Annotated in this window: 35 protein-coding genes; 15 read left to right on the top strand and 20 right to left on the bottom strand. The window is 37.2% G+C overall.

Annotated features, from left to right (window positions below):
* On the bottom strand, positions 1-241 hold a 241-nt coding region (locus tag F6K40_RS13510; RefSeq protein ID WP_293136621.1), incomplete at its 3' end, for a hypothetical protein.
* Between the two features lie 578 nt (positions 242-819).
* On the opposite strand from F6K40_RS13510, the gene F6K40_RS13505 reads away from it, so the two are divergent.
* From F6K40_RS13505 to F6K40_RS13495, 3 genes are all read left to right on the top strand, one after another.
* The gene (locus tag F6K40_RS13505; RefSeq protein ID WP_293136619.1) at positions 820-6,477 is read left to right on the top strand and encodes a PAS domain S-box protein; all 5,658 of its coding nucleotides are present in this window, start codon (positions 820-822) and stop codon (positions 6,475-6,477) included.
* Positions 6,478-7,989 (top strand): diguanylate cyclase domain-containing protein, encoded by a 1,512-nt coding sequence (locus tag F6K40_RS13500; protein WP_293136617.1) that lies wholly within the window; start codon positions 6,478-6,480, stop codon positions 7,987-7,989.
* Between the two features lie 907 nt (positions 7,990-8,896).
* A complete protein-coding gene (locus F6K40_RS13495; protein WP_293136615.1) occupies positions 8,897-9,754 on the top strand; it encodes a cysteine peptidase family C39 domain-containing protein in 858 nt (285 codons plus the stop codon).
* Positions 9,755-10,263: 509 nt separating this feature from the next.
* Here F6K40_RS13495 and F6K40_RS13490 read toward each other — a convergent pair.
* Together F6K40_RS13490 and smc are read right to left on the bottom strand one after the other, a co-directional pair.
* Positions 10,264-11,367 (bottom strand): PRC-barrel domain-containing protein, encoded by a 1,104-nt coding sequence (locus F6K40_RS13490; RefSeq protein WP_293136613.1) that lies wholly within the window; start codon positions 11,365-11,367, stop codon positions 10,264-10,266.
* 1,825 nt (positions 11,368-13,192) lie between these two features.
* Complete coding sequence (gene smc, locus F6K40_RS13485) at positions 13,193-16,855, bottom strand: chromosome segregation protein SMC (protein ID WP_293136611.1); 3,663 nt, start codon at positions 16,853-16,855, stop codon at positions 13,193-13,195.
* Positions 16,856-18,808: 1,953 nt separating this feature from the next.
* On the opposite strand from smc, the gene F6K40_RS13480 reads away from it, so the two are divergent.
* Positions 18,809-19,033 (top strand): hypothetical protein, encoded by a 225-nt coding sequence (locus F6K40_RS13480; RefSeq protein WP_293136609.1) that lies wholly within the window; start codon positions 18,809-18,811, stop codon positions 19,031-19,033.
* Positions 19,034-19,248: 215 nt separating this feature from the next.
* Here F6K40_RS13480 and F6K40_RS13475 read toward each other — a convergent pair whose 3' ends face one another.
* The 5 genes from F6K40_RS13475 to F6K40_RS13455 all read right to left on the bottom strand — a co-directional run bounded on the left by F6K40_RS13475 (position 19,249) and on the right by F6K40_RS13455 (position 22,622).
* Positions 19,249-19,422, bottom strand: coding sequence for a hypothetical protein (locus F6K40_RS13475; RefSeq protein ID WP_293136607.1), 174 nt, complete (start codon positions 19,420-19,422; stop codon positions 19,249-19,251).
* 134 nt (positions 19,423-19,556) lie between these two features.
* The gene (locus tag F6K40_RS13470) at positions 19,557-19,748 is read right to left on the bottom strand and encodes a hypothetical protein (RefSeq protein WP_293136605.1); all 192 of its coding nucleotides are present in this window, start codon (positions 19,746-19,748) and stop codon (positions 19,557-19,559) included.
* Between the two features lie 199 nt (positions 19,749-19,947).
* Complete coding sequence (locus tag F6K40_RS13465) at positions 19,948-20,295, bottom strand: type II toxin-antitoxin system PemK/MazF family toxin (protein WP_293136603.1); 348 nt, start codon at positions 20,293-20,295, stop codon at positions 19,948-19,950.
* Between the two features lie 2 nt (positions 20,296-20,297).
* Entirely contained in the window at positions 20,298-20,531 is a 234-nt protein-coding gene (locus tag F6K40_RS13460; RefSeq protein ID WP_293136601.1) for a hypothetical protein, read from the bottom strand.
* A 717-nt stretch (positions 20,532-21,248) separates the two neighbouring features.
* Entirely contained in the window at positions 21,249-22,622 is a 1,374-nt protein-coding gene (locus F6K40_RS13455; RefSeq protein WP_293136599.1) for an RNA-guided endonuclease InsQ/TnpB family protein, read from the bottom strand.
* Positions 22,623-22,949: 327 nt separating this feature from the next.
* On the opposite strand from F6K40_RS13455, the gene F6K40_RS13450 reads away from it, so the two are divergent.
* From F6K40_RS13450 to F6K40_RS13425, 6 genes are all read left to right on the top strand, one after another.
* A complete protein-coding gene (locus F6K40_RS13450) occupies positions 22,950-26,825 on the top strand; it encodes a tetratricopeptide repeat protein (RefSeq protein WP_293136597.1) in 3,876 nt (1,291 codons plus the stop codon).
* A 28-nt stretch (positions 26,826-26,853) separates the two neighbouring features.
* Positions 26,854-27,915, top strand: a complete 1,062-nt coding sequence (locus F6K40_RS13445; protein ID WP_293136595.1) for an NAD-dependent epimerase/dehydratase family protein — start codon at positions 26,854-26,856, stop codon at positions 27,913-27,915.
* 153 nt (positions 27,916-28,068) lie between these two features.
* Positions 28,069-28,869, top strand: coding sequence for a sulfotransferase domain-containing protein (locus F6K40_RS13440; protein WP_293136593.1), 801 nt, complete (start codon positions 28,069-28,071; stop codon positions 28,867-28,869).
* Positions 28,870-28,912: 43 nt separating this feature from the next.
* Complete coding sequence (locus F6K40_RS13435) at positions 28,913-32,641, top strand: hypothetical protein (RefSeq protein WP_293136591.1); 3,729 nt, start codon at positions 28,913-28,915, stop codon at positions 32,639-32,641.
* Positions 32,642-32,688: 47 nt separating this feature from the next.
* On the top strand, positions 32,689-34,005 hold the full coding sequence (locus F6K40_RS13430) for a tetratricopeptide repeat protein (RefSeq protein ID WP_293136589.1): 1,317 nt from the start codon (positions 32,689-32,691) through the stop codon (positions 34,003-34,005).
* 213 nt (positions 34,006-34,218) lie between these two features.
* Positions 34,219-36,660: a tetratricopeptide repeat protein gene (locus F6K40_RS13425; protein WP_293136587.1), complete on the top strand. Its 2,442-nt coding sequence runs from the start codon at positions 34,219-34,221 to the stop codon at positions 36,658-36,660.
* Between the two features lie 36 nt (positions 36,661-36,696).
* Here F6K40_RS13425 and F6K40_RS13420 read toward each other — a convergent pair whose 3' ends face one another.
* The 6 genes from F6K40_RS13420 to F6K40_RS13395 all read right to left on the bottom strand — a co-directional run bounded on the left by F6K40_RS13420 (position 36,697) and on the right by F6K40_RS13395 (position 41,711).
* Positions 36,697-37,596, bottom strand: a complete 900-nt coding sequence (locus tag F6K40_RS13420) for an NAD-dependent epimerase/dehydratase family protein (protein WP_293136585.1) — start codon at positions 37,594-37,596, stop codon at positions 36,697-36,699.
* A gap of 26 nt (positions 37,597-37,622) precedes the next feature.
* Positions 37,623-38,171, bottom strand: coding sequence for a dTDP-4-dehydrorhamnose 3,5-epimerase (gene rfbC / locus F6K40_RS13415; RefSeq protein WP_293136583.1), 549 nt, complete (start codon positions 38,169-38,171; stop codon positions 37,623-37,625).
* A gap of 5 nt (positions 38,172-38,176) precedes the next feature.
* Positions 38,177-39,517, bottom strand: coding sequence for a lipopolysaccharide biosynthesis protein RfbH (gene rfbH / locus F6K40_RS13410; RefSeq protein WP_293136581.1), 1,341 nt, complete (start codon positions 39,515-39,517; stop codon positions 38,177-38,179).
* A 10-nt stretch (positions 39,518-39,527) separates the two neighbouring features.
* Positions 39,528-40,511, bottom strand: coding sequence for a GDP-mannose 4,6-dehydratase (locus tag F6K40_RS13405; RefSeq protein ID WP_293136579.1), 984 nt, complete (start codon positions 40,509-40,511; stop codon positions 39,528-39,530).
* Between the two features lie 3 nt (positions 40,512-40,514).
* Positions 40,515-41,291, bottom strand: coding sequence for a glucose-1-phosphate cytidylyltransferase (gene rfbF / locus F6K40_RS13400; protein ID WP_293136577.1), 777 nt, complete (start codon positions 41,289-41,291; stop codon positions 40,515-40,517).
* A 219-nt stretch (positions 41,292-41,510) separates the two neighbouring features.
* Positions 41,511-41,711, bottom strand: coding sequence for a hypothetical protein (locus F6K40_RS13395; protein WP_293136575.1), 201 nt, complete (start codon positions 41,709-41,711; stop codon positions 41,511-41,513).
* A gap of 197 nt (positions 41,712-41,908) precedes the next feature.
* On the opposite strand from F6K40_RS13395, the gene F6K40_RS13390 reads away from it, so the two are divergent.
* The 5 genes from F6K40_RS13390 (at position 41,909) to F6K40_RS13370 (ending at position 44,942) form a co-directional block, all read left to right on the top strand.
* Complete coding sequence (locus tag F6K40_RS13390) at positions 41,909-42,142, top strand: hypothetical protein (protein ID WP_293136573.1); 234 nt, start codon at positions 41,909-41,911, stop codon at positions 42,140-42,142.
* A 104-nt stretch (positions 42,143-42,246) separates the two neighbouring features.
* Positions 42,247-43,476: an RNA-guided endonuclease InsQ/TnpB family protein gene (locus tag F6K40_RS13385; protein WP_293136571.1), complete on the top strand. Its 1,230-nt coding sequence runs from the start codon at positions 42,247-42,249 to the stop codon at positions 43,474-43,476.
* Positions 43,477-43,523: 47 nt separating this feature from the next.
* Positions 43,524-43,718, top strand: a complete 195-nt coding sequence (locus tag F6K40_RS13380; protein ID WP_293136627.1) for a hypothetical protein — start codon at positions 43,524-43,526, stop codon at positions 43,716-43,718.
* On the top strand, positions 43,625-43,843 hold the full coding sequence (locus F6K40_RS13375) for a DUF4351 domain-containing protein (protein WP_293136569.1): 219 nt from the start codon (positions 43,625-43,627) through the stop codon (positions 43,841-43,843). Before F6K40_RS13380 ends, F6K40_RS13375 begins: the two co-directional genes overlap by 94 nt.
* Positions 43,844-44,033: 190 nt before the next feature.
* On the top strand, positions 44,034-44,942 hold the full coding sequence (locus F6K40_RS13370; protein ID WP_293136625.1) for an Rpn family recombination-promoting nuclease/putative transposase: 909 nt from the start codon (positions 44,034-44,036) through the stop codon (positions 44,940-44,942).
* Positions 44,943-45,089: 147 nt separating this feature from the next.
* Here F6K40_RS13370 and F6K40_RS13365 read toward each other — a convergent pair whose 3' ends face one another.
* The 6 genes from F6K40_RS13365 to cobM form a co-directional block, all read right to left on the bottom strand.
* Positions 45,090-45,347, bottom strand: coding sequence for a hypothetical protein (locus tag F6K40_RS13365; protein WP_293136567.1), 258 nt, complete (start codon positions 45,345-45,347; stop codon positions 45,090-45,092).
* A gap of 85 nt (positions 45,348-45,432) precedes the next feature.
* Positions 45,433-46,101: a Uma2 family endonuclease gene (locus tag F6K40_RS13360; RefSeq protein WP_293136565.1), complete on the bottom strand. Its 669-nt coding sequence runs from the start codon at positions 46,099-46,101 to the stop codon at positions 45,433-45,435.
* Positions 46,102-46,287: 186 nt separating this feature from the next.
* The gene (locus F6K40_RS13355; protein ID WP_293136563.1) at positions 46,288-47,043 is read right to left on the bottom strand and encodes an SDR family NAD(P)-dependent oxidoreductase; all 756 of its coding nucleotides are present in this window, start codon (positions 47,041-47,043) and stop codon (positions 46,288-46,290) included.
* Positions 47,044-47,048: 5 nt separating this feature from the next.
* Complete coding sequence (locus tag F6K40_RS13350; RefSeq protein WP_293136561.1) at positions 47,049-47,492, bottom strand: PIN domain-containing protein; 444 nt, start codon at positions 47,490-47,492, stop codon at positions 47,049-47,051.
* Positions 47,489-47,737, bottom strand: coding sequence for a hypothetical protein (locus tag F6K40_RS13345; RefSeq protein ID WP_293136559.1), 249 nt, complete (start codon positions 47,735-47,737; stop codon positions 47,489-47,491). Before F6K40_RS13345 ends, F6K40_RS13350 begins: the two co-directional genes overlap by 4 nt.
* Positions 47,738-48,663: 926 nt before the next feature.
* The gene (gene cobM, locus F6K40_RS13340; protein WP_293136623.1) at positions 48,664-49,467 is read right to left on the bottom strand and encodes a precorrin-4 C(11)-methyltransferase; all 804 of its coding nucleotides are present in this window, start codon (positions 49,465-49,467) and stop codon (positions 48,664-48,666) included.
* Between the last annotated feature and the right edge of the window lie 12 nt (positions 49,468-49,479).

Here is a 49,479-nt window from a genome sequence, read left to right as displayed (position 1 = left end):
TTTCAATTCCTTCAGCTAAGACATTGACATCATTCCATAGAATAAAACTACGAAGATCAAAATTGCCAACTAAGTCAAGGGTAATAGTAGCAGTTGCAGAACCTGAAGAAAATCCGTTAAAATTTGTTGTGCTTCCATCAGCAATTTCTTCTAGAAAAAAATCATTGAAGTTTTCTGTTAGATCGGAAGTTGGAACAATTTGATTGTCATTAATTAATGAAAAAGCTTGAACCTCGCTCATATTTAGTATGACGCTTAAACCGATACCTAGAGCTAAACAGTTTTTCAGTACCTTCTTCATGTGGATTTAAAACAAATTAATGTGATCTATGGTTGATTAGAATTGATGTAAAAGCTGATGTCAAACTCTGTGAAAATCCTACAGTATGGGTTAACTGGTAATAGTATATATTTTCTCTATACCACTCTGTATAAACTACAAGATTTTAGATTTTTATCTTTCTAATTTTCCTGGGTTCAAAACACCAGTATCTAAGGTAGGGACGTTGCAGACAAAGTCCCTACTGCAAAATAAATTTCCTAATTTAGGAAAGCACTGATGCCAGAAGTAAAAGCATAGAAAGGAGCTACAGGATGTGTAATTAATTTTGCAGCTATTAGTTAAGACGATATCGGAATAAGTTGCTGGGATTTAAACTACCTATTAATGGAGATGTTTGATAAAATAAGTATATTCATAAAATGATTTTAGAGATAATATATAATTGTATTGTTAAGATTATTTTCAATAAAAAGTGCCTCCAATCAAATCAAGTCATAACCTTACCATAAAATAATGAATATAAAAATAATAGAATTATGAATAACCAGCAAATTACAATTCTAATAGTAGACGATTGTGCCGATAATTTAGATATTCTCTCGGAGCTAATTAGTCAGAAAGGATACAAGGTCATACAAGCTATTTCTGGTGAAGTAGCATTAAAATCTTTAATTGGCAATAAACCAGATTTAGTATTAATAGATGTGATGATGCCAGAAATGGATGGATATCAAGTATGTAGATGTTTAAAAGCTAACCCTCTAACTGCTCATATACCAGTGATTTTTTTAACTGGTTTATCTAATACTGATGAAAAAGTCAAAGGATTTGCAGCCGGAGCAATAGATTATATTACTAAACCAATTCATCCTGAAGAATTATTCGCAAGAATAGAAACTCAAATTACAATCAAAGAACTGGAGATAAAATTAGCAAAACAAAATAAGCAACTACAAAAAGAAATAGAAATTAAGAAACAGCAAGAGAAGAATTTGTCAGCAATTATTACTAATATGTCAGAAGGTCTGATGATTATTAGCAGAGACGGTAAAATAGTTTTTGTGAATCCGGCCACAGAATTGTTATGGGAAAAATCAGCTCAAAAACTAATAGGTGAAAATATAGGTATTCCTCTGGTAGATGGTAATGAAACAGAAATATATATTCGACAAAAATCTGGAAAAATTATCTTTATAGAAACACGCATAGGAGAAATTATTTGGGAAAATCAAACAGCTTATCTCCTGACTATGAAAAATGTCACAGAACGCCGTAAGGAACAAGAACGTTTAAAACTATTAGAAAGAGCAATATTTACAGCACCTCAAGGAATTGTAATTAGCGATCTCCAAGCAGAAAATCAACCATTAATATATGTGAACTCAGGTTTTGAAGAAATTACAGGTTACTCAGCAGCAGAAGTTATAGGTAGAAATTCTCGTTTTTTACAAGGTAGTAATACAGATAGAACAGAAATAGAAAAAATTAGACACGCGATCGCTGTTGGGGAAAGATGCCAAGTAGTATTACAAAATACTCGTAAAGATGGTAGTAAGTTTTGGAATGAAATTACAATTTCTCCAGTATATGATGATTATGGGAATTTGACTCACTATGCAGGAGTACAGATAGATGTTACGGAGCGCATAGTTGCAGAACAAGAATTACGGGAAAGTGAAGCGCGTTTTCGTTTGATGGCAAATGATACCAATATAATGATTTGGGTATCAGAATCTGATGGTGATTGCACATTTTTTAATACAACATGGTTAGAATTTACTGGATACAATTTGTCGCAAGCAGTAGCATATGGATGGTTAGAAAGCGTTCATCCAGATGACCGAGAAACTTGTAGGCAAACTTATGCAAAGAGTCACAAAACTCCTGCTAAGTTTAAAATAGAATATCGTCTGCGTCGCTCTGATGGCAAATACCGATGGATACTAGATACAGTTAGGCCAAGATTTACTCCTAATGGTACTTTTGCAGGTTATATTAGTGCTGGTATTGATATTACAGATCGCAAACAGTCGGAAATCGAACTGTCTAAAGCAAAAGCTTCCCTAGAAAGACAAATAAAAAAGGCATTATTGCTCAGAGATATTACTCAAAAGATTCGCTCTTACTTACAACCAGAACAAATATACCAAACAGCAGCAACTCAAATAGCAACAATTCTCAAGGTAGATCGTTGCTTGATTCATACTTATACAGAGTTTCCGATACCAAGAATTCCATTGGTTGCTCACTATCAAAGTTCCGATCTAGATTTAATTTCTAATTTGGAAATACCTATATTAGGTAATGGTCATGCTGAGTTGATGTTGTCACAAGATTCAGCGATCGCGACAGATGATGTTTATGCTGAACCTTTGCTCAAAGCAGCTTTCCCTTTATCCGAGCAACTTAAGATCAAGTCAATGATGGCAATTAGAACTTCCTATCAAGGGAAAACCAATGGAGCGATCGGTTTGCATCAATGTAGTTATATGCGTCATTGGAAAGTAGAAGAAAAAGAGTTATTAGAAGCAGTAGCAGCTCAACTAGGTATTGCGATTGCTCAAGCACATCTTCTGGCACAAGAAAAACAACAACGCCAAGAAGTAGCTCAACAAAATCAACTATTGGAGCAAGAAATCCAAATTCGGAGACAGATCGAAGAATCACTCAAAAAAAGCGAAGAACGTTGGCAGTTGGTACTAAAAGGTAATAATGAGGGGATTTTTGACTGGAATATTCAAACCAATGAAGCCTTTATTTCACCAAGACTAAAAGCAATATGGGGGTATCAGGAATATGAAATTAAATCCCATTATGATGAATGGTGCAGTCGTATTCATCCAGATGATTCTCATAGAGTTAGAAATTTTTTAGAGGAGTACCTGGCGCGAAAGCATTCACAGTTCAGTATTGAATACCGAACAGTCTGTAAAAGCGGTATCTATAAATGGGTTTCAACTAAAGGACAAGCTCTTTGGAATGAGAATGGTATTCCAGAAAGAATGGTAATTTCTCATCAGGATATTAGCGATCGTAAACAGATAGAAGAAGCTTTAAGAGAGAGTGAAATTCGTTATCGGGAGTTGGTAGAGTCACAGGATAGCGTACTGGTTTGTAGATGGAAAGCAGATGGAAAGCTTACATTTGTTAACCACTACTACTCTGAATTTTTTGGTAAATCTGCAAGTGAACTCTTAGGCAGTAATTTTTGCCACTTGATACAGGATGAACTAAGTCAGCAGCAGATTGAATCAATGAGTCCACAAATTTTAGAAACTCAAATGAAATCTGCTTCAGGAGAATTACGATGGTTGAGTTGGACAAATCAACCAATTATTGATCGAGATCGAAATTTAATTGAATTTCAATCTTTTGGCATTGATATTACAGAGCAAAAACAACGGGAAGATGCTCTGCGTTTGATTGTTGAAGGAACTGCAACTTATATAGGTAAGGATTTTTTCCATGCTTGCGTTAAAAATATAGCTCAACTTTTACAAGTTCGTTATGTTTGCATTAGTGAATCAAAGGAATCAAAAAATCTCGTAGAACTGAGAGCATTTTGGACTGGTTTAGAAGTAAAAGATCGGATTTTTACTTCCCCAGTAGATACTCCCTGCGATCAAGTATTGGAGGGTCAAATTTGTCGTTATCCAGACTCCGTACAACAATTTTTCCCTCAAGCTTCTTTTTTAATTGAATTAGGTATAGAAAGTTATTGGGGTTTCCCTTTATATAACTCCCAAGGTAAAGTTCTTGGTGTGTTAATAGTGATGGATGTTTTACCCATAAATCTTAGTTCTTCTCAAGAGTTAATTTTGAAAATTTTTGCCGCACGAGTGGGAGCAGAATTAGAACGTTTGCAAGCAGAGGAAAAACTTAAAAGTTCCCAGCAAAGACTTTCATTCCTGTTACAAAATACTCCAGTTGGAGCGATCGAATGGAATACTGAGTGGGAAATTGTGGCATGGAACCATACTGCAGAATTAATCTTTGGCTATACTGCGAAGGAGATAATAGGTAAAAAAGGATTAGAATTGATAGTTCCTGAAAATAGTAACGTCTTGCTGGAAAGTATGACGGAAATACCTCTGAGTGGTAACTACACGATCGCTGAAAATTTAACTCAAACGGGTAAAACAATTGTTTGTGAGTGGTATAATACTCCTCTTTTAAATCCAGAGGGAACAATTATTGGATTTGCTTCTATTGCCATTGATATTACTGAGCGTCAGCAGCAAGAGTTATTACAAAATGCACAAAATACAGTCCTGAAAATGGTAGCTCAAGGTGAATCGTTATATAAGGTATTGTTAGAATTAACAACTCAAGTTGACAAAATATTACCATCAGTGAATTCTGTAATTATGTTGGTGGAACCGAATGGTGAATATTTACGCCCTTTTGTAGCACCTAATCTTCCTCAAGTTTGGCTAGAAGCTATTGATCCTATATCTGTTAATATTTGCTCTTTGAATAGAGCAGTTAATCTTCATCAACGGGTAATTATTGAAGATATTGTTAACAACTTGGAATGTGCAACTTTGAAACAACAAGCTTTATCTGCTGGTCTGCATTCTTGTTGCTCTGAACCAATTTTTTCTGGTGGAGAAAAGCAAGTTGTTGGTACTTTTATGATGTACTTTAGCAACAAGCGTTTTATGTCGCGCAGCGACGAATCATCAAAAATAAAAGACTTAGAAATACTTGCGTCTTTAGCAAGATTAACAGGTTTAATTATCGAGCATAAGCAAAGAGAAATTGAACTTAAAAATGCTAAAGAAGCTGCGGAAACTGCTAATTTTGCTAAGAGTAATTTTTTGGCTTCTATGAGTCACGAGTTGCGTACTCCTTTAAATGCTATTTTAGGTTTTAGTCAATTGTTGGCGCGTGATGATTCTTTGAATGAAGAGCAAATTCAACAAGTAAAAATTATTAATCATAGTGGTGAACATTTGCTAAATTTGATTAATGATATTTTATCTATGTCTAAAATTGAAGCAGGTAAAGTTACACTCAAAGAAAACTTATTTGACTTATACGATTTTCTGAAAAATTTGCAAAATATGCTGAGTTTAAAAGCAAATGAAAAAGGTTTAAAGCTACTATTTGAATTAGCAGATGACCTGCCTCAAATTATTACCGCCGATGAAGGAAAATTGCGTCAAGTTCTGATTAATATTATAGGTAATGCCATCAAATTTACATCCCAAGGAAAAGTTAGTTTATTAGTATCTAATAGTGACAATTCCGGGAAAATAAAATTTACTATTACAGATACTGGTTCAGGAATTGAAAGTTCAGAAATAGATGCTTTGTTTGAGCCTTTTGTGCAAACTACTACAGGTCGAAAATCAATAGAAGGAACAGGCTTAGGTTTACCCATTAGTCGTAAATTTGTGCAATTAATGGGGGGAGAAATATCCGTTAGTAGTAAAATAGGAAAAGGCACAAAATTTACTTTTGAAATTCTTGCCAAAGTTCCCGAAGAACTTAAAGAAATAGCAGCAATAGAAACATCATCTAAATCTAATCAAATAAAAATTATAGGCTTAGAACTTAATGAGCCAAGTCATCGAATTTTAGTAGTTGAAGATATCAAAGAAAACAGTCAATTATTAACACAATTATTGCAGCCATTAGGATTTCAAATTCAGGTTGCTGAAAATGGTAAAGAAGCTATATCTATTTGGCAAACTTGGCAACCACATTTAATCTTTATGGATATTGTTATGCCTGTTATGGATGGTTATGAAACTACTAAAACTATTAAACAAACACCCTTGGGTAAAGCCACCACTATTATTGCTCTAACCGCTAATGCTTTTACAGAAAATCGTGATGCTATTTTGGCTGCTGGTTGTGATGATTTTATTGCAAAACCTTTTTCAGAAACCCTACTGTTAGAAAAGTTAGCTAGTCATTTAGGAATAGATTATCTGTATCAAAATTATCCATCAAATTTAGTTCCTAAAAAACCTCAAACAAAACTGACAAAAAAATCTTTAAACATCATGCCTGCTGAATGGTTAGAAGAATTACATTTTGCTATACTATCTGTGAATGAAGAGCGGCTAAATGAGCTAATTCAGCAAATTCCTACAACAGAAGTTCAACTAATAAATTGCTTGAAAAATTTAGTAGCAAATTTTCGTTTAGATGTTATCCTTGAGTTGATAGAAAGTGAGGCATAAATGAACCCAAAAAAAAATCATAATTTACCAGAAAATATCTTAATAGTTGATGATGCACCAGAAAATTTACGACTCTTATCAACTATGCTGGAACATCATGGATATCATGTTAGAAAAGCGATCAATGGCAAGATAGCAATTAACGGCGCACAAATTGCTAAACCAGATTTAATATTACTTGATATTAATTTACCAGATATAGATGGCTATGAAGTATGCCAAAAATTAAAATCTTTGGAATCAACAAAAGAAATACCAATAATTTTTATTAGTGCTTATAGTGAAGAAGTAGATAAAGTTAGAGCATTTGAAGTAGGAGGTAGAGATTATATTACTAAGCCTTTTCAACTTCGGGAAGTCTTGGCACGAGTTGAAAATCAACTATCTATTTATCAGTTACAAATGCAGTTAAAAGAGAAAAATTTGGATCTAGAAAAAGAATTTATTGAACGTCAAAATGCTGAGGAACAACTACATTTTTTATTATTAATTACTCCCCCTATTAGTGCTGCCTTAGATATTAATTCGGCATTAGAAATTACCCTGCATCATATTTGTTCAAATATTGGATGGGATTATGGTGAAGCTTGGCTGCCTAATTCTAATGAATCTAAACTTGTACATAGTCAATCTTACTATATTTATTCACAAAATTTATCTGAGTTTCAAAATCATCGAAAAACATTAACATTTGCTCCTAATATAGATTTACTAGGTAGAGTTTGGGCATCTCAAAATTCAGAATGGATAGAAGATATTTCTGAGACATCATCTCAAGAATTTGAACATTACGCTCTTGCCTTAAAAATCGGATTAAAATCAGTTTTTGCAATGCCGATTTTATGGGGCGATCGGGTATTAGCAATTTTGGTATTTTTTAAGAAAGAAACTTTACCAAAAAATCAGCAGTTAATTGATTTAGTGAAAATAGTAGGAACTTATTTAGCAGTAATGATTCAAAGTAAAAAAGCTGAATATACTCTCAAATTAGCTAATCAAAGATTATCTCTACTTGCTACTTTGGATGGTTTAACTCAAATAGCTAATCGTCATCGTTTCGATCAGTATCTAGAGCAAGAATGGCAAAGAATGAAATCGGATAATTTATCTCTATCTTTAATTATTTGCGATCTAGATTATTTCAAATTATACAATGATAATTATGGTCATCAAGCTGGAGATAATTGTTTAAAACAAATAGCCAAAACTATTCAAAGAACTGTAACTCGTCCGGAATATTTAGTGGCTCGTTATGGAGGAGAAGAATTTGGTATAATTCTACCCAATACTAATACTGAAGGTGCTTTGATTATTGCTGAAGCTATTAGAGCAGAAGTAGAAAATCTCAAAATTATTCATAGTCAATCTCAAATTAATCAATATGTGACAATTAGTCTTGGTATATCAACAATAATTCCTGAAGAAAATAACTCACCAAGCGAATTAATTGCTCTAGCAGAAAAAGCACTTGATCAAGCCAAAAAACAACGAAATTGTTCATGCCAACTATGAGTAATGAGTAATGAGTAATGAGTAATGAGTAAGGAGTAATGAGTAATGAGTAAGGAGTAATGAGTAATGAGTAATGAGTAATGAGTAATGAGTAATGAGTAATGAGTAATGAGTAATGAGTAAGGAGTAAGGAGTAATGAGTAATGAGTAAGGAGTAAGGAGTCAAAGGTTAGTTAATTATGAATACAAATCTTCCCGGACTGCCCCCCGATGATTACAACTGTGGTCTCATACGCATGAAAACTGCTATAATAAAAAGCCAATCATTCCTGCGAGCAAAGTGTAAGTATTTAAGCAGACATGATATCATATCTTAATTATTGCTCTGCTGATTAAATCTGAAAGTGTTTACAGATAAAGTTTTTGACCCTTTTAAGTATTGAAAAAGTGGGAGATTTTGAGTTGAAAAGCCTCAAAATGTTAGTATTTTAGACGCATAGTTGGACAGAGAAATTGAGGAATAATTCTAACTCCTACTTCCTCTAAATTCCTATTCCTATTTCTACTGACTACTGACTACTACAAAGAGCAAAAATACTTTTTCAGCAAACCCTAATTAGGGTTTGCTGATTAAATTTTAAAGCATTGACAGAGCAAGGTTTGAGCCTGTAATGATATTAAAAAAGTACAAGGTTTTAGCTATGCAAGAGCTGCATAAAGTAAGGATTTTGATTGACCCGAGGCAGAAAAATCACGAATTAAATTCTTCCTCCTGCCTCCTCGCTAATTCCTTACTCCTCCTGTCTCCTGTCTCCTGTCTCCTGACTCCTACCCTCACCCATAAGACTTTTTCAGCAAACCCTAATTAATAGACTTCTTCAAAATTAATCTCAAACTTTTGCAATTCAATTGCTAAAACTTAGTTTCTGGAGATGCCTAATGTATTTTCCCATCAAATATCAGAAAAATGATTGTAATTGCTTTAATTTGCTTGGTTTCAATAATACTAGGATTATACCTAGGTAAGAAGTTAGGAGATAGAGGAATAACAGCAGAAAATGCTTTAGTAAATCATCAAAGATTAACTTATATAATATTAATATTCCTAGCTACAGTTATCAGCACATTTTTACTAAGTGCCAAAGCTAATTCAAAATTATTCCCCCAAATTATTTTGTTATACTCTGGAGAATATACTAATGATTTTGTCTTGGGTTTAGGATGGTTTAGCGTAGGTTTTTTACTAGGTCTGGAATTACCTATTCAGGGCGATCGCCAACGTTTACAAAAGCTAATTTTAGCAGTGATAATAATGACAATTCCATTAGCAGGACTCATCCATTACTCTCTTCCCGTCACGAATTTATTAGGGAAACCAGTAGTGGTTGAAGAAGTCGTATTACAGACAACAAACTACACTTGCGCTCCTGCCAGTATTGCTACAATTGCTCGCATAACTAATACTTTTCCCAATTTCTCGGAACAGGATGCAGTTATCCTTACAGGTACAAATAAATTCGGGACTAGCACCCTAGCTGAAATGCGGGCTTTGCGTCGTCTAGGTTTAGCGCCCCATTTTCGAGACTCACTAAAAACTATAGACCTAATAAACCTGAACCTACCCGCCCTGCTACACGTTAAAGAACCAGTAAATGGCAGATATATTGGACACGCAGTCGTACTCTTGCAAGTTGATGAGGTAGCACAAACAGTAACTATTGGCAACCCACTCTACGGGCAACAGCTTAAAACTTTTGATCAGATGCAGGAATATTGGACAGGGGAGGCTGTGGTTTTAGGGCAATACAGCGCTTTTCAGGAGTAAGGAGTAATGATTCAATAATTAATAATTAATAATGAATAATTAATAACTACCTCTCCTTGAAACTGATAGGATTGACTCCTGAATGAAAATTTTTATTTATTATCCCCTATCCAAGGTCCGGCTTTAAACCAAAATTTTTCGGTAATAGGAGCTTACTTGCCAAGCTCTTAAAGATAGGCAGTTACGAAGTCAGATAGGGGAACCATCGGATTGGCAATGTACAGAAGTTGTTTTTGTAACAGAGATTTTCAGCAAATCTCCAAAAACGTTTCGCCTTCAAAGGCGGGGTTGCACAACCCAATTATTTTGATGAATTTTTTCTGAAATAAACTATAAGATATGAAAATTGTTAATTTCATATCCCTATTCACTATTCTCTATTCCCTGACTTCTGCAAAAAGTCGGCATTGCATAATTGTGGGATGATTTTGTTAGAAAGGATCGAGCATAATCTGCGTGTCCCCGTGTCAGCCTTAATCATTCCAGTATTTAGCAACGCCGAAAGTCTATTAATAACCACCTGGTTCTTCTTCATATTCTGGCACCTTAGTTTTCTGAGGAATATTTACGCGAGGTGCCTGATAAGGTTTTGGAGACTCATCATCAGCCCAAGCATCTTTCTCTATCTCCTCATCATATTCATACTCTCTAGTAACTTGATACTCTTTCTGCTGACTTTTATCCTCTTCATAATCATATTCAGCACCTGAGTCGCCCCAATTATCTTCTTCATAATAGTCATTATTAGCAGGTTCTACTCTTACTTGACGTGCTGATGGAGGAGCAACAGGTTCTGGCTCATAATAGTCATCATAAACTGCTTCTCGTTCTAGTTGCCGTGGAGGAGGAGCCATTTCCGCTTCATAATACTCATTATAAACTGGTTCTGGTTCAACCACTCTACGTCTTATTGGCTCTGGTTCAGCCCAGTCTTCATCCCATGTTTCCTGAGTAGAGGGTGCTACTGTACGAATAGGTTCGCGAGTAACTGGTTGTCCTGGAGGTAATTGATTTTCAGGTTTTACAGTGGAAGGATAATATAATCCCTCTTCTTCTCTTTGCCAAGGAGCTTCCCCTAAACCTAGACGTTCTAATACTCCCATTGTTAACTGTTTGAGTTTTTCTTCAGAACCTTCAAATACAATTAGACGGTTTGGCCCACTGCTGACAATTTCATCAATAGAAAGTTCGTAAGTGCTAATAATTTGGTCTGGAATTTGGGGTATACCAATAGAAGCGATAATCAATGACAAAACTTTGCCATCTCTGGTATCAATTTTGAAGCCTCGAACTCTACCTAACAAGTCGCCATTTTCTGTCAAGACTTCACTATTTATCAAGCTACTATAAGCTTCAGTATCAATATCTTCTTCTAATACTTCTTCATCATCTACTAAGATAACATCACCTAATTCACGGATGTTCTTGAGAAACATAAACTTGGGTATTCCAGCTACTGCCAATATATTGTCCCGTAGTCCAATAGCCACCACTTCTCGTCTATCAACGTCTACCCATAACTGACTTACTACTCCTAGGCGTTTACCTTTATCACGAGTAATTATTTGAGTTCCTAACAGTTCGGAGCGTTGGCGGATTTTTTCAGATGTCATTATTGTCTAATCCCGATTTTAAATAAAAAGTCAAAGGTCAAAGGTCAAAAGTCAAGAGTCAAAAATTAGATAAAATTATAATTTATCAGGAATGTAGCAGTAAGCATTTCAGCTATAAAAAGTCAAAAGTCAAAAGTCAAAAGTCAAAAGTTAGATAAAATTATAATTTATCAGGAATGTAGCAGTAAGCATTTCAGCAATTGGCTTCTTTTGGTCTATAGAACCAACATAGTATCTTAGCCCGCAATTAAACTTTTGAGTCAGGAGTTGTCCGTAGGAGTTAGGCAATACAGGAAAAAGACTAGAAATTTTCCCCTAACCCCATCTCCCTATATATTTTGGCTGGTAGCTCAAAGCTAATAGCTAGTTTGACTCAGGAGTAGTCCGTAGGAGTTAGGTAATACAGGAAAAAAATTGGAATTTACTCCCCATCTCTCCATCTCTCCATATCCCCATCTCCCTATCTCCCCATCTCCCTATATATTTTTGCTGGTAGCTCAAAGCTAATAGCCAGTTTGAGTCAGGAGTTCTCTGTGGAAATTAGGCAATACAGGAAAAAAATTGGAAATTTTCTCATCCCCCCATCTCCCCATCCCCCCATCCCCCCATCTCCCTATCTCCCCATCTCCCTATATATTTTGGCTGGTAGCTCAAAGCTAATAGCCAGTTTGAGTCAGGAGTTCTCTGTGGGAATTAGGCAATACAGGAAAAAAATTGGAAATTACTCCCCATCTAACCATCTCCCCATCTCCCCCTAACCCCATCTCTCCATATATTTTGGCTGGTAGCTCAAAGCTAATAGCCAGTTTGAGTCAGGAGTTCTCTGTGGGAATTAGGCAATACAGGAAAAAAATTGGAAATTACTCCCCATCTAACCATCTCCCCATCTCCCCCTAACCCCATCTCCCTATATATTTTGGCTGGTAGCTCAAAGCTAATAGCTAGTTTGAGTCAGGAGTTCTCTGTGGGAATTAGGCAATACAGGAAAAAAATTGGAAATTTTCCCCTAACCCCATCTCCCGATATATTTTTGCTGGTAGCTCAAAGCTAATAGCCAGTTTGAGTCAGGAGTTCTCTGTGGGAATTAGGCAATACAGGAAAAAAATTGGAATTTACTTTCCATCCCCCCATCTCCCCATCTCCCCCTAACCCCATCTCTCCATATATTTTGGCTGGTAGCTCAAAGCTAATAGCCAGTTTGACTCAGGAGTAGTCTGTGGGAATTAGGCAATACAGGAACTAAAGATTAGAAATTTTCCCATCTCCCCATCTCCCCATCTCCATATATATTTTTGCTGGTAGCTCAAAGCTAATAGCCAGTTTGACTCAGGAGTAGTCTGTGGGAATTAGGCAATACAGGAAAAAAATTGGAAATTACTTCCCATCTCCCCATCTCCCCATCTCCCCATCTCCCCATCTCCCTATATATTTTTGCTGGTAGCTCAAAGCTAATAGCCAGTTTGACTCAGGAGTAGTCTGTGGGAATTAGGCAATACAGGAAAAAAATTGGAAATTACTTCCCATCTCCCCATCTCCCCATCTCCCCATCTCTACATCTCCCTATATATTTTTGCTGGTAGCTCAAAGCTAATAGCTAGTTTGAGTCAGGAGTTCTCTGTGGGAATTAGGCAATACAGAAAAAAGATTAGAAATTTTCCCATCCCCCTATCTCCCCATCTCCCTATATATTTTTGCTGGTAGCTCAAAGCTAATAGCCAGTTTGACTCAGGAGTAGTCTGTGGGAATTAGGCAATACAGGAAAAAGATTGGAAATTACTCCCCTACTCCTCTACTCCCCTACTCCCTACTCCCTACTCCCTACTTCCTATTTAGTCATTTTCATGCCTAAAACTTGGGTATGAGCGCCCCTAGCTTGGGTAACGCCGATAGTATGCTCTGATGATTCCATCATTGGCCTTCTCAGACTTACCACAATAAACTGAGCTTGTTCTGCTTGTTGTTTTATCATTTTAGCTAATCGCTCTACATTTGCCCCATCTAGAAACATATCCACTTCATCAAAGGCATAAAAAGGAGATGGACGGTAACGTTGTAGGGCGAAAATAAAGCTTAAGGCTGTTAAAGATTTTTCTCCTCCAGACATAGAGGCCAATCTTTGGACTGGCTTTCCTTTGGGGTGGGCTACTAAATTTAACCCACTGTTAAAGGGATCTTCTTGGTTCTCTAGTTGGAGATAACCGTCTCCTTCGGAAAGTGTGGCAAAGATTGTCTGAAAATTTTGATTCACAGCATCAAAAGCCTCAAAAAATGAACGTTGTCTTAGGGTAGTAAAGTTTTCTATTCTTAACAACAGTTCTGTTCGCTCTCCTTCCAGAGTGGATAATTTTTGACTTAATTCTTCTAGTCGTTTCTGAGTTTGCTCATATTCTTCGAGGGCTAACATATTTACGGGTTCTAGGGCTTGAAGTTGTTTTTGTAGGGATCTGACCTCCTTTTCTAATTCTCCCATTTTAATATTTTCGGGCACTGTTGGGATTGGCTCAGGCACTTCTGCCTTTTGTTCTTCTAACTGGGTTTGCAAAGCGACTAACTGTTCCCGACGTCCCTGTTGAGATTCCTGTAATTTTTGTAGCTGCCATTCTAATTGTTGTTTAGCTAAATGAAGTTCCCGCAGATTTGCCTCTGCTTGGTCTCTTTTTTGTTTTTCTGTCCCTAATTTTTCTTCTGCTTTGGCCATACCTGCTTTAGTCTGGGCAATTTGCTCGTCCACAACTAAAATTTGACTGTTTACTTCTTTTATGGTATTTTTAGCCTTTAATTCTTGCTCTTGATATTCTGAACGGCGACGAGAAGTTGTTTCTACCTTTTCTTGTAAGAGCTGTTGTTGATTTTCTAAATCTTGTAGTTGTTGTTCGGCAGTCCGTAAAGTAGTTTCCCGTTCTTGCAAAACTGCCTCTTGAGACCGAATCATAGTTTGCATCTGTTGCCATTCACTGTGAGTATGAGATTTTTCCAACTCGGCTAAAGTTTCTCTTAGCTGAGTTAACTGGGTTTCCTGAACTGGAATTTCTCGATCTAGGGATACTAATCTAGTTTGAGCATTAGCCAATTCTTGAGTATTTTTCTCTAATTGCCCTTGCCCTTGCTCCTGTTGTTTGGTCAATTTTTGTAATTCTGCCTCAATTTGTTCTACTTTTAGCTGAGTTTCTCGAAAATACTCCCTTCCTTCCATCAAAGCTCGCGATCGCTCTTTTACTTTTTCTTGGAGTTGAGAAATTTCTGCCACACATCGCTCTAGAACTATATCTATTTCTTGTAAACGTTGACGATGACTTTCCATTTCTCCTATTTCTGTGGAGTCCCCACCATCAACGGTGCCAAAATGCAGGCTCCCGGAACGGCGCGACATACTTCCACCAGTCATCGCCCCACTACTCTCTAATATTTCTCCATCGAGAGTAACTATTCGATATTTACCTAAATGTTGTCTAGCATTTGCCAAGGTATCAAAGACCACGGTTGAACCAAACACATAAGCAAAAATATTTCCGTAGCGAGAGTCACAGTCGATCAAATTCACAGCATAATCTATAAATCCGCCTGCTCCCCAACGTAAACTATTATCTTGGTTGAGTCTGGGAGGTCTAATTTTATTCAAAGGCAAAAATGTCATTCTGCCAGCTTTTTGCTTTTTCAAAAATTCAATTCCGGAGGCAGCGACTCGATCATTTTCGACTACCATATTCCCTAGACGGCTACCCGCAGCAATTTCTAAAGCTAATTGATATTTTGGTTCGACTTTTCCGAGTTGTGCCACTAATCCACAAATGCCGGAAATACCCGACTGTTGCAGCATTTTAGTGGCATAAGTACCTGTGGCTTCTTGAATTGCCTGTTGTTGAGCTTCTAGTTTATCAAGTTTTCTTTGTCTATCTCTTTGTTCTTGCAGGAGGCGAGTTTGAGTATCTTGCTGAATTTGTAGTTCTTGTTCAACAGCCTCTAATTGTTTTGTCAAAGATTCTACTTGATAACTTGATGCTTCTTTTGACTCTTTTATCTGTTCATAGTATTTCGTCTGATTTTCAATTTCTACTCCTAAAGTTCCTAGAGACTCTTGTTGTTCTTGAATTTGCTTTTCTAACTGGTAAATTTTTTCCCTAACTCTAGCTTGCTCAGTCCGTTGAGGGTTAAGAGTTTGTTGTAGAGTTTCAATTTGATGATGAAGTTGAGCTTGTTGTTTTACCCAAGCTTCAGCAGTATCGGCAATAGCACTCGCCGACTCACGTTGTTGGTTCAAAATTTCAATAGCCCCGTTGCGGGTAGCTTCTAAAGATGAGAGATTTTGACCTTGAACAATTTTTTCTGTGGCTAATACTTCTAAATTTTGCTGGAGTCTATCTACTTCCTCTTCTAGTTGACCAAGATTAGTTTTAGTCTGATTAATAGTAGTCTCTAATTCTTTCTGCTTTTCCTGGAGTTGTCGGCGCTCCGCTTCTTGGGTAGCCAAAGTTGACTGTAAAGCTAAAAGTTCCTCTTCCCCCAAAGCCTTTACTTGAGCATTAAGTTTGTCTAGTTCAGTAGAAGCTCGTTTAATTTCAGTTTCTTTAGTCTGAATATTTTCGTTAAATTCCGCGAGGGAGCGATCGCCCGACTCAATATTTTCCCGAAGTTTCCATACCTGCTTTTGGAGATTTTGCCATTTAAGTATTGTTTGCCAGAGACTCTTTTCCTCCAACTCCCCTCGTAACTGTTGATATTTTTTAGCCTTCACACAATCTTGGGAAAGACGGTCACATTGTTTCTGCAATTCTTTTTCCACAATGCGACTTTTTTCCTCCTGCTCCTTCACCTCATCTAGTTTGCCTTTTGCCAGAGAAATTTTTCGATCAAACTGAGCCACCCCTGCCATTTCATCAATAATCTCGCGACGTTCCCTCGCCTTCATCGAAATAATCCCAGTCACATCACCTTGGAGAACCACGTTATATCCTTCCGCATAAACCCGAAGTTGATTTAGTTGTTCGTGGAGTTCCGTCAGAGTACATGGCTGACCATTCATATAATAAGTAGAAGTATAAGTACCTTGTTTAGTAACTCGGAGGCGGCGAGAGATACTCCACTCTACTAATGAATCAAAAGAATTAGCTATTTCAAAGGGGTCTTCAGATTCAGATGCTAAGATTTTCGCTCCATTTTCTTCTACTTCTGGTAGTTCTGGCTGTGAAGAGTCTGGTTCTTTATGGCCATTATTTTGATTGGAGAGGTCTTCTAAATCAAAGGTGACAGTAACAATAGTTTCGACAGTTTTACGTCCTGCCAATTTATTGTTAACCAAATCTGGTAAACGTTCGGCTCTCATACCCTTGGAAGTAGATAAGCCCAAACAAAATAGAAGTGCATCAAGAATATTAGATTTGCCAGAACCGTTAGGTCCAGAAACCACAGTAAAACCCGGCAGCAACGGAATTGTCGTTGTGCCGCCGAAGGATTTAAAGTTTGTCAGTTCCAGGCGTTTGATATGAACCATGAAGGCCAGTTTTCGGACTGGATAGATTTGTATCTAATTAATTATAGACAGGACTTGCGGATTGTGGCTTTTAGTTTCTGGGATTTTTTGGAGTGGTAGCTTTTGTTGCGTATGTGGCAATAGGAATTTTTGCTCAGGGAAAATTTTGTCTGTGAGGCAGGAAAACTTTTTGTTGCGTATGTGGTAATAGGAATTTTTGCTCAGGGGAAATTTTGTCTGTGAGGCAGGAAAACTTTTTATTGCGTATGTGGCAATAGGAATTTTTGCTCAGGGAAAATTTCATCTTTAGGCTAGGTAAAAACTTTTATTGCGTATGTGGCAATAGGAATTTTTGCTCAGGGAAAATTTCATCTTTAGGCTAGGTAAAAACTTTTATTGCGTATGTGGCAATAGGAATTTTTGCTCAGGGAAAATTTCATCTTTAGGCTAGGTAAAAACTTTTATTGCGTATGTGGCAATAGGAATTTTTGCTCAGGATAAATTTCATCTGTAGAGGGGAGGAAAACTTTTATTGTGTATAGAGCAATAAAAATTTCTGCTCAGGGAATTTTGCTCAGGGAAAATTTCATCTATAGGGTAGGTAAAAACTTTTATTGCGTATGTGGCAATAGGAATTTTTGCTCAGGGAAAATTTCATCTATAGGGTAGGTAAAAACTTTTATTGCGTATGTGGCAATAGGAATTTTTGCTCAGGGAAATTTTGTCTTTAGGGTAGGTAAAAACTTTTATTGCGTATGTGGCAATAGGAATTTCTGCTCAGGGAAAATTTCATCTGTAGAGTCGGTAAAAACTTTTATTGCGTATGTGGCAATAGGAATTTCTGCTCAGGGAAAATTTCATCTGTAGAGTCGGTAAAAACTTTTATTGCGTATGTGGCAATAGGAATTTCTGCTCAGTCGAAATTTCATCTGTAGAGTCGGTAAAAACTTTTATTGCGTATGTGGCAATAGGAATTTTTGCTCAGGGAAAATTTCATCTGTAGAGTCGGTAAAAACTTTTATTGCGTATGTGGCAATAGGAATTTTTGCTCAGTCGAAATTTCATCTATAGAGTAGGTAAAAACTTTTATTGCGTATGTGGCAATAGGAATTTTTGCTCAGGGAAAATTTCATCTGTAGAGTCGGTAAAAACTTTTATTGCGTATGTGGCAATAGGAATTTCTGCTCAGGGAAAATTTCATCTGTAGAGTCGGTAAAAACTTTTATTGCGTATGTGGCAATAGGAATTTTTGCTCAGGGAAAATTTCATCTGTAGAGTCGGTAAAAACTTTTATTGCGTATGTGGCAATAGGAATTTCTGCTCAATGGAAAATCACCAACATTTTCATTTTGTGAGAGCTACCAAAAAAAATCGCGCGCCAAAGAATTTTCGGTTGCATCCTGACAAAAATTTTGATACTATAAAAACCGTCAGGGGTAATTCGCCTATACACATGACTTTTTATTCAACCTTTAACTAGAGATAATAGAATTTTTCAGCGATTGAACTCCGTTCTGCATTTCGGCTGTGGCCAAAATGAAACGCTGCGCGACATTAAAGGCGGAGCATAGCGGCAGCTACATCGCGAATGTTTCAGAAAGGAAAATCAATGTAAAAGATACCAAATTGATTAAAAAGTGCAAAACCAATAATCATTTTTCAAATTAAGAATCCCCAGGTACTTGCGCCTGGAGAATATATCAAAATTTATTTCTAAAATCCTATTAAGTAATTAGATATTTCTGAAGAGCGATCGCTTTCTGGATGCTAGAAAATGTCTATTTCTACATTTTTTAATTCTGGAAAATTATCAATCATTTCTTTTAATTCTTCTATGCCATACCAGACATCTTTATCTCTTACTGATTCATATAATTTTTACCAATCCTTATTCCCTATCTCCTTTTTATATTTCCTGATACATTCAATCTCTAATCTTTACTGCTTTTATCATTCAATCTAACCATCAGTCTAATGAATATAGAACAAGCTTTACTCAAAAACCTCAGAGAACTACCACCGGAAAAACAACAACAAATTCTAGATTTTAGTGAATTTATCAAACAAAAAATTCTGGTCAAACCCGACCCAAAGATGCCAAAACAACGGGCAGAGACTTGGAAAAATTGGGCAGAAAATCAGCCCCAAAATAGCCCAGGATTGCCGAATTATGCTTTAAAAAGGGAAACAATCTATTAATAATGACCAAAAAATAATATCTCAAAGCTATGGGGATTAATTATCAATTATCCATTATCAATTATCCATTATCAATAGCTATCTGCCCATTCCCGCACCCGGTTATGCTTAACAGAAGTATCTTGGCGATAATAAGTTTCCAGAGCTAATTTACTTTGCAGAATCATTTCTTCTTTTGTCAGAGAGCGAAAGTTTAATTCAGAGTCTATCTCGCCTTAATCTAATAATTCTTCTGTTTTTTGACTTGATTGACTTTTCAGCAATTCCTCAAAATCTTCTAAATTTCCAGATGAATTTAATAGCCATTTTAAGAGCAAATTTTTTACTTGTTCACTTGGTAATGGCTCTAGACGTTCTAAAATTTGCTGTCTAACCTTACTTATTGTCATAACTTTTTAAGTTTTGTACTATCTAAATCTTCAAATAAAAATAACCTGAATTAATTAATTTCTAATTTCATCTATTTCAGTTATTATTAAGTCTTGATTAATTAAAACTATTGAGTTTAATCTAATTTTCTGTTTTAAAGATTCCTAATCCGCTCAAGGTTTTGCAAAAATTCCTCCCGCGTTACTCCCTTGAGTAGCTCTTCTCGTTCCTTCGTATAATCACCATGTGCCCATCCCATTTGTTGTAAAAAACGAATGGTATTAATCTGACCCAAATTATCTACTAAAACTTGCTCACCTTTTCTTCTAAGTTCAATTGGTTTCATTTCTAGTTTCTCCTTTTTATTGAAAATTATTCATTAACCAATTAACAGGATTACTTAATTTTATTGGGAGAAATTCCTGATAGTTATTTGCCTTTTTAAGTAAGCGGTTGTCAAGTCTTGTTCTGACTAACTGCTTCTCCTTTAATTTTTAAATTTTAACTTCCGGGTAGCAGCTCTAGGGATTACCATTCCAATTTATTTATAATCCTAAACAATAACGTACTGCTGTTTCAATTTCTTTCATTTTATCATCAGATAATTTTCCTACTGGTTGCTCCGAAAACCTACTTCCATCTAAAGAACGAATTTGAAAACAAAGAAAAACTGTTTCTAAAAGTAATCCACTTTCATCAGATGAAACTCTAACATTAGTCGGAAAATCCCGTTGAATATTTTCGCTTTTTGTTCCTACAACTACCGTTACAACTAATGGTAACTTATTAATAGTATCAATAGACAAAACCAGAACAGGTCTAGCACCAGATTGTTCTCTACCTTTTACAGGATTAAGATTGACAAAATAAATTTCTCCTCTTTGAATAGTCACAATCAATCAATTCCATCCATTTCGGTAATTATAAATTCTTGCTCAATTAAAGCTATCTCTCTTTGAATATCTGGATCTTTTGCCATTAGTTCAATCTGATTTTCTACCTTATAGTTTTCAAGTATTTGAGTTGACTTTTGCTTGACTTTTTCACTTAAACGGTTAAGTAACCATTTTTGTTCATCTAAAGATAAACAATTAATTGCTTGTTCAATTTCTAATAGTTTATTAGACATAAATTTCTCGTTGAGGAGCGATCGCTATACAATAATTAAAGGTTACTGATTTTATTATTCTAGCCGATCAAAATAATATAAATAGGACTTACGCATGAACGCTACTGGTAGGGTGTGTTAGCGCTAGCGTAACGCACCAAGACTCTATATATAGTGCCTTTGCGTAAGTCCTGATAAACTATGCCTATCCATCCTAATATTAAATTAGGCTAGTAGACCGACATAGCTAAAACATTGTTGTTGGGTTTCGTCCCTCAACCCAACCTACACTTATTGCAATATTCAAAGTGTGTCATTCTAGTAGGTAAACAATTTTGTTATGGTCAGGACTTACGCAACATAAGGAATTACACACCATATGTAGGGGCGAATGGCATTCGCCCTTACTATATATAGCGGTTCTGCGTAAGTCGTGATGATATTAAACCTATTTATTCTGACTCCTGACTCCTGACTCCTGACTTCTAATAACTAAGAAGTAGCCTAGCTATTTGTAGCAGACATTTATGAAATTAATTGATACAATAAAAGATTAGACAAACTACCTTTTGATAAGCGAATTTGGTATAATCCTAATTTATTGAGTTAAACCTTATGTATGAGCCGGGAACTTTATTTGAAATTTCTACTCTCTAATCCATAATTATTGACATACTCCCGACGCTCCCCTACGGGAGAGCGCGGGATTCTTCAGTCAGATCAGCCCTGACCGCAGTTTTAACAGAAGTGATTCTCCTCATCTCGTGTTGATAACAATCCAATTTTTTGTATTAGGAGTGCCGAGTTATAGTCTCTGTCTAGTTCCTGTCCACATTTAGGGCATGAATGCCAACGCTCTGATAAGCTTTTAGAGACTTTATTCAAGCATTGCCAACAATATTGAGATGTACCTTTTGGATCTACTTTGATAATTCTTTTGCCCAACTTCCAGGCGACATACTCTAAGACTTGAACAAACTGGCCAAATGCTGCATCCTGCAAAGACTTATTCAATCCTGATTTAGCTGATTGACCATTGGGTAAGAATTGACCATTGTCACCTAATTTGGCTTTGCAACGTCGGACTAAAGAAGCTATTTGTAGGTCTTCTACAAAAATCACACTTACATTACTAAACAAGTGATAAGCTAGTTTGAATTGCCAGTCTAACCTTTGTCTAGCTATCAACTGATGCAGTGATCGAATTTTACCTTTGAGAATTTTCCAACCCTTAGAATGTTTTGGTTTTTTAGCTAATCTTGCTTGTAGTTTGGACAAGCGATGCTCAGAGAATCTGAAAAACTTAGGCACTTCTACAAACTCGCCATTACTGGTCACAACATAGTGCAACAATCCTAAATCAATACCCTTTGAGTTTTTCCTGGTGGGCTGAATTTCTCCAACCTCTACAGGTACACTTTTATCTTCTATCGTAAAGCTAATATACCATCCGTCTGCTTCACGGATTACTGTACCTGTCTTAACCTTGAATCCTACTGGTATTGGGCGATTGAATACTAAAGGGACTAAGTCAATCTTTGGTAAATTGATACAATACCGACCATTAGCATTCTTGACAATATTGGTGTTTGACAACTGGGGATAACTAAAAGAATTATAGTAATGCTTTCCCTTGAATTTAGGTCTACCACTGGTTTTACCGTTTTTATCGGGTTGGGTAAAGTTATCCATCGTAGTTTGTACGCGCTGGATCACATCTTGCAATACCTGGGAGTGGATGGACTTGTATTCGGGGAAGAGTTTTTTAGTTTGTACTAGGTCTGCTAACTGTACTGTTTCCCAAGCTACATAACCATCTATTATGTTGGGATGTTTGTCACCTTTTCTAGTTATCGGATGACCATTACTGTCCTTTTTTCTACCGTCGCGGGTTTGTATCCTAAACTCTGGAATGTTTTGGTAAATTCTTTCTATTGGTACTACTGAAACATTAAGAGGACAAGCATTAACTGGTGTACGGGTTGCTTCAAACCAGTTTAACCTTTCAGCCAAACGGTAATTATATTGACGTCGGGCTAATTCCAACCAATTAGCAATAATTAGCCCTTGACTTTTATGGGGTTTTAGCTTGTACTTGTATTTCAGTAGCATGGCAGAATCTACCAGGATTCATCCTAAAGATAGATTTAGGATAATAGCTGTGTTATAAATTGTCAATAGCTATAGCAAACAGGACAATAAACATCTCCAAAAATGCTAATTTGGGAACTGCGGGGTAAGACGAGTGAGAACCTTTTCTAGAGATGTCTAATAGTAAAACCACAGACCCTAGCCCGGCTTTCATCCCGACGCTCCCCTCCCCCCTTTCCAAGGGGGGTTAGGGGGGATGGAGAGCGCGGGACTTCCCGCCGGGGAAGTTAAAGTTATCCTGCTGTATAGAACTCTCAGACTAAAAAAATATCTAATTAAAAATCAATTATGGGTGTGACCGCTTTTGCTACAGGGAATCGACTACTACAAGAGGGAAAACTAGAAGAGGCCATAGCTTCTTATCAAAAGTCTATAGAGGAAAATCCTCAGTTTGCTCACTCTTACCAAAATTTGGCGATCGCTCTCAAAAAGACAGGACGGATAGACGAGGCGATCGCTGCTTTACGTCAGGCGGTGGCCATAAATCCTGAAGACCCCTGGTATCTCTACAAATTGGGAATAATGTTGACTCAGCAAGGCCAGTTTCAGGAGGCAGTAAATTATTTAGATCGAGCGCTCGATCTAAAAAAAGATGTGTCTGAGTTTTATCTGGGTTTGGGAAGTGCTTTGGTGAAATTGGGGCAATGGGAGCAGGCAGTAGAGTATATTAATCAGGCAGGGATGTTGAATGGAAAAGTAGGGAAGTTTGAACAGGGAGAGATTTATTTTTATCTGGCAGAAGCTAAATCTGGGCAAGAACAATGGTCTGAGGCCGTAGAGTTATATCGTCAGAGTTGGGAAATTAATCCAGATAGGGTTGATTGTTGTATTGGTTGGGCAAAAGCTTTGGGTAAGTTGGGTAGATTGGATGAGGCAGTAGAGTTGTATCATCAGATGGTGGCTTTGTCTGGCGAGTCTGGTGAGATATGGTTTGCTTTGGGGCAAACTTTGGGGCAGTTGGATAGATGGGAGGAGGCGGTTAGTAAATATGCTCAGGCAATTAGTGTTGGTTTTGCAGGAGCAGAAGTGAGGCATCATTTGGGGTTTGGTTTGCTAAAGTTGGCTCGTTGGCAAGAGGCTGTAATTGAGTATCGCTTGGCGGTAGAAATTAATCCTAATTCAGCAGATATTCGGCATCAATTGGGCTATGCTTTGATACAGTTGGAATATTGGGGGGAAGCCGAGATTGAGTTGCGGAAGTCTGTGGAGTTGCATCCGGGGTCTGCTGTGTTTTGGCAGCAGTTGGGTGATGTTTTGTGGGAGTTGGAGAAGAGGGATGAGGCAGAAAAAGCTTATCGACAAGTTTTGGAGTTAAAGTTGGCAACAGGCCATGCTCTAATTGATAGTAGTTCTGTACAAAAGAGAAGAATTACTCACACCTCTTTCACAAAAGGCAATATCTTAAATAGTCAAAATCAAAAGTCAACTTGCCTTAATGTTCTATTTGTGCTATACGGAAATATTGACTCTAAGGATGGGTATCATGCTCAACTTTATGGTAATCAGTTGCTAGAGCAAGGGGTTGATTGTCTATTTGCAGTTCCCGATCGCTTTGACAATGAGGGCGTGCTGCGACGGTATTTGTACAATTTACCAAACCCTGGCCCAATCTTACCCTATTCCTTACTTTCAATCCCTGGTTTCCGTTTGCCTTTTGCTAATGGTAGTGGCCCTGATGTAATCCATGCTTGGACTCCCCGTGAGATGGTCCGCAAGTGTGTGGAAAAACTTTTGGAGCAATACTCTTGTTCTTTAGTTATTCATTTAGAGGATAATGAGGAATATTTGACTTCAGCTCAGGTAGGCAGACCTTTTACTGAGTTGGTTGGGTTGCCAGAAACAGAACTCGATCTGATTATTCCAGGCGATCGCTACCATCCGATTCAGGGTAAGGCTTTTCTGAACAGAGCGCAGGGGTTGACTATAACTATTGAGACTCTCAAGGATTTTAATATTGGTAATGTGCCGGAGTTGGTGCTAAGTCCTCCTGTAGATGAGAGTTTGTTTTATCCTCGACCAATAAATTATGACTTGCGTCGTTCCTTGGGTATTCCAGAAGGTCATGTAGTTTTGGCTTATGCAGGTAATGTAGATAGTGGCAACCGATATGAGGTGCGACAGCTATATCAAGCCGTGGAAATTTTGAATCAACAGGGATGCCCTACGGTGTTGTTGCGTACTGGTTTGAATGGAGAGGGAATGGGGGTTGAGAGTTGGGAAAGAACTTATGAAAAATATCTGGGTTGGGTGGAACGGGAGCAGGTGCCGGAAATTCTGGCAGCGGCAGATATTTTAGTACAACCCGGTGTACCAGGGGTGTCTAATGACCAGCATATTCCCTCGAAGTTGTTGGAATATTTTGCTATGGGGCGATCGGTGGTGTTGCCGAAGACGAATTTGGGGTTGAGGGTGAAGCATGGTTTAGAAGGGTATGTGTTGGAAAGGTGTAATGCTCAAAGTATTGCGGGGGCGGTGCAAGAGATTAAAGCTGATGGAGAGTTGGCACGGCGGTTGAGTGATGGGGGGGTTGATTTTTATTTGAGTCAGCTTGAGTCAGGTTTGACGGGGGTTAAGCTGAATGATTTTTATAGTAGGTTAACTGGAAATGTTTCGTCTTTACCGGATGAGAAGAGACTGGGTACAACGTTTTTTGTAGTGACGCCTTGTCTGAATGCTGTGGCAACTATTGATGAGACGATTAAAAGTGTGATTAGTCAGTCTGGCGATTTCTGGATACGGTATCATGTTCAGGATGGTGGTTCGACGGATGGGACTATTGAACGGCTGCAATATTGGGAGGGTGTATTATCAGAGGGGAGTTCTGATGTGCAATGTCGGGGTGTGGAGTTTTCTTGGGTGAGTGAACGAGACGAGGGGATGTATGATGCAGTAATGAAGGGGTTTGATAATTTTGAGATTGCTCCTAGAGGGTTGATGACTTGGATAAATGCTGATGACGTTTTGATGCCAGGGGCGTTGTCTGCTATTTGTCGTATTGTTGGGGAGCATCCAGAGGTTGAGTGGGTAGGGGGACCTCAGTATGTGTTTGAAACAGATGTACAGCAGCCGATTATAAATAAGGTTAATCCTACTCCAACGGCAGTTATTCGGGAAGGTTTGTGTGATGGTAAGTATTGGGTAACGTTGCAGCAGGAGGGAATGTTTTTTAGTAAGAGGTTGTGGTTTAAGTCTAAGCATGGGTTGAAAGGGTTTGAGTTGGCTGGTGATTGGAATTTATGGCGGGAGATGGCGCATTATGGAATGTATTATCAGTATGAGAGTCCTTTGGGTGCTTTCCGTAAGCGTATTGGTGAGTTGTCTGTGGAGCGTATTGAGGATTATCGGGGTGAGATTGAGAGGGTTGTTCCTTTGGAGGTGAGAAGGGCTAGGTTTGAGCAACTTTATCGGCAGCAGAAGTGGGGGGCGAATTTGATTAAGTTTGATGGTGGATCTGGGAAAATGGTGGTTGAAGTTGAGTCGGTGAGGGAAGTTTATGAGAAGATTGGGGATGTTGGTGACATAACAGAAAGAAAAGTAGTTTCCCCTACTAAGGTTATTAGTGCAGCTAATGAAGTTAATAAAGTTAATAACAAATACGGTACGGGAATTTTAATAAAAAGAATTTTTGAGGATAGCCCAAGTATTTTTGCTATTCGTTCACACAATAATTACAGTGGAGAACAAGATTTTGGTCAAGTTGCTACTGTATGCGAGTGTTCGGGAATGTCTCGTTATGCAATTTTTTGTGAGGTTGCAAGGATATTAGAAGGAATAGAACCAGAAAAAGTGTTGTGTATTCCTTACTATCTTGAAGACTTTTATATTGGGTTAGCAGTTAAAAAATTTTTTGGAATTAAGCTATGTACATACATAGTGGATGACCAAAACATATATGCTAAAAACATCTCAGACGAGTTGATGCAAGAAATTCTAAAAGCTTCTAGTTTGCGTTTGGCAATTTCTTCAGAAATTCGGGATGCTTACGAAAGCAAGTATTGCCTTAAATTCTGGCTGTTGCCAGGGGGGGTTCGTAGCTATCTATTGTTTGAAAATAAGCATGGGATGAAGTTTGAAAGTTCTTTATCAACAAAAGGAATAGATAAATGGATTTGGAAATCATTGGAATTAGGTAGAGCTTGTGATTTAAGATTTGAAGACTTATAGTTTACTTAATGTCAGGAGTGAAATTAAAATGAAAACGATTATAGTAACAGGATCTGCTGGTTTAATAGGTTCGGAGTCAGTGCGTTTTTTTGCAGATAAAGGTTTCCGTGTAGTTGGTATTGATAACGATATGCGGGCACAGTTTTTTGGGAAGTCTGCATCTACTGAATGGAATCGCGATCTGCTGAAAAATCAGTATGGCCACCTTTACCAACATTACAATTTAGATATTCGCGATCGCACAGAAATAGAGAAGCTCTTTAAGGAATACTCGACAGATATTAATTTAATCATTCATGCAGCAGCTCAACCTTCCCATGAATGGGCAGCTAAAGATCCTCACACTGATTTTACTGTCAACGCGAATGGTACGTTAAACCTATTAGAAGCGACTCGTCAGTTTTGCCCAAATAGTGTTTTTATCTTTACATCAACCAATAAAGTTTATGGTGATACTCCAAATTACCTGCCTCTAAAAGAGCTAGAAACAAGATGGGATATTGAACCTAGTCACCAGTATAATGATGGAATTGATGAGTCGATGACTATAGATAACTCTAAGCATTCACTGTTTGGAGCGTCGAAAGTTGCGGCTGATATTTTGGTACAAGAGTATGGTAAATATTTTGGGCTAAAGACAGCTAGTTTTCGAGGTGGTTGCTTAACAGGGCCATTTCACTCAGGAACTCAGCTACATGGTTTTTTAGCATATTTGATGAAGTGTACTATTATGGGGGAACCTTACACAATCTTTGGATATAAAGGCAAGCAGGTTAGGGACAACATTCACAGCTATGATTTGGTGAATGCGTTTTATCATTTTTATCAAAGTCCTCGAACGGGCGAAGTTTACAACATTGGAGGTTCTCGCTATAGTCACTGTTCTATGATGGAAGCAATTTCTTTGTGTGAAAAAATTGTGGGCAAGAAACTACAATACGCTTATGCAGAGAACAACCGTATAGGAGATCATGTGTGGTACGTTTCTGATGTCCGCAAGTTTGCTGCTCATTACCCTGAATGGAAATACAAATATAATTTAGTTAAAATTCTGGAGGAAATGTATAGTTCTCAAGTTTCTCGGCTTTAGACAAAATAGAAAGGAATTACACATTATTGATATATCAAAACTTTCCCCCTGCGAAAGATAGTGGAATGACGACTTCAATAATAATGTAAAATTATTGAGCAAAGCTTGAATCAAAGCGCTAAATTTATAGTTACTTAGTCAGGAGTTTTAAGAATGCCTACAATTCAACTGAATGAATCTACTGTTTTAGATATTCCGATGCCAGAACCAGCCAATATAGAATCTTTTTTTCTTTTTGGACTTCATAAATCTGGTAGCACTTTGTTAGATCAAATATTTACAAAAGTTTGTCTATTGAAGAATTTACCATACATAAATATTCCAGGTTTAACTTTTCAACAGGGTATTCCCGATCAACTGTGGGAATCACAAAATTTACTAAACTCTTTAATTAAGGATGGTTATTGTTATGGTGTTTTCCGGTATTATCCCAATTTTTTAAAAAGTAATAAGCTGTTAGAAAAACGCCGCAAAATTTTACTGGTTCGAGATCCTCGTGATGCTATTGTTAGTGCCTATTATTCCTTTGCATTTAGCCATCCAATACCACTACAGGGAAAGGTGAGAGAACAAATGATTCAAGAGCGCATATTCTATCAAAGAATGAATATAGAGACTTTTGCTTTAGACAGAGCTATTCAAGTTAAACATTATTTCAATATGTATCATCAAAATTTGAATCAAGATTCTTTATTAAAAGTTTATAGATATGAAGATGTTATTTTCAAAAAGTATGAATGGATTAAAGATATGTTGGATTTTTTACAACTATCTTTGGATGTAGAGCAAATAGCTAAAATAGCTGAAGAAAATAACTACTTTCCTAAATCAGAAAATCCTAATAATCACATCAGAAAAGTTGTGCCCGGGGATCATAAGGAAAAGTTATCCTCTGACTGTATTCAGCAAATTAACGAAATTTTATCTGAAGTTTTAGACCACTACAACTATTAGCCTACTTTTCTTTGAAAGTTAATAAGTAATAAGGAGGATTGCAATGATTATTGGGGAAGAAAACAAACCCTATCTCCAGAAAGAATTTATGGGACGAAAAGAAAGCATTTTAATTGTCACCAGTATCGCCCCTGGAAATACCGAAAGACAAAAAGCTGCCATTCAAAGCTGGTATGATTTAGGTTTTTCAATAGTGTCATTAAATATCAAATCTGAAGTCCAGCAACTCCAACCCGTCTATGACAATGTTGATTTTCACGTTGTCGAACAGGATGGAAGTGACTTGTATGGAAAACCTTATGTTTATATCAATGATTTGCTAGATTATATTAGGAAATACGGAGCAACAATAGGTGGAATTATTAACTCTGACATACATCTTAGAGTAGATAAGCAATTTTTATCTTTTATATTCGAGGAAACTCAAAATTCTGTAGTATTTGCACCTCGTTTGGGTGTTGAATCCCTAGAAGCAACTGAAGGGAACTTTTACCCGTATGGGTTTGATGCTTTCTTTTTTGATAAAAAGCTCTTAAAAGATTTTCCACGGGCAGAATTCTGTCTAGGAGTTCCATACTGGGATTTATGGGTCCCCTTTATTGCCGTTAAAAAAAGCTGGAAACTTAAATATCTCGAAGATCCTGTGGCTGTCCATATCGATCACGCTGAAAATTGGTCTAAAGAAAATTGGTTTAAAGCATGGGTTAGGTTTGCAAAGTTCGATATTCCTACTACTGAAAAATTTACAGAAGATATGTGGAGAGGCGATCGCCAGAATGAATTAGAGACAACTATCGCAACAGAAATAGAACCAAGAATTAGAAAAACTATTGATGACTATGCAGAATTAATTTCGTGCAAACAATGCAAAATCCCCCATGTTATCTACCCTGTCTTCGAGCCACTAACTGATGCTGGATTTAAAGCCCAAATAACTGCTCCAGAAAATTTGGCGGCATCCCCAGGAGAAGGAGTAAAAATTAAAGTTACTGTCAAAAATATTAGCACAGAAATTTGGCGTGCAAGTTACATTAGTCAAATCAAATTGGCTAATTACTGGTTAGATAAGAATGGAGGAAAAACACAATATAGAGCATCAGATTTATCCAAATTATTAAAACCTAGGGAATCTATCGACTTACGCCTAATAGTAACTATGCCAGAAACACCAGGAAATTATCTTTTAGGATTAGATATGCTACAAGAAGGAGTTGCTTGGTTTGAGGAGAAAGGTTCTCAAGCTACAAGAGTAAAGGTTAATGTCAGACCATTAACTGATGCTGGATTCAAAGCACAAATAATTGCTCAAGAAAGTTTAGCAGCATCACCAGGAGAAAAAGTAGAAATTAAAGTTACTGTGAAAAACATTAGTAGGGAAGTTTGGTCGGCAGGTTATATCAGTCAAATTCAACTCGGTAATTGCTGGTTAAATGAAAATGGAGAAAAAATACGATATTATGACGGTAGAACATTTTTACCCCAATTATTAAAACCTACGGAATCTATTGATTTACCCCTAACAATAATTATACCAGAAACACCAGGAAATTATCTTTTAGAATTAGATATGGTACAAGAAGGAGTTGCTTGGTTTCGGGAGAGAGGTTCTCAAATTACAAGAGTAAAAGTTGAAGTGAAGGAAAAGTGGCAATTAAAAACTCCTGTGGCTTTTTTCATTTACAAACGTCCTGATACTACTGAAAAGGTTTTTGAAGCTATTCGTCAAGTTCAACCACCAAAACTTTTGGTAATTGCTGATGGTCCAAAAGCTATCTCTGGAGAAAGTGAGAAGTGTATGAAAACTAGAGCAATTATCGATCAAGTAGATTGGGATTGTGAAGTAATTACTAATTATTCTCGGAAAAATTTAGGTTGCCGTAGGCGAGTTGCTAGCGGTGTAGATTGGGTATTTCAGCAAGTAGAATCAGCAATTATTATAGAAGATGATTGTTTACCCGACCCTACATTTTTTCGCTTTTGCGAAGAGTTATTAGAGCGCTATAAAGATGATGAACGAGTAATGCAAATTTCAGGAACTAATGCACAGTATGGAAATGAACGAACAAAATATAGTTATTTCTTTTCAATTTATAAGCGTGCTTGGGGTTGGGCAAGTTGGCGACGTGCATGGAATCATTATGATGTAAATATGACACAATGGGAAAAGCTGAAAAATACTAACTGGTTGGAATATATTTTAAGAGATAAACAAGCTGTTAAATATTGGTCAAACAATTTTCAATGGACTTATGACGGCCAGATAGATACTTGGGATCATCAATGGCAATTTAATTCTTGGATTCATAATGGGTTGAGTATTATACCGTCTGTTAATTTAGTAACAAATATTGGTTGTAGTCCAGAAGGAACTAACTGTATAGACCCAAATGATATATTGGCAAATCTTCCTAAAGAAAAAATTTCCTTTCCCCTAAAACATCCTAATTTAGTCGAACGCAATATGGAAGCTGATGAGTTTGAAGAAACAACTATTTATAGTGTTCGAGAAACAAAAAGATTGGAAAGAATTAGAGAGATTACGCCTGATTTTGATACTACTATTTTTCCCGTTCAAAAATGCTTTGTGCCAAAATTTATAGATACCGAACTACTAACTGATGCTGGACTTTCAGTTTCTCCTAATAACATTATTGTTACGCATATTGAAGTTAATAACAGACACGGTACAGGGATTTTAATAAAAAGAATGTTTGAGGATAGCTCAAATATTTTTGCTATTCGCTCGCGGAATCAGTATGATGGAAAACAAGACTTTGGTCAAGTTGCTACTGTATGCGAGTGTTACGGAATGTCTCGTTATGCAATTTTTTGTAAGGTTGCAAAGTTATTAGAAGGAATACATCCAGAAAGAGTGTTGTGTATTCCTTACTTTGTGGAGGATTTTTATATTGCGTTAGCAGTTCAAGCACTTTTTGGCATTAAGCTCTGTACATACATAATGGATGACCAAAACATCTACGCTAAAGAAATCTCAGACGAGTTGATGCAAGAAGTCCTCGAAGTTTCTACGTTGCGTTTGGCAATTTCTTCAGAAATGCGGGATGCTTACGAAAATAAGTATGGACTTAAGTTCTGGCTCTTACCAGCCGTAGTTCCTAGCCATCTATTAGTTAAAAGTAGGAAATTAATTAACTCTGACTCTAATTCAACTTTGAAATCCAACACAGGTATTTTAGTCGGAAATATATGGGGTCAAACATGGTTAGATAGGTTACAAGAAACCCTTCGCTATACTCCTGTAACAATTGATTGGTACGTTAATATCAGGAAAACGTGGTTAAAATTTGATGAACAAGAATTAGAAAAAGTCGGTTTGATACCACATGATGTAGTTCCTGAAGAACAATTGGTTAAACTACTGTGTCAATATCCTTTCTCAATTCTGCCTACAGGCATCAATGATGAAAAGGTTGATAGACCAGAAATAGCTAAATTAAGTTTGCCCTCTAAAATCCCATTTATTGCAGCTACTTCGGGGACGCCAATTATAGTTTTAGGTAGCAGAGATACTGTGGCTGCTCGTTTTGTGGAATATTTTGAAATTGGTGTTGTTTGCAATTACAATTCTGATGATTTTTATAAAGCTGTAACTTTGGTTTCTGATGAAAAAAATCAAATGAGAATGAGAGAAAATGGGATGAAGTTGGGAAATTCTCTATCCGCAAAAGGAATGGATAAATGGATTTGGGAATCGTTAGAAGTAGGTAAAGCCTGCGATTTGAGATTTGAAGACTTGATGCCTCGCTGTTAAAACAACTTAGTTCCATCTAATTGTACTAATTTTTAAGTGTAAACGATATGTCCGATCAATATTTAGCCAATCAAAAAAAATTAAAAGAAACAGATATTTTCCTAGCTTCTTATCCGCGATCGGGTAATACATGGATGCGACTGTTGCTAAGTGATGCTCTCTTACAACTGCAAGGCTGTAAAACAACCACGGGAGGCAATATAATTCCTGATATTTACAAAGTTAGTATAAATGAATGGAATAACCACATTAATACAAAGCTAAAATTCAGGACAATAAAAACTCATGAACCATTGTTTTTTGAAAAAACACTAGAGCTAGAAAACCGAGTCTTTTATTTTTTCAGAAAACCTGCTGACTGTTTATGTTCATACTATTACTATTCATTAAGGTATCAGAAAAGCCAAGAAAATGATAAAGAATTAGATGAATTTTGTTTGGGTAATTTAGAACAGTGGTGTTGTCATGTCAACACCTACATCAGTTACAAGCAAAAAAATCCTGAAAGCATCATTTTTTTATCTTACGAAAAACTTAGTTATAATCCCGTGAAAATTCTGAACTATGTTATAGAACTTTTGGGGTGGGAAAACTACCAATTAGTTTGTCAAAAATCTGTTAAAAATCAGGAATTTAAGAAGCTAAAAAGTCTGTCACAAGAAGAAAAACCTGAGAAAATGGGGTTTTGGGAAGAGCATGGTTATCAAGATTTTTTTAGAAAAGGTAAGGTTGACAGTTCTCAGGAAGAATTGTCTTCTGAGACACTTCGGATAATTGAAGAAACAGCAATGCCGATATATAAAAAAGCAAGTTCCTTTGAGCCTATTTTTCCTTTTGAGTTTTCTGGGGAAATTTTTGAAAAGCAGTTACAAAAGCAGATTGAAAAGAGACGAGATAATTTAGATAAATTCCCAAAGAATTTCGCGGCAGCTAGACGCTATTATCGCTTAGGCAAACTAGAAAAGGCTATTACTAGCTACCGCCAAGCAATTAAACTAAATCCTAACTCAGCTTGGGCTTATCATAACTTAGGGGAAACTTTATCTAAACTGCAAAAATGGGATGAGGCGATCGCTGCTTACCAAGAGGCAATCAAGTTAAATCCTAAGTCTGCCTCTTTTTATTACAATTTGGCAGAGGCTTTTCTGCAGCAAGGTAACTTGGATGAAGCGATCGCTCACTACTCCAAAGCCATTGAAATTAAACCTAGTTTTTCTATTGGCCACAATAGCTTAGGTGAAGTTTTGGCCAAACAAGGCAAGTTGGTGGAGGCTATTGGATGTTTCCGCAAGGCAGTTGCATTAAATTCAAACTATTTTAGGGCTTGTAGGAACTTAGCAGAGCTTTTGGCGGAAAAAGGGTAGTTAGAAGAAACAGTTGGCTTTTACCAGGAGGCTTTTAAAGTAAATCCGGCGCTAGGAGGTTTATTTTCTTACCCGTGGTCAACACACAAAACAACTGTATCGTCCTCAATAACATTATAAAAAAGGTCTTTGTGGTATGCTTACTGAATGTTTTGACCAGAGAATCTGGCAAACTTAGACTTTATTAAAAAATTTTTTCTTTGGATAAAATTTATGGTAATAACTAACTCTCTCAAGACTGCCAATAAATTATTAAAAGCAGGTAAATTAGACTCTGCCTACAAAGAGTATCAAAGGCTCATAGAGCTAAGACCCGACTTTGCCTGGAATTACTATTATCTAGGCCAATTGTTCATTCAAGAAGACAAATGGTCTGATGCCATAGCCCAATACCGACAAGCTATTAAGCTTAATCCTAATTCTGCCAATTTGCACAATAGTTTAGCCGAAGCATTAATCAAGCAAGGAGAACTAGATGAGGCGATTACTTCTTCAGAAAAGGCTATTTCTCTACAATCAGATTGGGCAATTTATCATCAAACTTTAGCTTTAGCTTATGAAGGTAAATCGAATTTTGGGCAGGCATTAATAACTTGGCAAAAAGTCCTTTCTTTTAATCCGAATCACTTGAAGGCAACTCAAAAAATCTCTTGGTTGCAAACAAATATTGCCAAAAATTATCTTAAGAGTGGGAATAACTTACATAAGCAAGGAAAGATAAAGGAGGGTGTCGAGCTTTTCCAAAAAGCATTAACTCTCAACCCACAACAACCGATGCCAGTCTATCGAACTTGTGGTCATAGTTTGATAAGCTTGGGTAGATTTAGGGAAGCGGAAGAAGTTTTCCAAAAGTTAATAGAACTTTATCCAGAGCTACCAGATGGTTATCATGGCTATGCAGTAGTAGCTTATCATTTAAAAGATTGGGAACTGCTTTTGGAAAGGTGGGCAAGAGCTGCTAGTCAGTTACCCAATCATCTCTATTTCCTTATCCAAAAAGCCAGTGCTTTAATCAGATTATCTCGGTTTGATGAGGCTCAGGGAGTTTTTCAAGAAATTATTCAACAGTATGCTCACCATGGTGAGGAAAAAAGCCAAGAGGCTGGGGATGTTGTTTCTTTAGCTGAGTTAACAAAGACAATACTATTTAATACAAATTTTTCTCCTGCCCCTATAGCGAAAGATGCTCCTTCGTTACTGCCAAAACTAAAAAAGATGTTAAAAGAATTACTTGGGCAAGCTATGGTTGCGCAAAATGATTGCCTTGAAAGGGATTTGTTAGCAGCATTAGATATCTCTATAAAAGATTCTCAAATCCTTACCCCAAAGTTCCAAAATGAGTATTGGATATATATATTCAAACAGTTCAAAATGGCTACTCAACTACTCGAAAAAGAATCCCAGAGACTAAATAGTACCGATTGGAAAAGGTTTAAAGTGTTTCGTAGGGAAATTCCACTCCCATTGATTGACAAGTTATGTTTTGATAGTTTGTCATCGTCGGCGCGCTATGTCATTGGTGAAGAGGAATGGGTAACAAAATCTCAGGTAGAAGCTACGATGAAATATTTACCCAAGTTAATGGATGAAGAAAAAGAATATTTTGAAAATAGAGGGCAAACAGTAAAATTGCCTTTGCCTAATTTGAGTAGGCAGAAGCAAACTATAGAGATATTTAAGAATTTTATTTGCGAACCTCCTTATGCTTTTTCTGAGGGATATATTCTACCCTGTTCTTACTATAACAATGGAATATCCCAAGAGTTTATTAATAAACTAAACTGTGACAATGCCAACGGTTATGGAATTTCCGATGGTTGGCATTTCTCACAAGGTCTTATTTCCGATCCTAGAGGCTTTTTAGAGGAAATTGCGATCGGTCAAAAAAAACTGGGTAGTTATTACGAGGATGAAGTAGTTTTCGGCGTGCCTAACATTTGGGGGATTTGGGGAGCGCATCAGAACTACGGTCATTTACTGTTCGACCAAATTTCTAGCTTGATTCTTTACCAAAAGCTGAATTTATCCTGCAAAATATTTGTTCCCCATATTACGGATGACCACTGGGAAATCTTTAGTCATTTGAACATACCAAAAGAGAAAATTTTGGTAAAGCAAGAGCAGAAGTTTAAATACTTGGTAATTAGTAGGTATCAACACGGCGTTGAGATCATCGATTTTTACAGAAAACTAAGAGAATCAATTGTTGCCAAGCGTGGGGGGATACCTTCAGAATATCGCGTTCGCTATGTGTATATTTCCAGAAGGTATGCCAAGCTGAGAAGGATGGCTAACGAAGTAGAGGTAGAGGAGTTAATGGAAAGTTTGGGATTTACGATTGTTTATGGCGAAAGGTTGAGTTTTGAAGAGAAAGCAATGTTGATGCACCATACTTCCGTTTTAGTTAGTCCGTGGGGTTCAGGTATTCAAGCTTGTGCTATTATGTGTAATCCTAATACTCGTGTTATCACCATATTTCCTCCTAATCCTCATTCAAATACGAGAAATAGGATGCCAAATGTTTATGATGGTTTAATCTGGGTTTTAGGAAAGCATCATGCGTACAATTTGCTAGGAGAGCAAGTGGCTGATAGTTGGAGAATGAATATAGAAAAATTGAAGACAGTAGTCACCAAAATACTTGGGGAAAGTTAAAAAATTAAATTGGTACTTTTCAAACATCCAAGTAATTCAATTTTTTTCTGCTTCAATAGTTTTTCCTAAACGTTCTTCTAAGCTTTGAACACATTTCCAGCTCATTCTTGTCAAAGCTTGGATATCAGCCTGAGAAAACATAATTTCACCTTCACGCAAAGGCAAGGCACCAAACTTTAACTCAGTCTTGGCATTAGTAAGCGCCTTTGCCATTTCAATAAACTCACGCAGAGAAATAGCTTGACCAGTACCTAACTCGTACTGTTGATAACCTGGAATGTCTCTAGATAGTTTATCTATTAACAAAGCATAAGCAGAAACCACATCATCAACATGAACAAAGTCTCGTTTTTGCTCCCCAGAAGTTAGTTCTATCTCTGGTACATTATTCAACAATTGCTTAATCAAGTATGGAATTAACTTATAGTCGTAATCACCAGCACCAAAAGGGTGTTCTATGCTAACATTTGCAAAAGCAATTTTGCTATTTAAGGCAAATTGTTCCCCCCAGTTCCGAAAATGCTGTTTAGACATAGAGTAACTATATGCCCCTGAATAAGGTGATTGTCCCTTACTAACATAAGTATCTGTATTGAAAAAAATACCAGTACCAAACTTTACCATCGCTTTCATTAACTCCATAGGAAATGCGATGTTAGTTTCAAACATTTTGCTGAGATTCTTTTGGTCTCTGCTGTAAAATGTAGCTAGGTGAATTATTGCATCAATTTTGCCTAAATCTTGAAACGGCTGCTCTATTCCACAGAGGTCGATATCATAGCAGACTAAACTTGGCAGAATATCATTAATCCTTTTTGTGTCAGAAAAGCTCCTCTTCAAAACAACAACTTGATAATCATCTGCAACTAGGCGTTTGACTAGATGACTGCCAATAAAACCCGTTGCACCTGTAACTAAAACTGTTTGCTTTGTCATCTATATTTTATCCACTTATAAGCAACTTATTTTTGATAAACAAAAGGACTTTCAAATTCAGAAAAAGCCAAAAAATCGCGATCGCGCCCTGAGAGAATAGGATTAGTAATAGGCCACGAAATCCCTACAGAATCCCATCGTATCCCAGTATCGTGATTTGGGGCATAAACTGTAGAAAGGTTATAAACCATAATAGCCTTCTCGCTAGTCACGCAAAACCCATGAGCAAAACCAGGTGGTATATAAGCTGCATAAGCGTTTTCCTGACTTAACTCAAATGTTTCGTACTTTCCGTAAGTAGGCGAAGCTACCCGCAAATCAACTACAACATCAATAACTTGACCAAAAAGACAATAAACTAACTTAGTATGGTCATGGGGTGGTAGTTGGAAATGCAAACCTCTTAAAACATTTTGATTAGAAATAGAATAGTATTCCTCAACAAAATTTGTTTCTAATTTGTAGTCGGCAAATATTTCTTGGTGGAAAGTTTTGACAAAACTACCTCTCTCATCTCGAAATACTTTAGGTTGGATAAGATAGCAACCAGAAAGCTTTGTTTCAATTAATTTCATTTTCCTTACCCTTCCTTAAAACCATAACAAAACTCCCGAATCGTCAAAACAACATAATCCAACATTTCCTCACTCAACCCTGGATAAACCCCAATCCAAAAACAATTTTGCATCACCGCATCCGTATTCTCCAACTCTCCCACAACCCGATAATTCAAACCTTTGTACAGCGGTTGTCGCAGCAAATTACCACCAAACAACAACCTCGTACCAATCCGTTTTTCCTCCAAGTGAGTAACAAGCTCACGACGAGAAAAAGGTGCGGCTTCCCTAACTGCCAAAAGAAACCCAAACCAACTCGGTTCCGAATTAGGAGTAGCTTCCGGCAACACCAAAAACTCCTGTAAATCCTTCAATTTTTCATACAGAAACCGAAAATTATCGCGACGTTTAGCCACAAACCCCGACAACTTATCCAACTGAGCGCAACCAACAGCAGCTTGCATATCAGTCATCTTCAGATTGTAACCCACATGAGAATAAATATATTTGTGGTCGTAACCAAAAGGCAAATCTCCCAACTGCCACTCAAACCGCTTACCACAGGTATTATCAACCCCAGGAGGACACCAACAGTCACGACCCCAGTCTCGAAAAGACTCCACTATTTTCTTCAAGCGACTATCCCTAGTTAATACCGCCCCCCCTTCTCCCATGGTTATATGATGAGCGGGATAAAAACTAGCAGTAGCTAAATGACCAAAAGAACCCGTTTTTTGACCCTCATAAACGCTACCCACCGCATCGCAGTTATCCTCAATCACCCATAAATCATGCTTCCGAGCAAATTCCATCACCCCAGTCAAATCAAAAGGATTTCCCAAAGTGTGAGCTATCATAATTGCCCTAGTGCGAGGAGATAGAGCAGCTTCTAACTGGGAAGTATCAATATCATAAGTAGGCAACCTAACATCTAAAAACACAGGCACCAACTGATTTTGAAAAATCGGATTAACCGTCGTCGGAAAACCAGCAGCAACCGTAATCACTTCATCCCCTGGTTTAAGTCGCTTATCTCCCAATTTTGGGGAAGTCAAAGCACTAAGTGCTAATAAATTTGCCGAGGAACCAGAATTAACTAACAGACAATGCTTAACCCCCATCCACTCGGCAAACTTTTGTTCAAATTCCTTAGCATAACTACCAGTAGTTAACCAAAAATCCAGGGAAGAATCCACCAATTTTTGCAACTCGTCAGCATCAAATACTTTACCCGAAACAGGAATATATGTTTTGCCAGGAATAAATTCCCTCTCCTGAAACTTGTACTGGTAGTATTCCAAAACTGCATCCAAAACCCTTTGGCGCAAGTCTATTTCTGTTAATTGGGGGCTTGATATTGTCATAAAATTATCCCTAAGCTAACTTTAAAAAATCCTCATACCATTGAATCGTCTCTTCTAAACCTTTTTCCAAAGTATATTCTGGATGCCAGTTTAGCAATTTACGAGCCTTTTCTGCAGATAAATATTGATGTTTAATCTCATTAGTTGCCTGATTTAAAATAACAGGTTCTAAATCAGTTTTATTCATTAACACCAAGATTTTACGCACCAATTCTAAAACCGTAATTTGTAACTCATTACTAAAATTAAAACCCTCCCCTAAAATTTCTTTTCTATCCATTTGTTCCGCCAAATGCAAATAAGCCAAAACCCCATCTTTAACATAAAAATAATCCCGGATGTAACTACCATCGCTGCGGATAGTCACAGGTTTATCCCGCAAAGCAGACCTAATAGTATCCGGCACAATCCGATTAAAATTCAAATCTCCCCCACCATAAAAATTACCACATCGGGTAATACAGACAGGCAACCCATAAGAAACATAATAAGTACGACTAATTAAATCCGCGCAACTTTTAGATACATCGTAGGGATGTTCCCCCTGTAACGGGGTAGTTTCATTGTAGGGCAAAACCTCCTGGTCTCCATAAGCTTTATCGCTGGAGGCAATCACAATGCGACTCACACCCCCCACGCGACGACAAGCTTCCAATACATTCCAAGTTCCCTTAATATTAGCCTCAAAAGTCCCCAAAGGATTTTTATTCGCCACTCCTACGATAGTTTGGGCCGCCAGATGAAAAACCGTATCTACTTCATATTCAGCGATCGCCCTCTCAATAACGTCCAAATCCTCAACACCACCTCGGACAATATTAATTTTATCCGCCCAATCATCAGTATAAAGGCGAGATTTCGGCACCAAGTCCCGCACCAAACCAGTCACTTTGGCCCCCCGCTCCACCAACTCAGCCACCATCCAACTACCCAGTAAACCAGTACAACCTGTCATAAAGACAGAGCGATCGCCCCAAAAACCATTTACCAGCATATTCTACTCCCAAATTCTCCAAGGCGCTTGACCCAACTTCCACATCTTATTCAACTGCTGATACTCCTTAAAAGTATCCATAGCGTAAAAGAAACCAGAATGATAATAACTCATTAATTGACCTTCTGTCGCCAACCTTTCTAGTGGGTCTCTTTCCAGAATACAATTATCCCCCGATAAATAATCAAAAACCCGACGGTCAAAAACAAAGAAACCAGCGCTCACCATTTTGTCATCTTTAATCTTCTCCCCAAACTTTAAAACCCTAGCTTCCTTGTCAATATCCAAAACCCCGTAACGAGAAAGGGGTTGTACCGTAGTCACCGTAGCCAATTTTCCATGACTCTTGTGAAACTCCACCAAATCCTTAATATTAACATCCGCCAGACCATCTCCATAACTCACCATAAATAAATCTTCATCTATATATTGTTTAACTTTAGCCACTCGCCCCCCCGTCATAGTTTCCAAACCAGTATTGACGAGAGTCACGCGAAAGTCTTGCTCTTTATGGAGGTTATGATAAGCAATTTCGTGGGAACGACCTAAATTAATCGTAAAGTCATTATTCATGGCCTCATAATTAAGAAAATACTCCTTAATCAAATTGCCCTTATAACCCAGACAAACAATAAAATCCAAAAAACCATAATGGGCATAAAGCTTCATTATGTGCCAAATAATCGGATGTCCTCCCACTTCCACTAATGGTTTAGGACGATATTCAGTTTCCTCTCTCAAGCGGGTGCCAATACCACCCGCTAGAATAACTACTTTCATTTTTATTTTTTTCTAAAATCCCAGGGGTTGCAGTTTTGAAAGATTACCACAACAGACGCACCAAAAACCCACTTGCTCCCAAAACATAAAAAAAGGGATATTGGCCTCATCCAACCTCCCCGCTTTCTTCAACCTATTAGCCTGCTTCAACAACTGTCCAGCACTCATACCCTCATTACCCATAAAAACTCAAACATAAATCTATTCAAAAATATTATTTTACCCCAAAAATTCCCCTTTCATCTCAGCCAAAGAAACTCGCTTACCAGTTTTAAACTCCTCCCTTGCACGCTCTATAATCTCTATAAACTCAGAATTTTCGCTTAAAGAAAAAGACTCTAAATCAATATCTTGCACGGAAACAACAGCAGCGACTACTCGACCATTTAAAGTTAAAATCACCCTTGGGAATAGCAGCATAGTCTTTAAATTCCATTATTTTTAATTTACTAAAATTTGAAAATGCTATATGATAGAAATTTAATATAAAAAAGTTAGCTCTATACATGACTAAAAAAGAGGAAAACCGCCATTTCAGTTATCAGTTATCAGTTATCAGTTATCAGTACCAACCACTGAATTTTGGGATTTACTAATTTCATCGAGGAAAAATAAAAATGAGCGAAACATGGATAATTTTTATAGCCGAACCAGAGCAACCTGGATGGGAAAATCGCAAACTACCAATGGGTGGCTTAACAGACATTTTAGATGAACAGTGGGACTACACCAGCACAGGGGCAAAACCTAAAATAGGCAATCGCCTCAGACAATTTTTGCAAGTAGAAGAATTCATCGACCCCAAATTCCCTGGAAGTTCCACCCACGTTAGAGAAGGAGCTAATTGCTAGTGTTAATATCCCTGGCAATTTCTTGCAATAGAAGACAACTTGATGGGGCTAGACTGCATATTTTTATAACCGTAGTTTATAATGAGGGTTGGAGGTGATGTCCTTTGTATTCAATTAAGCTAGAACTAAAGCTCAATAATAAAGAGCGGTCATTGATGGCTAAGTGTGCGGGTTATGCCCGCTTTGTGTATAATTATGGCCTTAATATGGTCAATGGAACCAAGCACATGACCAAAGTAAATCAGCGTGGTAAAGAGGTTAATTTTAGTTATAGCCAGCGCATAAATGAAGCCAAGAAAGTCTTTACTAATTATGTAAAGAACCAGCCAGAATATGCCTGGACAAATAACTATTCTTCTCGTATTTATCAGAGTGCTTTTAAACATTTAGGTGAAGCATTTAAACGATCTAAAGAAGGGACTAGCAAATACCCTCGATTTAAGCGTAAAAAAGACAAGCAATCTTTTACTGTTTATGATGGCAATGGAAAAGCCACGGTTCAAGCTGGCCACAAAATTAAAATACCAACATTAGGGACTTTTCGGTTATGCGAGCAAGTACCATTAACGACAGCAAGTCAGACTTTTACTATTAGTAGAACAGGAGAAAAATGGTTTGTTAGCTTTAGTATTGAAGCTGAACAATTACCGGTTCATCCATTATTAGATGAACGTCCCCAAGAGTTTAGGGGTATTGATGTTGGTATTAAACAGTTTGCTACAATAGGGTCATCAGAAGAAAACAGCACTATTGCTATTCCTGAATCAATCAAATTTAAACAGTTAAAGCAGGCTAAGTTTCAATGGCGCAATCGCAAGAAGCAACTAGCTGGTAAAGGCAAAACACCTTCAAAAAATGCGATTAAATACTACAAAAAACTTGCCAAGTACCATGCTCGTATTGCTAACATACGTAAAGATTTTATCGAGAAAATTACTACTGAATTAGCAAGTAAATATAAGCACATTTGTTTAGAAAATCTAAACGTCAAAGGGATGATGCAAAATGGTAAGTTAGCAGCATCTATAGCAAGGCTTGGATTTTATGAATTTAGACAACAATTGACAACCAAAATTGTTGCCAACGGCGGAACTGTTGTATTAGCTGAACTGTGGTTTCCATCATCTAAAACTTGCCATAATTGCGGTCATATTCATAAAGAATTAACGTTAAGCGACCGCACTTTTAACTGTCCTCATTGTGGAACGACCATAGACCGCGATTTGAATGCAGCGATTGTGCTATCTCAGTATGGGGAAGTGAATCAATTTACTAGGGTGGGCTGCACCCGAATTTACGCCTGTGAACTGGTAGGGGCCGACTCCCCAGGTTGAAGCAGGAAGCAAGCCGCAAAACTGACATTACCAGGTTTGTCCTGTTTTTGCCGGAATTGTGTAGGTATTGTACAGCAGACTGGGTAATCACCAGACTAGAAGAGTACCTTCCTAATGGGGACGATAGCTCGAAAAAAGCAATAATCCTGTGTTATTGTCGCTTCGATCCCGTTATTTCCCCCTTAGAACCATTATCAAGAGTCAGCCAGGAGGTAGAGAGTGTGGGAGGTGTAGGGAAATAAAGATTCTCAATCAATATCTTGCTCAGATAGAGCAATTATCTTTGGAAAAATTAGATATTTTAGGTGAAAAAATTTTTGATTTAGCAACAATAGCAGACTTAGAAAACTGGTTAACTAATCAATAAGAAAATAACTAAACAAGGGGAACGATGTATCACTTCATCCAACCTCCCTTCTCTCTTCAACCTATTAGCCTGCTTCCATAACTTGCCAGCACTCATACCCTCATTACCCATAAAAACTCAAATATAAATCTATTCAAAAATATCATTTTATCCCAAAAATTCCCCTTCAGCAAGATATATAACCATGAACATGAAATTTATCAGCCCTAAAACCGACTTTGCCTTTAAAAAAATCTTTGGTTCTATTCACAGTCAAAATATTCTCATTAGCTTTCTCAATGCCATAGTTTATAACAATCAAAATATTATTCAATCTCTGAAAATAATTAACCCCTATAACCCTGGAGTTACTAACACGGCAAAAACAATTTATTTTGATGTCAAAGCAGTTTTAGATAATGGTTCTACCGTGGTCATTGAAATGCAAATATTGAACGTAGAAGATTTGGAAAAACGAGTAATTTATAACTTAGCTAAAGCTTATGGAAATCAATTAGATCGTAATGTTTGGCAAGGTTATATGATGTTGCAACCTTTTATAGCTTTAACCATCGCCGACTTTGTTTTATTTAAGGGTCTTGATAAAATGATTACTAAATTCAGATTTAAAGAAGAAACAGAGTTGTTTAATTATCAAGATGAATTAACATTAATGTTTGTAGAATTACCCAAATTTACAAAAGAATTGTCAGCTTTAGAAACCCTGAGTGATAAATGGATATATTTTCTTAAATCGGCACCAAATTTAGAAGTAATACCAGAATCATTGGAATCAGTATCAGAAATAGAAGCAGCATTAAAGATAGCGAATAGGGCAAATTTAAGCAATGCAGAATTAGAGGAATTAGAGCAAGAGGAAAAGTCGATTAGAGATAAGAAAGGGCAAATTAGTTTCGCGATAAATCAAGGAATAGAAATTGGACGGGAACAAGTAGTTAAACAAATCTTGCGTCAAATTCGTCGCCTGTTTGGAGAAATACCTCCAGAAGTTCAGACTCAAATAGAGGAGTTATCTCTGGAAAAACTAGATATTTTAGGTGAAGAAATTTTTGATTTAGCAACAATAGCAGACTTAGAAAACTGGTTAACTAATCAATAAGAAAATAACTAAACAAGGGGAACGATGTATCACTTCATCCAACCTCCCTTCTCTCTTCAACTTATTAGCCTGCTTCAAGAACTGGCCAGCACTCATACCCTCATTACCCATAAAAACTCAAATATAAATCTATTCAAAAATAGTATTTTACCCCAAAAATTCCCCTTTCATCTCAGCCAAAGAAACACGCTTACCAGTTTTAAACTCCTCCCTTGCACGCTCTATAATCTCTATAAACTCAGAATTTTCGCTTAAAGAAAAAGACTCTAAATCAATATCTTGCACCGAAACAACAGCAGCGACTACTCGACGATTTAAAGTTAAAATCACCGTTTTTTCACTAAAATCTTTCGTATAATCTGCCAAAGGTTGAGAAGCAGTAGAAAGTTCAATAGTTTTAATCATGCTGAATAAAAGTTCTTTACCAAAGAAAGTCAAAAGTAAGAAAAAAAAGGTAACAAATTTCCCTTTTCCAACTGATAACTGAAAATTACTGTCCGACTTGAAATATTTGTTCTGCAGTCAAATTTAGTTCAGAAAAAGTAGGGGAACCCAACACATCTTTACCTGTAAATAAATTTAGTATATATTCATCTTCAACTAAATGATAAACCGAAATAGTTGGTTGTTTTGGGGAGCCAATATAGCGCCTTCCTCCTAACCCTAAATAATCAACTATCCAATACTCGTTTATGCCTAATTTTTCATATTCTCCCAACTTCATTAAATAATCATCTTGCCAATTTGTACTTACTACTTCTATGGCTAATTTAATACTTGTACCTTTAGTAATAGTCGATCGCTTTTTCCACAGTGGTTCGTTAACCTCCCCCCTTTGAAAGGGGGGTTGGGGGGGATTTTCCGCTTTAATAGCATTAGAATCTAATACCATTACATCAGGAATATAAGCTGATTGCTCCGAATCTATGGCTTTAATTAGTCCCTGTCTAGGAATAAAAAATGGCAAGTTCAGACGTTCAATGTAAACTGATAGTTTTGATGCTAGAAAACCAGCTACTTGTTCGTCAGTTCCAGTAGGTTGCACTTTAATAATCTCCCCATTATGTAATTCAAACCGACCATAACCATCAGGATACCAGTCCCAAAACTCTTCTAAAGTTATTAACTTAATCTCCTGTTTTTCTTCTGAAATAAGCATCTTAATACTCCTTTTGATAATGGATAATTAATAATTAATAAATTAATAATTGATAATTACCTTATTCAGTTTCTTCTTTAAGACGGGTGCCAATACCACCCGCTAGAATAACTACTTTCATATACTCAAGATTTTCAATGAGTTGAATAAATTAAGACTCAAATGGTTGTAGTGATTAGCTACTCATTACTCCGTACTCAACTTAGCCGTCGCCCCCCCATCAACAACCAAACTCTGACCAGTCATAAAAGCCGATCGCTCCCCATCAGCCAAAAAATAAATGGCCTCAGCAATCTCCCCAGGCTGGCCAACCCTACCCATAACGTGCTTAGTTCCCAACTGTTCCACCAACTCAGCCACACCCTCCCCCTGCAAATGTCCGCGACTCAAACCAGCATACAACATAGTCGTCTCCACCGCACCAGGCAAAACCGCATTAACCCGAATCTGCTCCCTGGCCAACTCAATAGCCAAGGCCCTCGTCAAAGCCAACATCCCTCCCTTACTCGCAGCATAAGCAGCAATATTAGCAGAAGTCGCCACAGCATGAACCGAACTAACATTCACCACCGCACCCCCACCACCCTGCATCAAAGGATAAAGGTAGCGCACCGCCAAATAAACAGAACGTAAATTCACGGCCATCACCCCATCCCACTCCTGGGGAGTAGTTTCCACCAAAGGTTTACAAACTTGGATAGCAGCATTATTCACCAAGGCATCAACCCTGGCCACCTCTCCTGTCAACTTCTGGGCTATCTCCTCCCAGGCAGAAACGTCCCCTACATCAGCTTGAAAAAACCTATCTATTTCCACCGTAGGATCGGGCATATTGCCTTTATCGACACCTACCACATACCAACCTTCCCGGTGAAATAATTGGGCAGTTGCCTTGCCAATACCGCCCAAAACTCCTGTAATTAAAACTACTAATTTAGTCATTCAATTTAGTTTTCCTTAAATGGATTCATAATTTCCAGAGTACCTGGTATCAGTAGTCCATCTTGCATATCTTTGGAATAAAGAGTAGTAATTCGAGCCTCTAAGGCACTGGCTATTATTAAACTATCCCAAAATGAAAAGCTGTATTGCTGTCGCAACCTAGAAGCATTTTTAACAACTAACAAATCAACTGATACTATTTGATAACGACTCTCAAAAGACTCAATTAAATTAAATATTTCTTCCTCATTAAAACCCACCTTTCGCTTCAGAATCGAACAAACTTCATTAATCACCTGGCTGCTAATCACAATCCCTTCCACATCAGTAATACTATTAGCAACTATTCTTTTTCTAGCATCTTCTTCTGGGTCTTGATATTGCCCACTTAGAAAACAATAAAGCCAGATATTAGAATCAATAAAAACCAGTTTATTTGTATTATTCATCCAGAGCGATCGTGCAGTTCTTCCCTATTTAACTTCAGCCAATTTCTAACTCTCATAGGATTAGCTTTTAACTGATCAATAAAATCTTGCTGATGTGGAATATTTTTGAGGGACTTATCTTCCTCCCTGTCACTTTCATCATTTGGAATCAGAGTTACTAGCACCTGGGTTCCTTCTACTAACTCTGATGGATCTAGCAATTCGATTTTGCCTTGTTTAACTGTACCCCAAAACGTCTTTAACATCTCTATTTTAATAAAGTTCAAATTAAATTATTTTTACTTATCCCAGCTTACCGAAATAATTAATAATTAGACAATTAAATAATTAGATAATTCAGGTTTAAAGCCTCCCCTTGGATAGGGGAAGAAAATAAATCTTTTCCTTTGAGTCAATCCTCTCCGTAAAAGGGAGAGGTAATTATCCATTATCCATTATCCATTAATGAACGCCCCTCCTCAAATTTGTCCAACTCTGACTTGATAAACCAGCCAATTTCTCACCTAAATGCCGACTGGTTTCGGCCTCTTCCTCAAACTCAACTTCTGTATAGTCAATAACAGCAAAACCTTGTTCGTTAATCAGACGATAGAACTCAAGCGCGATCGCATCCTAAAATTTCCGAACCAACCCCAGATGAAATTTTTCCTTCCTGATAGAGTTTACCCAAAGTCAAAACCATTAACTGAATTCAGAATTTAGAATTTAGAATTCAGAATGCCAGATTTGATAGGCTAAAAATTTTGACACTCACAACAGTTTCCGGCAATTATTTGACGTTTAAAGTTTGAAACTATTTGTGACATCCTTAAAGTGAATTGGTAACTGAATTTAGAATTTAGAATGCCAGATTTGATAGGCTAAAAATTTTGACACTCACAACAGTTTCCGGCAATTATTTGACGTTTAAAGTTTGAAACTATTTGTGACATTCTTAAAGTGAATTGGTAACTGAATTTAGAATTTAGAATGCCAGATTTGATAGGCTAAAAACTTTGACACTCACAACAGTTTCAGGCAATTATATCATGTCCGGTTGAATAGTTATAAATAAAAATGGAGGAGTCAGGAGTCAGGAGTCAGGAGAAATGAGGGAAGAGGAGGGAATTTTAAGCTATAAAGAAGAGAAAGTTTTTTATCACTAATTATCCGGACATGATATTACAAGCTTCTATAACTCCTGACTTCTGTTATATTTCCCTCGAAATAAATGACTATGTTCGGGATTATAAAGACCAGAACGCCCTACTTTTTCGACCTTCTCCAAAGCAGGACTAATCACATAAAGCGTTGTTCTAACTAACTGTTTCTCCTCAGTCACCACAGCCATTTTTTCCAAAGGTACAACCCAAATTTCTTCATCAGGCCATCCCAACCGATAACATATCGCCACAGGTATCTGAGCAGAATAATGTTCCATCAACTTTTCTTGTGCTTCCCACACATGACGAGCGCTCAAATACAAACATAAACTTGCTCTATGAGCTGCTAAACTACTTAACTCTTCTTCTGAAGGAACCCCCGTTGCTTTCCCACTAATTCTCGTTAAAATAATGGTCTGTACCAACCCAGGTACAGTCAATTCCACTTTTAACTTAGCTGCTGCATCCTGAAATGCACTAATTCCCGGCACAATTTCAAAATCAATTCCCGCCTCAGCCAAAAGTTGCATTTGCTCATAAACCGCCCCATACAAACTAGGATCTCCAGAATGAAGGCGCACCACAGAAAGACCTTTTCTCACTCGCTCAATCATTACAGGTAAGATTTCTTCTAAAGTTTTATTAGCTGTTCCAATAACCTCAGCATCAGGACGCACATTCCGTAACATTTGCTTGGGTATCAAAGAATCTGCATATAAAATTACATCTGCTGTAGCTAAGATTTTGTCAGCTTTCACCGTTAATAAGTCTGGGTCTCCAGGACCTGCTCCTACAATGTAGACTGCTGCTCTGAGACTTTCAATTTTGTTCATTAAACCTCTTGT

It is taken from the genome of Okeania sp. SIO3I5, assembly GCF_010672085.1.
Classification (GTDB): domain Bacteria; phylum Cyanobacteriota; class Cyanobacteriia; order Cyanobacteriales; family Microcoleaceae; genus Trichodesmium.
The sequence above is the reverse complement of the archived record's forward strand: the minus strand, read 5'-3'. Positions and strand labels throughout refer to the sequence as shown.

Coding starts and splice junctions, on each gene's coding strand:
- F6K40_RS13445 (WP_293136595.1), top strand. CDS start 26,854: ATGAAAACGATTATAGTAACAGGATCTGCTGGTTTAATAGGTTCGGAG.
- F6K40_RS13495 (WP_293136615.1), top strand. CDS start 8,897: ATGATTGTAATTGCTTTAATTTGCTTGGTTTCAATAATACTAGGATTA.
- smc (WP_293136611.1), bottom strand. CDS start 16,855: ATGGTTCATATCAAACGCCTGGAACTGACAAACTTTAAATCCTTCGGC.
- cobM (WP_293136623.1), bottom strand. CDS start 49,467: ATGAACAAAATTGAAAGTCTCAGAGCAGCAGTCTACATTGTAGGAGCA.
- F6K40_RS13420 (WP_293136585.1), bottom strand. CDS start 37,596: ATGACAAAGCAAACAGTTTTAGTTACAGGTGCAACGGGTTTTATTGGC.
- F6K40_RS13470 (WP_293136605.1), bottom strand. CDS start 19,748: ATGAAACCAATTGAACTTAGAAGAAAAGGTGAGCAAGTTTTAGTAGAT.
- F6K40_RS13425 (WP_293136587.1), top strand. CDS start 34,219: ATGGTAATAACTAACTCTCTCAAGACTGCCAATAAATTATTAAAAGCA.
- F6K40_RS13395 (WP_293136575.1), bottom strand. CDS start 41,711: ATGCTGCTATTCCCAAGGGTGATTTTAACTTTAAATGGTCGAGTAGTC.
- rfbF (WP_293136577.1), bottom strand. CDS start 41,291: ATGAAAGTAGTTATTCTAGCGGGTGGTATTGGCACCCGCTTGAGAGAG.
- rfbH (WP_293136581.1), bottom strand. CDS start 39,517: ATGACAATATCAAGCCCCCAATTAACAGAAATAGACTTGCGCCAAAGG.
- F6K40_RS13460 (WP_293136601.1), bottom strand. CDS start 20,531: ATGTCTAATAAACTATTAGAAATTGAACAAGCAATTAATTGTTTATCT.
- F6K40_RS13440 (WP_293136593.1), top strand. CDS start 28,069: ATGCCTACAATTCAACTGAATGAATCTACTGTTTTAGATATTCCGATG.
- F6K40_RS13370 (WP_293136625.1), top strand. CDS start 44,034: ATGAAATTTATCAGCCCTAAAACCGACTTTGCCTTTAAAAAAATCTTT.
- F6K40_RS13345 (WP_293136559.1), bottom strand. CDS start 47,737: ATGTTAAAGACGTTTTGGGGTACAGTTAAACAAGGCAAAATCGAATTG.
- F6K40_RS13505 (WP_293136619.1), top strand. CDS start 820: ATGAATAACCAGCAAATTACAATTCTAATAGTAGACGATTGTGCCGAT.
- F6K40_RS13500 (WP_293136617.1), top strand. CDS start 6,478: ATGAACCCAAAAAAAAATCATAATTTACCAGAAAATATCTTAATAGTT.
- F6K40_RS13480 (WP_293136609.1), top strand. CDS start 18,809: ATGAATATAGAACAAGCTTTACTCAAAAACCTCAGAGAACTACCACCG.
- rfbC (WP_293136583.1), bottom strand. CDS start 38,171: ATGAAATTAATTGAAACAAAGCTTTCTGGTTGCTATCTTATCCAACCT.
- F6K40_RS13405 (WP_293136579.1), bottom strand. CDS start 40,511: ATGCTGGTAAATGGTTTTTGGGGCGATCGCTCTGTCTTTATGACAGGT.
- F6K40_RS13435 (WP_293136591.1), top strand. CDS start 28,913: ATGATTATTGGGGAAGAAAACAAACCCTATCTCCAGAAAGAATTTATG.
- F6K40_RS13365 (WP_293136567.1), bottom strand. CDS start 45,347: ATGATTAAAACTATTGAACTTTCTACTGCTTCTCAACCTTTGGCAGAT.
- F6K40_RS13490 (WP_293136613.1), bottom strand. CDS start 11,367: ATGACATCTGAAAAAATCCGCCAACGCTCCGAACTGTTAGGAACTCAA.
- F6K40_RS13455 (WP_293136599.1), bottom strand. CDS start 22,622: ATGCTACTGAAATACAAGTACAAGCTAAAACCCCATAAAAGTCAAGGG.
- F6K40_RS13450 (WP_293136597.1), top strand. CDS start 22,950: ATGGGTGTGACCGCTTTTGCTACAGGGAATCGACTACTACAAGAGGGA.
- F6K40_RS13430 (WP_293136589.1), top strand. CDS start 32,689: ATGTCCGATCAATATTTAGCCAATCAAAAAAAATTAAAAGAAACAGAT.
- F6K40_RS13360 (WP_293136565.1), bottom strand. CDS start 46,101: ATGCTTATTTCAGAAGAAAAACAGGAGATTAAGTTAATAACTTTAGAA.
- F6K40_RS13390 (WP_293136573.1), top strand. CDS start 41,909: ATGAGCGAAACATGGATAATTTTTATAGCCGAACCAGAGCAACCTGGA.
- F6K40_RS13355 (WP_293136563.1), bottom strand. CDS start 47,043: ATGACTAAATTAGTAGTTTTAATTACAGGAGTTTTGGGCGGTATTGGC.
- F6K40_RS13350 (WP_293136561.1), bottom strand. CDS start 47,492: ATGAATAATACAAATAAACTGGTTTTTATTGATTCTAATATCTGGCTT.
- F6K40_RS13475 (WP_293136607.1), bottom strand. CDS start 19,422: ATGACAATAAGTAAGGTTAGACAGCAAATTTTAGAACGTCTAGAGCCA.